This window comes from Acinetobacter sp. GD03645 (assembly GCF_029845285.1).
Lineage (GTDB): Bacteria > Pseudomonadota > Gammaproteobacteria > Pseudomonadales > Moraxellaceae > Acinetobacter > Acinetobacter corruptisaponis.
In genome coordinates this window covers 1-57,671 of record NZ_JAOCLL010000022.1, presented here as the reverse complement: position 1 = coordinate 57,671, position 57,671 = coordinate 1, and the positions used below count along the sequence as shown (strand labels likewise).

Below are 57,671 nucleotides of genomic sequence, written 5' to 3'. Positions count from 1 at the left end.
AACGGCAACAGCATCTACAGCAAAATGTTGAGCAACTACAGCAGGAAATTGGTCAATACAACCAAAAAATCAGTCAACTCAACCAGCAAATTGATGAACTGAATGCGCTTGACCAGCAATTAAATGCCTCTGTTAGGCAATATAAACAGCGTTTTCAGCCTCATTTATTTCATAAAGGCCTGTTTAATGGCAAACAGATCCTGATTTATGAATTTGAATCAGAGGATGACCTACGCCTTACACTGGCACATGAACTGGGTCACGCCCTAGGTCTACAACATACTGATGATCCCCATGCACTGATGCATCCAGTCATGAAAGATCAGGATATTGCCCACTTTCGTTTAACCCAGGCAGACCGCGACCTACTGCTGGCAAGATAATCACCGCATAGTCCGACTCTGTTAAAGGTGGAAATAGCTTAAGATTTCGGTGGACTTTAAATGTCACAAATAGGCAATATTTCACCAAAAAGTAAAAAATTATGCTGTTTTAAAGATAACTTACAAAAGTTAACAATTGAACGTTTTTTTGTTTTTTCAGCCAAAATTTTTCTTAATTTTTTCCACAACTCAGTTTAATCGCTTGATATTTTTCCAGTTATGATTAAAAAAACAACCCTATTGCTGCTTTTTTAATTCTGTAAACCATCCAATTCATTTTTTTTATTTATTAGAAAAAAATCACACTTTTTAGTTTTATTTATTAAATAGATAGCATTTTGACCTTTTTAAAATATTGCTCAAAAATAAGCCATATTTTGAGGAGTCTGGCTTATGCGTTATCTCAGTGTTGCGATGGTTACTGCATGTTTATGCATGGGCTCCAGCCAGTTCAGTTATGCCCAAAATGATCTACACAGCATAAGTTCTCATCGCCATGAGGTGGTAAAAAAACCACTGTATTATCGTATCGCTGAAGTTGATCCACGCTTTAATTTAACTACCCAGCAGTTATTGGAACTCACCCAGCAAGCCGCAAAGATTTGGGAACAGGAGACAGGGCAACAGCACTTTATCTATGACTCTCAAGCTGAGTTTAGCATTAACCTGGTATATGACGAGCGCCAGCAACATAGCTCAAATCGTATTCAAGGCCTGAATCAACTGAAGCAGCAACAAAAGCAATGGGAAAACCAGAACCAGCAATTGCAGCAGATCAAGGATGAGGTGCAAAGAACCACGGCTTTGATTGCCAGTAAACAATCCCAGCTTACTGCCCAGTTTCAACAATACAACATGGAAGTGCAGCGCTTTAACCAGCAGCGCTCATCCTCCAAAGATATGGCTGAGCAATTCAATCAGCGACAGCATGCGCTTGAACTCCAGTCTGCGGCACTACAGCGTGAAATCCAGCAACACAACCAAAAGACACAGCAACTCAATCAGGAAATTATACGTTTAAACCAGAACAATCAGCAGTTGGTTGCATCGGCAAATCAATTTAACCAGGTCTTCCAGCCTCGCCTATTCCATAAGGGCCTTTTTAATGGCAGACAGATTACGGTTTATGAATTCTCCTCTCTTGAGGACCTACGCATGACCCTCGCACATGAGTTTGGCCATGCCTTGGGCCTACCCCATACCGATGATCCAAGCTCCTTGATGTATCCCGTCATTCAAAAACAGAATATCCAGAAATTCTCGCTCACTGATTCAGATCGGGAGTTGGTGAAAGCAAGCTTGTAAAGCATAATTTTTACCAAATATCAGCCGTCAATTACTGACAAAAAATGACAGATTAGTGTATTTTTCGCGCAAATTTAAAAAATAATTATGTGAAAAATATTATATTTTTACAATTATTTACACCTCTTGTTTATGTGAATTTTTATATAAATTAACAAGAATTCACAAAACAGCTATAAAAAATAAACATTTGTTCTGTCTCATTTTTTGCTTATTTATTAGTCAACATCTGATTATTTATTCAACTTTTTTGCTCTATTTCCCTATGGGTATTTTTATTCATTTTCCAGAAATATTTTCTAAATTGATGATTTGTACAAAAATATATCAGTTTGACTCATGTATAAGTTTGGTTAAAATACGATCGTTTTCAAGCTTTTTTTGTTTTTTATTATGCGCCTATTCTCTCTCCTATTGGCTACATGCTTATCCATGTTGGCCCATACAGCGGCTTGTGCCCAGGTTTCGCCCCATGCCGAATTCTCACCAGTGCGTTATAGTTCTGAGAACCCATTACGCTACCGTATTGCCGACCTTGATCCACGCCTAAATATCAGCCAGCAGCAAATGGTTGAGCTGAGTAAACAGGCGGCTGCCATTTGGGAAAAAGACACAGGACAGAATTATTTTGTTTATGATCCTGAAGCGAAATTTTCCATCAACCTGGTGTTTGACCAGCGCCAGATTCGCAGCATGAAGCGTTCGGAAAACCTGAACCAACTGGAGCAGGAACAGCAAAAATGGCTGAATGAAAACCAGCAGTTAAAAACATTAAAAGATAATCTAACCCAATCGCAAACACAGCTTGAATTGCAAAAGAAAGGCTATGAAAGCCAGGTTCAGCAATATCAGCAGGCATTGGCACAATTCAAGGCACAAGGTTCTCGTTCTGAGTTCGTGGCTGGACTTCAACAGCAGCAATCCCGTCTGGAGCAGCAGGCAGCCCAGTTACAGGGCCATATTGTGCAACACAACCAGCAGATACAGCAATTTAACCAGCAAACAGAAAAACTTAAAAAGCTTCATCAACAAATGGCTGAGTCTGTTGCCCAGTTTAACCAGACCTTTAAGCCTGAAGTGCTTCACAAGGGACAGTTTGAGGGAAACCAGATTTCTATTTATGAGTTTTCCTCAATTGATGACCTGCGTTTAACCCTTGCACATGAATTTGGTCATGCACTGGGGCTTAAACACACCCACAATCCAAAGTCCCTCATGTATCCACGTATCAAGGAACAGGATGCCAAGGACTTTCAGCTAACAGATACCGATCTAGAATTACTGGGTTTGTCCCGATAAGCCTAGTCCAAAAGTATCATGGATTTCCCGAATGATGTTTTTGAACAAGATAACAAGAATGGGTCGATTCTTTTGATTTATTCATGTTATTGTGTCGATAAAGCATCATTTTAGTCTTAAGCGGAGATCAACATGAGTTATTATCATATCCTGATTGAGGTGAACGATCACATCAGTACGATTGAGCAGACTCGTGATATTGAAATCCTAGATATTCAGGATATTAGCCCTTATCTCCACTCTATTTTAATCCCTTATTTCAATGAGCAGGAAATCGAGCTTGAGGACGAAAACGTTGCTTATGACGAAATCCTGCATATGGAAGTGAAACAGACCCTTTTACCCATTGAACATCTGATTGAAGAAGAACAAAAACAGTTGCCAAGTGACACTGATGTGACCATCACGGCCTATGAAATTTTTAATGACCGTGATTTAAGTCAGGATGTGACTGCGGTGATTTTTGATATTCTGGAAGCGGTTAAACTGGACGATGCGCCATAAGTAAAAAAGGTCTGCATTGATTTGCAGACCTTTTTTGATGAACACATTATTATTGCATCATTTGTTTAGCTTGTTCCTGGCGAAAAGCACGGAGAATCTGCTGACCGGCCCGTCCTGTAGGGTTTAAGCCTAAACGGCTTTGTTCCTTTTGAATGGCCTGACGGCTTTTATCACCAATCAAACCATCTACGACCCCAATGTTATAGCCCCGCTGAATCAGGAACTGCTGGATTTCACGACGTTCTGCACGTGAGGTGCCAGCATCATCTGTTGGCCAGGCAGTTAAAAACGGTGTTCCACCCCTTAAACGGTCGGATAGATGCGCAATTGCCAATCCATAACTTTCCGCTGCGTTATAGCTATAAATCGCATCGAAGTTTTTAAATACCAAAAATGCTGGGCCATTGGCACCTGCTGGTGTAATCAGCCCCGCTGGTGTGCTGCCTGACAAATTGCCCTGAATCAATGCCGTACCATCCGCACGGGTTACGCCCTGCGCAATCCAGCTATTCAGTGACCTTTTATTACGACGGCTTTCGCCTGCAACCGACATGCCTTGTGGAATTTTCACTTCAAAGCCCCACGGCATGCCAGTTTGCCACCCTGCCCGTTTTAGGAAATTGGCAGTTGAAGCCAAGGCATCTGTGGTGCTTGAAACCAAATCACGGCGGCCATCCCCATCAAAGTCCACCGCCAGACGCTCATAGGTGGATGGCATGAATTGGGTATGGCCAAAAGCACCTGCCCAGGAACCATACAACTGATCCTGGGTTAAATCGCCGCGTTGTAAAATCCGCATGGTGGCAAAGAACTCGCCACGGAAATAACTTTGGCGGCGGCCCTCACAGCTCAGTGTCCCCAAAGCCTGCAATAAAGGATATTTACCTGAAATGTCTCCATAATTACTTTCCACACCCCACACGGCTACCACCGTTTCAGCAGGAACACCATAGGCCTGCTCCACACGGTTGAGTACCGCACGATGCTGGGCCAGTTTCTGCTGCCCAGCCTGCACACGCTCGTTATCCACAAGCCCAGACAGATAATCCCAGATCGGGGTCGAAAATTCAGGCTGATAATTTAATTTATCAATGACCGAATAGTCTGGTGCCAAATTTTGCGTATAACGATCATAGGTTAAGCCAGAAACACCTGAGGCAATTGCCTGGGAGCGTAAATTTGCCAGACAACCCTGAAAACTGGAATTTGACGTATAGCTGCCTGTTACAGGTGCCGCTGCCGTTGTGGTGCTCGCCACCTTTGCACCATTAATAATGAGTTCTGCGTGTGCTTGATTAAAGAAAGCAAATAAGGCAGTGCCTATAAATAAAGAAAAATGATGTTTCATGTCTTAACCAGAGTTTTTAAATTTAAATTTCTTGTTCACCTTAACATGCAACTGCACCATGTTCCGTTTGCAATCGTAACTTTGAATTCATTTATTGTCTTTTAAATTTAAAGTTCTCATTTTAAATTCAAAACCTGCAATCATTTTTGAATTCAAAATAGCCACAAACCAATTTATAAGTTTTAAATTCAAAAATACAGCCTACTTTTAAATTCATTTATAGAGTTCAATCTTTCTCAACCAAAGCCTGAACTCTTATGTTTTATAGAAACTTAGTTAATTTTTCTTGTTATAGGAGAAAACATAATCCACAAGCTGATCATTTAAATTCAAATAAAAGCACAAGCTAATTTTAAATTCAAAAGCCAACAGATTTTTTGAATTCAAAACTTATACAAAGGCATGTTGAATATCTTGAATTCAAATTTTATCCCGTACTTTAAATTCAAAAACACAAAATAAAGTTATCCACAATCCAGACAAAGCCCTAAATATGAATGTTCAACACCAAAAAGCAAAGCTTTTATCAAGCGTAATCCGAATAGTTTGAGCGAAGTTCACCTTGCAAAGCTTTAATTACTCACCATATAGATGGCAAATTTTTTCTTGGGTAATGTTGTCACTCATTTAGATAGTGACTCCTTTTTAGAATTAAAATATAAATTTAAAACATTGAAAATTATATTATTTTTATGAATTAACAACCTACTGCATACAAAAAAATAATTTTTATGATTTATATCAACTTATCCAATTTTTCTTGATACGGAAAGATATTCCCAGACTAATCACTTAACCTCAAATAAAAACACCATCCTGATTTTAAATTTAAAAACTGACAGATATTTTGAATTTAAACTGCAAATGATCCACTTTCATCGTTTTGAATTCAAATTACGCTCTCGGTTTTAAATTCAAATTTGTAAAAGAAACTTATCCACAAACCCAATATTTTTCATCCTTTTATGGTTTTGAATTTAAAACTTTAAATTTAAACATCAGCCAATAAAAAAGCGACCCGAAAGTCGCTCTGATTATAAAAATGAATTTAAATTTTCATTTCATCAGTCAGTGCCAATGGCACAGGTAGAATTTTGGCAAGTTGACGACACAGGTCCGTTAAATCATCACGGTTATTCGGCATCAACGTAATATGTCCCAACTTACGGCCAGCACGTTCAGACTTATTGTAAAGATGTAGATGTGCACCTTTGAGTGCCAGCACATCTTCCGATTTTGGATGCTGACCAATGATATTGATCATCACAGTTGGGCGAACCACATCAGTTGAACCCAATGGTAAGCCTGCAACTGCACGGATATGGTTTTCAAACTGTGAGCAAATTGCGCCCTCAATCGACCAGTGACCCGAGTTATGCACACGACACGCCATTTCATTGGCGTAGAGGCCTTGTTCCGTCACAAACAGTTCAAGTGTCAACACACCAACATAGTTAAGATGGTTGAGCAGACGGGTGATGTAATCCTGCGCGACAGGCTGTAAATCTGTGCTGTTTGGTGCAGGGACGATTGAGTGTGACAGAATACCATTATGGTGGTGGTTTTCAGCAAGTGCCCAAGTTTTGACATCGCCATCCTGCCCACGCACCGCAATGATTGACACTTCACGACTAAACTTCACAAAGCTTTCAGCAATCAAGCTTTTAGCGGGACCAAGCTCAGCCCAGGCCGTATCAACCTGATCTTCGGAACGCAATACAAACTGGCCCTTGCCATCATAGCCACCAGTCACGGTTTTCAGTACGATTGGCAAACCCAGATCAGCCACGGCCTGTTTTAAGCTGTCTAGGCTATCTACAGCACGGTACGGCGCAACAGGAATACCTAATTCATCAAACAGGCCTTTTTCAGCCAAACGATTCTGAGCAGTTGCCAGAGCAAGGCGAGGGGGGTGCAGTGTCTTGGTTTGGGTCAAAACATCTACATCAGCAACAGGCGTATTTTCAAATTCAAGGCTAAATACATCGGCACTGGCGATGAAATCCTGTAAACCCTGTGCATTTTTGCTTGAAAATACAGGTCCCAAAATCGCAGCAGGGCAATTGGTTTCCGCTTCAAAGAATGTGCATTGAATATTGAGTGGTAAAGCTGCTTGCGCCATCATACGCCCAAGTTGTCCGCCACCAAAAATGCCAATGGTTTTATTCATGATCAACTCCGTTAAACTTGACCAGGAATATTGTTACTAGACACTTTTTCTGTTTGTGCGGTACGGAAGTCTGCTACATTTTTAGCAATCTCTGGGCGCGTCAAACCTAGAATTTGTGCTGCCATAATCGCCGCATTGGTTGCACCTGCCTGACCAATTGCCAGTGTTCCCACTGCAATGCCTGCTGGCATCTGCACAATGGAAAGCAATGAATCAACACCATTTAAGATTGAGGATTTCACAGGCACACCCAGTACAGGTAAATCGGTCTTGGCTGCACACATGCCTGGTAAATGCGCCGCGCCACCCGCACCCGCAATAATCACCTGAATGCCACGATCACGCGCTGTTTCCGCATATTCAAACAAACGGTCTGGGGTACGGTGCGCAGAAACCACTTCAGCTTCAAAAGGAACACCCAGTTGTTTGAGCATGTTCGCGGTATGTTCGAGTGTTGCCCAATCGGATTGAGAACCCATGATAATCCCGACTAAAGGTTGGCTATCTGTTGCGACCGCATTCATTGGCTTTTCCAAAACATGATAAAAATAGGGGAATGTCTCGACTCGCGCCAAGCACAAAGGAATAAATTGGCAAATATTATAGCGGTTTTTTCAGGCATCCCCAAATAAACAACATCTAGGCAGTGTCCGAAAAATTAGCTTTGGTTACGGAACACAAAATAGACACAGCCCATCAAACAAAACATCGCCCAGACATAGTCCAGTTTAAAAGGCTGCTTAAACAGGAAAATCATAAAGGGCACAAACACCAATAAAGTGACGACTTCCTGTGTAATTTTCATTTCTCCCAGACTCCAGCCATGCTGACTTAACAGTTTGGTTGCAGGAATCATAAAACTGTATTCCAGCAGGGCAATACACCAACTAAACAGGATCGCTTGCCAAAGCGGGGCATCATGTAAAATTTTAAGATGCCCATACCATGCCAAAGTCATAAAACAGTTGGAAATTATCAATAGGCATAACGCCAGCAGAGGGAAGCTCAACATAATGTCCTTTTATAGGAATACTATTTTAAAAACACTGGAATTTTATCATTCCTCAACGTCATTATAAGTAAAGAACAACAACGAATTTTGACTATCTTTTCCATAGCAGCCTTGCTATCTTTTGAGGCAAATTTTTAACTGCATAACACACGTTTTACGTGAATGAATAAAGCGAGATACAACATGCATCTGCATATTTTGGGTATTTGTGGCACGTTTATGGGGTCTTTGGCTCTATTGGCACGAGATTTAGGACATAAAGTCACAGGTTCAGATGCCAATGTTTATCCACCAATGTCAACCCAACTGGAAAATGCAGGCATTGAGCTGATGCAGGGCTATGACCGCAGCCATTTGCAGCCGCATCCTGATCTTGTGATTGTGGGCAATGCCATGAAACGTGGTATTGATGCCATCGAGTATATGCTAAACGAGGGTTTGCCTTATGTTTCTGGCCCACAGTTTTTGGCAGATCATGTCTTGCAGGGCAAGCATGTACTTGGTGTGGCGGGGACACATGGTAAAACCACAACCACGACCATGCTGGCTTGGGTGCTGGATCAGGCAGGTTTAAATCCTGGCTTTTTGATCGGTGGCGTACCGCTTGGTTTTAGCGAAAGCGCACGTTTAGGTGGTGGAAAATATTTCTGTGTGGAAGCGGATGAATATGACTCTGCATTCTTTGATAAGCGTTCCAAATTCGTTCATTACCACCCTAAAACAGCGATTTTAAACAACCTTGAATTTGACCATGCTGATATCTTTGATGACCTTGCTGCCATTCAAAAACAGTTCCATCATTTAGTGCGTACCATTCCAAGTGAGGGTCGTATTATTGCCCCGATTACTGAAACCAATATTGATGAAGTGTTAGCACAGGGTTGCTGGACGCCTGTCATTCGTACCAGTCTTGAAGCCAATGACCAAGCCGCTTTATCTGCTGAATTGATCAGTGCCGATGGCAGCCACTTTAACGTGCTGGAACATGGCAATGTAATCGGTGAAGTGAAATGGAATATGACAGGGCAGCATAGCGTTGCCAATGCCTTAGCCACCATTGCCGCAGCTCAGCATGTGGGTGTAACCATTGAACAAGCCTGTGCAGCTTTATCCAACTTCGGTGGGGTAAAACGCCGTATGGAATTGCTGGGTACAGTGCGTGGCATCGAAGTCTATGATGACTTTGCCCATCATCCAACCGCAATTGAAACCACGCTGGACGGCGCACGTAAGCGTTTAGGCGAGCGTAAACTGTGGGCGATCATTGAACCACGTTCCAACACCATGCGTATGGGCAGCCACAAAGATGGCTTGGCGCATTCTGCACGTTTAGCCGATGAAGTGATCTGGTATCAACCAGAGGGACTGGACTGGGATTTACAGCCTGTGATTGCAGCTTCATCAAACAAGGCCGAAGTCAGCCGTTCTTTGGATGAGATCATTGCCCGTGTGGTCAATGAAGCAGGTGAGGGTGATGCTGTGGTGATCATGTCCAATGGCGGGTTTGGTGGATTGCACCAAAAGTTGATTACGGCTTTGTCGTAATCGAGCTTTTCATAATTTTAGAACGGTATTCACTATCGTGACAGGCGGCATGGATGCCGCCCGTTGAGCAGGGGTTACATGGACGTACACTCTGCTCAACAAAGAATTTTTGTTACTTTTCATCCCTGAAAAGTAAGGGAAATGCCTATACAAAAACAATTAAACCTATTCAGCCTATATAAGGCTGTGCAGCCTTTTCCAAATGAAATATATCCAATCCATTTATTGTAATTAACTCAATTTATTTACCAGTTTTAAAGGCAAAATCCTCATGGCAATCCCCATCGGCAACCACGGCCACTGCGGTACATACGCTTTTACAGGTGCTTTCTCAATGGCTTTGACCAAAGCCTTGCAACCCGTTTTCTCATCCACCTCAAATGGTAGTTTTTTCGCACCCTCATTCATCTCGGTACGAATATAGCCTGGAAAAATCGTGGATACCTTGATTGGTGTATTGAGCAGCTCCGCACGAATCCCTTCTGCCAAGTGTGCAACCGCCGCCTTACTGGCCGCATAGGTCGATAAATGCTTTGGTAGGCCACGTAGTGCGCTCATCGAGGAAATCACCACCAAATGCCCTTTATTCTGCGCCCTAAAGATTTCAACAGCCGCCTCACACTGCGCCAATGCCGAAATAAAGTTGGTTTCAGCAGTGGCTCGGTTCACTTCAAAATTGCCCTTACCAATACGACGGCCATCACCCACACCCGCATTGACAATAATGCGGTCAATCGTCCCGAATTCTTGCTGAAAGGCCTTAAAGACAGTGAAAACATCATCGTAATGGGTAACATCCAGCACCTTGATATCCACCTGCACCGAATGTTGGCTTTGTAGCTCCTGTTTGAGTGTTTCCAACCGTTCCAGCCGCCGTGCACACAGCGCAAGGTTGTAACCTTTGGCAGCAAACTCACGCGCCATACCTGCACCCAAGCCCGAACTTGCACCAGTAATTAAAATCGTCTTTGCCATGTCTGCCACCTATTGTTTTTTTAAATCCATGTAAGAAGTTCTGCATCATGTGTTTTTAAATAATGATGCTCATTAAAACTGAGTAACTGCAAACGCCCATCCACCCAACGCAACGTGGTGATACTGGCATTGGTGATAGACCAGTTCAGTGCAAAAATCTGTTTGGCATTTAAACCCAAGACCTTGCCCACAGCCACAGAGATCACGCCACCAGAACTAAACACCACTGCCTGACGCTGTGGTGTCGCATCAAGATGCTCACACAGGGTTTGCAAAGCCGTTTCTACACGGGTCTGGAAGCCCAACCAAGTCTCATGATATTCATGGTCATATTGCTCTCCAATCCAGCGATCAATCGCGCCATCAAAAATTTTGGCCAGATAGGCACGTGGATTGGCTACCAGCTCGACATCCTGTTTCAGCAATTCAGGCTGATTAAACCGTGGTTCGTATTGTGCAAACACCTGTTGATGGTCAAATTCATTCCATAAAGACTCTGTTTGAATCGGTGCATCATGGAAACTTTTCGACAAGGCCAACTGTGCGGTTTGTTGATGACGCTGCATTGAACCTGCAACCACCAGTGGGGGATGTTTCAGGGTTTGCTTAAAAAAATCACCCACCACCTGTGCCTGCTGTTCACCTTTGGCCGAAAGCTGGTCATAACTTGCCGCACCAAATGAGGCCTGTCCATGTCGCACCAGATAAATTGTGCTCATCGTTTTAAAATATCCTGTAGTTTTGCGCCATATTCAGGAATCAATTGCTGTGCTTCAGCATTGTTTGCTGCAATCAGTTTTAACGCCCGAATATGCAAAGCATGAATCAAAATCCAGAAATCCTTAAAGGCAGGATTATCGGTTTGCTGGTGGTAATAACGATAATAAATCTGCTGTGCAATCACCGCCAAACGGAACAAGCCAAACACTTCATAGAAAGCCCAATTTTCTGGTTGTAGGCCTGTTTTATCCAGATAGTAATCCACCACCTGCTGGCGTGTCAGCATGCCTTTTAAATTGGTTGGCTGACGACGGCTGGATTTCATCAGGGCATCGTCATCATCCTGAATCCAGTAGGCAAGGGCGCTGCCCAAATCCATCAATGGATCGCCCAATGTCGCCATTTCCCAATCCAGCACACCAATCACTTGGGTCGGCTGGTTTGGATCGAGAATGACATTATCAAAACGCCAGTCATTATGAATCACACAAGTTTTAGAATCGGCTGGAATATGTTGCTGTAACCACTGACGCACAAAGGCAAAATCAGGCACATTCGGCGTTAAGGCTTTGGCATAACGACCATCCCAACCCTCCACCTGACGGCGGCAATAGCCATCGCCCTTACCCAGTTTTTCCAGCTCAGTTCCCTGATAAGGCACTTGATGCAACTCAATCAGCTTATCCAGCACATTCAAACACAGTTGCTGAACCTGTTGCTCATCCAGTTGTAATTCTTTGGGTAAATTGGCACGTGGAATAATGCCTTCAATCCGTTTCATCACATAGAAATCACAGCCAATTACACTGTCATCCTGACACAGTGCCAGCATTTCAGGCAAAACTGGATAGAATGGTGCAAGATAGTTCTGAACGTTATATTCACGTGCCATATCATGTGCTGACTTGGCTTTGGTGCCTTTCGGTGGGCGGCGTAAAATCAGGTCGGCGTTGTCATATTGCAGGCGATAGGTCCAGTTGGAAGCACCACCCGAATATTGAGTCACCTGTGCCTGTCCTTGTAGTGCCACGCCCTGATTTTTTAACCATGTTTCAACCGCTGCAATATCCAGTTCCTCACCTTTACGAACCTGACCACCCACATCAATCACTGTCATTTTCTTATATCCTTATCCACGACCATAACCACGTTTTTTAAGTTCCAGTTTGGCAATCATGCCCTTATGTACTTCGTCAGGTCCATCGGCTAAACGTAAACTACGTGCCTGATTAAAGAATGCTGTCAGTGGGGTATCGCGTGACACACCCTCACCACCGTGAATCTGGATCGCCATATCCACCACATTTTGTAGGACTGTCGGCGCAACCACTTTAATCGCAGAAATTTCGGTGAGTGCTGCCATATTGCCCAACGTATCCATCTTATAGGCTGCATACAGCGTCAATAAACGGGCTTGGTCAATTTGCACACGGGCTTCTGCCACACGTTCTAAATTCCCACCCAACTTTAATAGTTCTTTGCCAAAGGCTTTACGGGACATACCACGATCAATCATCAACTCTAACGCTTTTTCTGCTGCGCCAATACAACGCATACAATGATGAATGCGTCCTGGCCCTAAACGCCCTTGTGCAATTTCAAAACCTTGTCCCGCACCACCAATAAAATTGCTCACTGACACACGCACATTGTCAAAACTAACCTGCCCATGTCCATGTGGCGCATCGTAATCACCAAACACAGGCAACATTCGTTCAATGGTCACGCCTTGCGTTTCAATCGGTACAAGCACCATCGAATGTTGATGGTGACGGTCTTTGCTTGGGTCAGGGGTATAGGCCATAAAAATGATCACTTTGGCATTGGGATCACCCAAACCAGACGACCACCATTTACGCCCATTCAGTACAATTTCGTCCCCATCCACCACCGCGGTGGCCTGCATATTGGTGGCATCACTGGACGCTACCGCAGGTTCAGTCATACAGAATACCGAACGAATCTCTCCAGCGAGTAAGGGTTGCAGCCATTGTTGTTTTTGCGCTTCACTGCCATAACGCCATAATACTTCCATGTTGCCACTATCAGGCGCATTACAGTTAAAAACCGTTGGCGCGAGCAAACTACGTCCTGTCAGCTCAGCGATATGCGCATATTCCTGCACCGACAAACCTGCACCCAACTCAGCATCTGGTAAAAACATATTCCATAAGCCTGCGGCTTTGGCCTTATTTTTCAATTGTTGTAATTGTTCAGGCCATTGCCATTTGGTCCAGTCACCATCCACATTTAAATGATGCACCTCATCCCAAAATGCTTTTTCAACGGGTTCTATTTCTTGTTGAATAAAGGCTTGCGTTCGTGCAATAAAATCCTGTGCGCGTTCGGATAATGCAAACATCATCAGTTCCCTCAATTTAGAATATGGCGAATATTGATTCGCTGCTTTACATCACCATAAGCGAAATTTTATTATGAATGAAATGATTTTATTTTATGCATAACTATGAATCATATTCATAATACCAGCCCACTGGAAGTGGGACATTTCCATCGGATTGACATTAATCTCTATCCACTTTTTATCGCCATTTTTGAACAAAAGAGCATTTCCAAAGCGGCGCAACTACTGTGTATCAGCCAGTCTGCGGTTAGTCATGCCTTACAGCGTCTACGCACACAGCTTGATGATGAACTGTTTGTCCGCAGCGGCCAGAAAATGCTGCCCACACCCTATGCCGAGCAGATTTATCAGCCGATTCAAACCGCCTTATTGACTATTCAGGGTATTGCAGTGCCGCAACAGGACTTTGACCCCAGCATGTTGCACAGCCTGAAAATTGCCATTCATGATGAAATTGAGCCAATTATTTTCCCCCAGTTGGTGCATCACTTTGCACAACTGAATCTGGATATTCAGTTTTTGAGTTCCAAGCTGGACCGTAAAAATATGCTGGCCGATCTTGCAGCCCAGCAAATTGATTTTGTTATTGATCTGGTACAGCCTTATCAAGCCAATTTGCAGTTTGAAAACCTGATTGAAGACCATTTTGTAGTGTGTACCCCACAGGCTGAAATGGATTTATCGCTTTATCTATCCTCACCGCATATCGGTGTGTCCTCACGGCGTACAGGGCTGTTACTGGAAGATATTTATCTCAACCGCCAACAATTATCCCGTCAAATTTTCCTGCGTTGCCAGCACTATGCAACCGCCTTGCAGGTACTGGCGCAATATCCAAATGCCATCCTCACTATTCCACAAAGTATCCTCAAACATCTGCATTATTCAACGGATTTGCATATCCATGCCTTGCCGATTGAACTGCCCAAAATCAGGATGGGCATGTACTGGCATGAACATGTCAAACACAATCCCCGACACCAGTTTTTACGGACTGAGATCTTAAAGATTTTTAATCCTGACTTATTTGATAGAGATTTGCACATTGTTTAAAAGTATGTAATTCTATACACATCTTTGGATGTCATTATCCATACAGAATTTGACAAGGGGAGTAGCCTCCTCCAAACCTCAGTGCTGAAATTGTGGTACTCAGGTGTCAGAGCTCCGTCATTACACTTTGCAAAAAGTCGGACTCTGAGCATCATCCTTTATGGTGATGTAGGCAAGACCTTGATCATGTTGAAACAGATGTTTTATTTAATTCATCTGGCAACTGGTCAAGGTTTTTTTATGTCCATTTGCCAGATAGGGAGTTGTGATGGAAACTATCGGCAATCTATGGCTGTATGTGTTGTTCTTCGGCATTGTGGCGGTCATGCTACTGGTCGACTTTTTAGGCTTTAAACAAAAACAGGATCAGGATGTCCCAATCAGGCAGGCTGCCTACTGGAGTGTGGCTTGGGTCACTGTGGCGGTGCTGTTTGGTGGAGGTTTGTGGCTCTATCTACAGCAAACCATCGGGACAACCATCGCCAACCAAAAAACCATGGAGTACTTTGCGGGTTATTTACTGGAAAAATCGCTGGCGATTGACAACGTCTTTGTCTGGCTGATGATTTTCGCCGCATTTGCCATTCCACCTGCGTTGCAGCGTAAAATCCTGCTGTATGGGGTACTCGGCGCAATTGTTTTAAGAACCATCTTTATCTTTATTGGGGCTTGGTTCGTGCAGGAATTTTCCTGGGTGCTGTATATTTTCGGTGCGTTCCTCGTTTATACAGGCTTCAAGTTCCTGAAAGGGCAGGATGAAGAAACCAATATCGAAGATATTAAATTACTTAAATGGCTGCGCGGGCACATGCGGATTACCCCACAACTTGAGGGCAACAAGTTCTTCGTGCGTCAAAATGGCTTACTTTGGGCAACGCCGTTGTTTCTGGTCTTAATTCTGGTTGAAGCATCTGACGTGATTTTCGCGGTGGATTCCATCCCTGCAATCTTTGCTGTCACCAGTGATCCGTTCATTGTCCTGACTGCAAACCTGATGGCAATTCTAGGCCTACGTGCCATGTTCTTCCTGCTGGCTGGTGCCGCAACCAAACTGCATTACCTACCGTATGGACTGGGCATCATCTTATTGTTTATTGGTGCGAAAATGTTATTGCTGGATGTATTCCACATGCCAATCTGGATTTCATTGGGCTTTATCGTACTGGTACTCAGTATCACCGCTTATCTATCATTACGTCATAATAAAAAGCAGTTGCAATCTTAATCAGTTGAATTCAGGCATTTGATAAGTTCAGGTGCCTGAACAGTTAAATCATAAAAATAGACTGTACATTAAAAAAACAGATCAATATCATATGGCGGCTTAAAGCTTTTATCTTTCCTAATCAGAAACATAATAAAACAAGGGCTGTTCACATCAATGTCGATCAGGCCAATTAAAATGAGTGGGGTCTCATGCGTTCTAAAAAAATTAATCTTGTGGTGGTGCCATTGTTACTTACTGCGTGTAGCCATAATGATGGCCCATTGGTGCAGGATGTCTACAACAACCAATATGACTGTGCAAGCGACTGGAACACTGAAACCTGTGAAGAGGAAAATAGTTCGGGTAGCGGTGGCTCAAGTGCTGGTGTGCGTTACTATGGCGGTTTTGGTTCTGGACGTTACCTCGGCCCACAGTATTATCAGGGCAATCGGGAAGTGTCCTTTCGCGGCAATACCCTACGTCCGCGCAGCAACCTCAGTGTTGGACAGCCCATGATTTCGACCACGGCAAAAAGTTACTCCGCCTCCTCACCTGTTCGTGGTGGTTTTGGCCGCGGCGGTTCTTCATTTGGTGGCTGATCAGGAAAACTGAAATTTTGTATGAAAAGAAAAATCCTCGCACCGCGTACCGACTGGCAGCTTGAGCACCAGAAGATTGGTTTTGACTACTTTAATTTACCCTCACTGGATGGCTCAATTTATTGGTCAGAGGGCATTGCCTACGAATTTACTCTCAGGCAGATTGAACAGCTTGAAGATGCGGCCAATGAACTGCATCAAATGTGTTTATCTGTTGCTGGCGACTTGATTCAGCGCGGTAACTATCCTGATTATTTCCAGATTCCACAGGACGCGATTGCTCACATTGAACAGTCATGGCAACGCAATGCACCGATGCTGTATGGGCGTTTTGACTTTGCCTATGATGGACGCAACATCAAAATGTTGGAATACAATGCGGATACCCCGACAGGCCTGCTGGAAGCCTCTGTGGCGCAATGGCTGTGGATTGAACAGGTTTCAGGTATTCCCAACCGTGATCAGTTCAACAGCATCCATGAGGAATTGATCAAGCGTTGGCGAACCATTCTGCCAAGAGGTAGCCATGTGCATTTCGCCGCCTGTCAGGAAGCAGGGCGGGAAGATTGGGGCAATCTGGAATACCTGATGGATACCGCTTATCAGGCCCAACTACAGGTCTCTGAACTGTCGATGGAAAATATCGGCTGGGATGGGCAGGGTTTTGTTGATCTAAACAATCGTCCCATTCACAACCTGTTTAAGCTTTACCCATGGGAATGGATCTGGGAAGAGTCATTTTCAAAATACCTGACAGCACAAAGCAACTGGATTGAACCCTGCTGGAAAATGCTGCTTTCCAACAAGGCCATTCTGGTCGAACTGTGGAAACGCTATCCGCATCATCCGCTTTTGCTTGAAACCTATGCCTTTGACCCTCAGCAACACCTTGCTGGCAAATGGGTGAAAAAGCCGATTTTGGCAAGGGAGGGAGCCAATATTCGCGTGTTGCAGGATGGTCAGGACCACGGTGCCGCATCTGGCAGTTTCTACTTTGATGACTATGACAAATACGGCTATGTAGTACAGAAATGGGTGGATACGCCATTATTTGCTGGTCAGTTGCCCACCCTCGGTTTATGGATGGTTGGACATCAGTGTGCAGGCATGTCGATTCGTGAGGACTGCTACGACATTATTGGCAATGATGCCCATTTTGCCGCGCATTATTTTGTGGAGTAATAAACGAAGTTTAAATTCTCGCCTTATATATTGGTTTGCAATACCAATATATAAGGTAGATGATCTCATCTTAGATCGTATGCGCCGCCACCCGTTTCATATACGACACCAAACGTGTAAAGAATAAAATTTGCAGGAAAATCGTAAAGGCAGAGACACACCATTCATACCACATCTCAAATGCGGTCTGTGCCAGGCCAAAATATTGGTAAATTCCCAGTAACACCAGTCCAAAGACAACCCCAAACACTGTGTTCTGCATCAAGATGGGAAATGATAGGGCAGTAATCCGATTCAGGAAGTTCATCCCCTCATCGCCACCATTAGCCTGATAGGTACGCTGAATGCCGATCACCATAATCACCAGTGTCAATGCAGCTTCAGCCCCAATCACACGCATATCATAATAAGGGGAATACATACCGTAGTAGTACACCACACTGACAACCAACGCCGCCGCAAGATAATAGTTTTTATAGTGTTGCCTGCTCAAGGTATCTTCAGCCAGCTCATGCGCCAAAGCCTTGGTATTCCAGTAATACATATGTATTTTTCTCAAAGGGTATAATTATTGCTGACAATTTACCCATTTCCACTCAAAAGTAAAGTGAATTGATTCAATCCATTACTCACATTTATATACGTTTTAATGGCCTAAATTAGGCGAATAATCCAGTAAGCTGAATAAAATCGGGTACAATCAGCGAAAAACATTGTAGGTTGTTATGACTTTGACTACTCCCATCACGGTCGTTCGTGGTCGCTTCTTGGATATCCAAAAAACCGTTTCCCAGGCACAAGATATTATTGATCAGGTTCGTTATATTGAAGACGGCGTGCTAATCGCTGAACAGGGTAAAATTCGCTGGTTTGGCAGCTGGGATGATGCCCAAGCGCATTTACCTGCAAACGTTGAAATTGAGCACTATCCAGAGCAATTGATCATTCCAGGCATGATCGACACCCATATCCACTTCCCACAAACTGAAATGGTCGGGGCCTATGGTGAACAGTTGTTAAGCTGGCTGAACACCTACACCTTTCCAACTGAAATCCAGTTCAAGGACAAAGCCTATGCGCAAGGGGTTGCAAAGTTCTTTGTACAGGAACTGCTTAAAAATGGTACAACAACTGCACTGGTGTTCTGTACCGTGCATCCTGAATCGGTGGATGCCTTGTTTGAAGCAGCAGCACAGCAGCAGATGCGTTTAATTGCGGGCAAGGTGATGATGGACCGTCATGCACCAGAAGCACTGTGTGACACTGCCGAGAGCGCCTATGACGATTCCAAGGCACTGATTGAAAAATGGCATGGTCAGGGTCGTGCCTTATACGCCATTACCCCACGTTTTGCGCCGACCTCAACGCCTGAACAATTAGAGCGGGCAGGGCAGTTAAAAGCCGAATTTCCTGATGTGTATGTGCATACCCATTTAAGTGAAAATAAAGATGAGATTGCATGGGTCAAGGATATATTTCCTGAGCAAAACGGCTATCTGGATGTTTATCACCATTATGGTTTAACAGGAAACCGTTCGGTGTTTGCACATTGCGTGCATCTGGAAGATCAAGAATGGCAATGTATGCACGATACCGACTCTGCAATTGCCTTTTGTCCAACCTCAAACCTGTTTTTGGGCAGTGGCTTGTTTCCATTGAAAAAAACATGGCAGCAGCAGGTTAAGGTCGGTCTCGGTACCGACATTGGGGCAGGGACCTCGTTTAGCTTGTTGCAGACCGTCAATGAGGCCTACAAGGTGCAACAGTTGCAGGGTGATAAATTGTCTGCGTTTGAATCGCTGTACCATGCGACACTGGGCGGTGCAAAAGCCCTCGACTTGGATGACAAACTCGGTAACTTTAATGTGGGCAAGGAAGCTGATTTTGTGGTGTTGAATCTCAAGCCAACCGCATTGCAGCAACTGCGCCAGTCACGCTCAAAGTCAATCGAGGATAGCCTATTCGCCTTGTTTACGATGGGTGATGACCGAAATATTGAGGCAACCTATATCTATGGACAAAAAGCCTACAGCCAAAGCTAAAGTTTTGAATAAACGAAAAATTGGGTGGATATTCGTGGCGGTTGCAACTGCGGTACTCTTAAAACAAGACAGTCATCAGCCGAAAAATGATACATTTTCTGCACCATCAAAAGGTGCATGAACGGTGATTTTGTTTTAAAATTCGCATATTCGCTCAAGATTTCGAGGTGTTGCAGGTCAACACCTTTTTTATTTCCCATTTTTTACGTTTTAGGAATCTGCCAATGAACCCTGCCATGAGCATCATGATTTCCAGTGAAGAGATTCAAGCCAAAGTGAAACAACTCGGTGAAAAAATCAATGCACACTATGCTCAAAGTGACAAGGAACTGGTATTGATTGGTTTACTGCGTGGTTCAGTCATTTTTATGGCAGATTTGTGCCGTGCCATTGAAAAGCCGCATGAACTCGATTTTATGACCGTTTCAAGCTATGTCAACGGAACAACGATCTCTTCAAGAGATGTTAAAATTTTAAAAGACCTTGATGGTGAAATTCGCGGTAAAGATGTGTTGGTCGTGGAAGATATTATTGATTCTGGACACACGCTAAGTAAAGTGATGGAAATTCTACAAACCCGTAATCCAAACTCAATTGAACTGTGTACGCTGGTAAGCAAGCCATCACGCCGTGAGATTGACCTGGAAGTGAAGTTTTTAGGCTTTGAGGTTGAGGACCGTTTTATTGTGGGTTATGGCCTCGACTTTGACCAGAAATACCGTCACTTGCCATTTATTGGTGAAATTGGTCTTTAAATCCATATTCCTTTGCGCGGCCAAAGGCCGTGCTCTACTCAGGGGCTGAAAAGCTCCTTTTTTTATATCACCCCATTAATCAAACCCTGCCAAAGACTGCACAAAAATACGACATAAGTGGGCAATCCACTACAGACAAAAGCTGCTCTAATCAAGCAGGATAATTATAAATACCGTTGTTAAAACAAGGAGAAAAGACAATGTGGTCTCTAATTGTGGCAATTGTAGTGGGTTTCTTTGCGGGTCTGATTGCCCGTGCGTTACACCCAGGAGATGATAAGGCGGGCTTTATCGTGACCACCCTACTGGGTATCGCAGGTTCGTTGTTGGCAACCTACGGTGGCCGCTTGCTGGGCTTATACGGCGAAAATTCAGTGGCGGGATTTATTGCCTCCGTTATTGGTGCGGTGATTATTTTATTTATCTACAATCTGGTCAGCAAAAAAAGCTAAGCCCATTGAATACTCCCAATTCATGTTGTAATGGATTGGGAGCTGTTTATTTATAGCCCCAGTTCTTTCCAGATCAGCTGAATTTCCTCTGCACTACGTCCCCCCGTCATTTTAAAACCCGTCTCAAAAATCAGGGTAGGGGTTCCCTCAACACCCAGTTTACGTCCCAACACCAGATTACGCTCAATCGGGTTGGCACAGGTTTTTTCTTTAGGCTGAACATTTTTTTGCAGCAGGTTTTTCCATGCATAGGCCTGATTCGGGTCACACCAAACTTGCTTAGACACTGCAATAGATTGGGATTTTAATGGATAGATAAAGGTGTAAATGGTTACATCATTCAACTTGTCCAGCTCCGCCTCCAGTTTTTTACAGTAAGGACAATTCGGGTCTGAAAACACGACAAGCTGACGTTTTCCTGTCCCCTTAACGGTTTTGATCGCGTCCTTGAATGGAAGCTGCTTCCAGTCAATTGAATTCTGCTGAAGTAGCAAATCCTTGGTCAGGTTCTTCTGGTCTTTTAAACGCACCATTGATCCAACCAGCATATATTGCGCATTTTCATCCAGATAAATAATCTGGTTATCCAGACTGGCGCTGTATAGACCTGGCATTTCCGTGGCCTGAATGTTGCTGACCTGAATATTGGGATAATGCCTGCTTAAATTGCTTTTTAATGTCTCCACATTGGCTAAGCTAATGGCTGAAACACAGCTCAATAATGAAAACATGGCAATTTTTTTTAACATGGATATTCACTCAGGCACTGTTACGCTGGTTATTGTAATCCAGCTCCATTGCACAAACAGCCAAACTTACCGAGCAGCAACCAAAAACCAAACAGGAACATCAAGGTTTCACGTGGAACGTTTCATCCGCTTAAATCCGTCCCACCTCAAAATAGGGAATCCGTTTATGGTCAAATAGCGCCCGCGGGTCCTGTTGATAGCTTAAAAAACCATGCATGCCAGTAAGCAGTTCACCCTTATAAAACTGATTCAGTTTCTGACGTGGGTCCTGATGCGACAGGGTAAATGAAATGCAGCCAACACCTTGTTGTCTGGATAGTTTTAACGCATCCCGCAACATATGGTCGTGCAGGAGGAGATCATTGGGATTGCATAATAGTGAATGCAGGGCATGATATTTAAATGATTCACCAATTTTAGGCAGGGTCATGAGTCCAGCCCATCTCGCCAACAGGTTATACAAGGGTCTAATCAGACCAATTGACCAGTGATAATGCAGAATCTTGCTTTGCTTGAATGCCGACTGGCTCCATAAACCAAACATACCAACGATTTCACCATCCAGTAGGTAAAGCTGAAAGTCATGTAAACTTAAGCCCTGAAAATATTCATTTTTTAGTAATAAACCATAAAAATCATAGGCAGGGATAAAGTTATAGAACTGCGCCATTTTTTGCACAAACTCATTCATTTGCTCAATATACTGTGGCTGTGCGGTGACTCGTTTCATCCTGGAAAAATCAAGCTGACCCTCTGTCTGTGTCTGCATAATCTCTGGATACTGGGCTGTTTTAAATCCTGTCAGGGTCAGCGTTTCCACCAGCCTTTCATCATAATAATTTGGTAATCCAGACTTGCCTGTCTGCAAGGCGGCCCGTGCGGCATAATTGTCATTAAAAATAATGATTTGATTAAAATTAGGATGATGCATGGTCTCCTGCATTTTTTTACCGAGTAATTTAAGTAAGGATTGACCACGAAATTGCAGATCGACCCTTAAATCACAGGCATAACGCATTGGAAAAACATGCCCATTGACATAGCAGTGGCGATAGCCATTGCCATAGCATGCCAATAGTTTTTTGGTGGTTTTATCCTCAATCACCGCATGGTCATTGACCTCATAAATGACCTTGGCCGCCTGAAAATAACTGGGCTCACGCTGAAAGCTCAGCATGACACCCCGTGTGGTCATCGGTACTGCCACCAATTGGCGTAATGCCTGATCATCTTCTGGCGTGGCTTCCCTGACCACCAGATAGGGTGCCTTTTTCTCGGTCGTTTGCATCCTGTTTACTCCTTTAAACATAGGCGGCTATCAGCAAATCATTTGCTGTTATTTACAGCGTTCAGCCCTCCCATCTGATCCAGCAATTGATAAACCAACACCACCTCATCCTGATCATTCAGGACTTGCTGGGTCTGCATATCGAATAGGGTTTGTTCTGCGGTGAGTTCATCAAAGGTGGTCTTGGTACCAACTTCCTGTTCTTTTTTGATGTATTGCAAGGCCACTGTGGCAGACTGAACTGCTTCCTGAATCGCCAGCCTATTTTGTCGGATGGCTTCAAGCTGGGCATAGCTGGTCTGAATGTCCTGCTGCAAATTTTGTTTAAGGGTTTGTGCCTTTTGCTTTGCCAGATCAACATCAGTTAACGCTTTTAAGCGATTGGCGCGATTTAACCCATCATCAAACAGTGGAATTTTCAGTTGCGCACTGACCGAGTAATTTTCACTTTTGCTGTTTAGGGTTTCGAGCTGATCCTGCACACCCGCCCGACTATTCAGCATCAACATCGGTTTAAGTTCTAATTTGCTGAGTCGATACTGTTGCTGTGCGGCCTGTTGTTCATACTGCGCCTGTCGTAATAGGGGATGTTGTTCTAATTGCCTCAAAGCGGTTTCAACATTGGCTGGAATGGTGGGTAAGTTGGCAATTTGTTTTAAGTCCTGTGCCACTTGACCCGTCACTAGATTAAACTGGGTCTGCGCTATTTTAAGGTTGGACTGTACGCTGACCACATCGGCAATGCCTTGTGCATATTGTGCCTGTACCTGCGCCAAATCAGCTCGGGTAATCATGCCGACCTTAAAACGTCGTTCCGCTTCATAAAGAGATTGTTTCAGGTTGGCGCGCATCTGAATTTTCAGGTCCAGCAAGGCCTGCTGTTTTAACACATTACAATAGACTTTTACCGTTTGCAGTATCGTGTCAGAACTTTGACCAGACACAGCCTGTTCACGAGCAGCCAGTTGCATTTTGGCAGCATTGACACCTGTAGGGTAACGCCCAAAGGTGTATAGCGGATAGTCAAATTGCAGCTCCGCACCATGAAAATTTCTGGAACCCTCGGTCGGTACATACACGCCTTGCGGTGTCACCACCTTTTCATGCCCATATTGTCCCACCAGATTGACGTTAAGGCCATATTGCTGTTTGGCCTGTTGCAACATCGCCTGACTCTGTGCAACATTCAACCGACTCAGCCTTAACTGGCTTTCATGCACCAATGCTGCATCAACCGCCTGATCCAGTGTCAGGGCAAAACTTGTAGGCGCAATGCTTAAACTGCCGATTAAAAAGAGGAGCTTGAACTTGAGCTTAGTCATTCAACGATCTCCCTATTTCTAGCAGCCTGAAAACGCTGTAGGCTGGCAAAACTGACTTTTTTTAATGGCTCTGGCTTGATATTGCCCTCAATCATGCCATCCCGCATCACCAGTTGCTTATAGGCTTCCCAGCCATTGTCAGCCTCACAGCATTGCGGTGGGGCGAGCTGTCCCAAATCCCGCGCCAGTTCATAGTGAAAGCTCTGTCTTAATAACAGCTCAAGCTGGGCAGCAAGTTGCGCCATTTGATTTAGATTAAATTGTCCCTCAATCAAGGCACAGTAAAACGGTTTTTCAGGTTGTTCGGTTTCAATTGCCAACAATGAAATAGTCTGGAGCTGTTTTTCAGCAAACATGGCAATCACTTGCTGCGCAATCTCAGGTGACAATTTTTCACCGACCAGATCGATCCCAAAACGTCGTCCCTGAAATTCAAAACAGGGCACTTGCCCAAAAAGGCTGGTCACTTTCAGGCAATCATCCAGACAGTAACGCAACAAGCCATTGCCACTGCTCAAAATCGGGCTGACCACATCCCCGATTTGCAACTGCCATGAGGGAATAATCTGCCCGACCTTTTCACCTGCCAGATATTCAAACTCATAAAAATGGCTGTGATAGGCAAGCGGATACATGCCCTCATAAGGAATGGTCACCACCCCCTCAGTCGCCCATAACCCCTTCCCCTCAAACTGGGCAAAGGGCAGGGTTGCCTGTAAATGTTGCGCCCATTTTTTGGAACCCGCGGTATCCCAACTGGACACGAAACTGAGCTTTTCCCATAATAGGGCAATATCAGATGCAGCAGCCTGCTGCCACTGTTGTAAGGCTTGAGCACGTTGTGGCGCATAGGGTGCCATCACTGCCTGTAATGACGCCTGACGCTCTCCCCATTGTCCATGTGCCAGCACCTGCGCAATTTCTTCCGCATACTGTTGAAGTTGATCGAGTAATTGCAGGGCAAAGGTTGGACTCCACACTGAAATCATGCTCAAGTCTCGCTCTGCCACCAGATAACATAGGGTGGCAAACATGGCATCCTCAGCATGCGCAGCAAAGGCAATTTCACTCGGTACTGCCTGCGTAAACTTGGCTAAAATCCGTTTACCAATGCCCAATAACGCACTGTCATCATTCAGGTTGTCATCCTTTAAGATTTCCCGCTGGCTTTCAGGCAGCCATGACACTGACCAGTAATGCTTACCCTGTGCCAGTTGTGGACAGCGCCGATACATACTTGACAGCCACGGCGCAATCGCATGATCCAGCTCATCCAGAAAAGCCTGCGTATAGGGAATAAACTTGATCTGTTCACTGGAACCACTAGTGGGCTGATAACGTATCAGTTTACTGCTAGATAAAGGCTGCTGCTGAGTTCGCCACTGTTGAATGGGAGCTTTCCAGTCAGCATAGCGTGTTGGCTGGAATTGCCGACAAAATCCCTCATAATCAGTAACGTTATGCTGTTTTGCCAGACTGGACTGTGCCAATACCTGTGCCAGCCGTTGACGCTGCACCGCTTCAAGCTGATTGTTCTGTTGCTTAAAACGCTGGTCTGCGCCACGACAAAACCATTGCAACATCAAGTGAGCGGTTGAACTCAACCATTCAATCCCCATCAGCATCCACCCTGTTTATTGCACAGCCTTGCCTCTAGTTTTCCCTTGCTGATCGGCTTACTGAAAAAGCGCAACGGATAACGCATGATGTCACCCCAGCCCAGATAGCCTATACAAGGCAACTCTGTCCCTTGCTCCCAAGTTGGATTCATTTTGGCAAAATAATCAATCTTCGGATTATCCAGACGCATTTTGGCAGTAATCGGTGCCACCTCACCTTTAAGCGGTTGGTAGTCCTCACCAAAATTCAGCAAATGACTCATTTCATTATAATATTTAGGGAAAAACTTCTTGCAGTAATATTCCAGTACAGGCGCAAGCTGCTGATGCTTACCCTCAACATTTGGATAATACACATAGTAATTATTTGCCATGAGCAAATAGGTTTTATAGCCTTTAGAAATCAGCAGCCAGTAAAACTCATCACGTGGATACTGAAAGCGGAGACGCATCACTAGCTTAACAAAGGTCGCCTGCAAGGCACGGTTGCCCCAGAATTCACGTTTCACTACGGTATCACCACTAAACAGAAAGGTATAACGCTGATGCCCAAATTCAAATTGGTGAATCGCCATGGTAGAAAAACCCACGATTTGCTCAGTCTTAGGATGAAAAATCAGGATCGCCCCATGCTTATTACTAAAGTCATCTAAAAATAGCGGAAAATTGGTATTGTCATAATATTGCGCATAAATTGCATACATTTCTTGGAGTTGCTGCATACTAATTTTGCGACGTTCCAGATATTTTCCAAAAGGTTCCTGCTTCACCTGTGGCTTTTTCATTTTCGCCTTAACTAACTTCATCACCATGACATTTCATCCCTAAAATAATTTACATTTCACCTTTTCAATCAGCCTAATCAACTATGGCTGATTTAAACTTTCTCAATTTCAATTCACTAAATTGACATTTTGCGTGAGCGATCCATCCATAGTGTTAACAAGGCTGCACCCAACATCAGCAGCGACAACAGCTTTAACAGGTCATTAAAACTGGCGGTCAACGCCTGATAGTGCACATCCCGATAAATGCTGCTGATCGCCAGTTGTTGCGCCTGTTCGCCCAGTTCGGCATATTGCGCAGTCAGTTGATCCAGACGCTCCATAAACACAGCATTGGCAGGCGTAAGCACACTATTTAGTTCAGTGACATGCCATGCGGTCAGCCAGTCCAGTGATGAGTTAATCAACGCCAGACCCACCGCACCACCAATGTTGCGCATCACGTTATAAATCCCGCTGGCATCGGCAATCTTATGCATAGGCAGGGTGCCCATCGCCAGATGTGACACCACAATCAGGCAAATCATCAGACCAATCCCACGATAAATCTGTGGCCAAAACATAAAGTCGTAGTCACTGTGAATGGTTAAATGCGCATTCAGCCATACTCCAAAAGCTGCCAACAACATGCCAACAAACACCGTTTTACGGGTATCAAAATTCGGAATCAGCCAAGCCAAAAGTGGAGCAAAACAGAACATGACAATGCCCGTCACCATCATGATATGACCAATCTGGCTGCTGTTCATTTCCCGAACCTGTCCCAGAAATACAGGGATCATATAGCCCAGACCATACAAAGCCATGCCAATCACAAAGGTGATGATGGCACTTAGGGTAAAGTTCTTATTTTTAAAGACACTCAAATCCAGCAGGGGATTCGGCGAGGTAAAACTACGGTAAAAGAAAATCATCGCACCTGTGATACAGGTAATAAATGCCGTCCGTACTGCTACATCGGCAAACCAGTCATGGCGAGCGCCCTCATCCAGAAAATATTCCAGTCCACCCAGAAACATCGCCATACCGATCAAACTCAACCAGTCCAGTTGCTTGATCATGCCATGTTGCGGCTGGTCAATCGCCTGATTGCTATACACAATGGTGGCGATCAAGATGCCTGGAATGATATTGATCAGAAACATCCAGTGCCATGAAAAATGCGTGGTCAAATAGCCACCAATGGTCGGGCCAATCGCAGGGCCCAGCGTACTGACCATGCCAAACAGCACTAATGGAATCGCCCGTTTATGATCTGGAAACAACAGGTATAAGGCGGTCATGGAGGTGGGAATCATGCCACCACCTGTAAAGCCCTGAATGGCCCGAAACACCAGTAAACTTTCCAGATTCCACGCCAGTGCGCACAATAGCGAACTGAGGGTAAAACCGACCGCACACAGGGTGTAATAAACCCGTGTTGATAAAATCCGTGCCACAATACTGGACATGGGAATGGCAATAATTTCCGCAATTAGGTAAGTCGTTTGTACCCAAGTCACTTCATAGCGACTGGCACTCATCCCTGCCTGAATTTCATTCAGCGAACTGGCTACAATCTGGATATCCAGAATCGCCATAAAATTGCCAAAAATCATGGCAGTGAAAATAACCCATGCGGTTTTGGGAGAAAATTTCCAGTCCTGTGCAGCCATATCCATTATCCCTGATCTAGCTAATTAACTACGTAGATCAACTTGGGCCACCACCGATAAACCTGGCTTGACTAACTCCAGTTGAGGATGCGGCTGAATCGCAATGCGCACAGGAATGCGCTGCACCACCTTGTTGAAATTTCCTGTGGCATTGTCAGGCGGCATCAGGGAAAAGGTGGCGCCCGAAGCAGGCGCAAAGCTTTCAATCTCACCCTGAAAAGTCAGGCTCGGATAAGCGTCCAGCGTCAATTCTACCCGCTGCCCAATCCGCATTTTCTCAATCTGGGTCTCCTTAAAGTTGGCTTCCACATAGACGCTGTGGTCTGGAATAATTGCCATTAAACGGGTCTGTGGTGAGACACGCGAACCGAGACGTACTGCAATGTTGCCGACTTTTCCAGAAACTGGGGCGACCACCTGTGAAGAACTCACATCAATCTGGTTAAATTTTGCTGAAGCTTTGGCACTGTTCAGGTCGGCCTGCATCTGCATACGGGCAGCCTTGACACTTTCAGTCTGTGCCTGTGATGCGTAAACCACAGCCACTGCATGCTGATATTGCGCCTTTGCCGACTGAACCGCAGCTAGGGTATTTTGATAATTGGCCTGTGCACTTAGATACTGGGCACGAATAGATTCAAATTTTTGTTGGGTAATTACTCTATCATTCAATAACTGCTGATAACGGACATGCTCAGCCTGTAACCGATCCAGTTCAGCCTTGCTGGTTTCCACAGATGACTGCGCCTGAGTAATGCTGGCCTGAGCAGCATCAACTGAAGACTGGGCCTGAAAAACACCTGCCTCTGCCGCTTTTTCATTCTGGTTCTGTACCGCAAAACTGGCTTGTTTAGCCGCAACCATCGCCTGTGACTGCTCATAACGGGCCTGCAAATCCCGATTGTCCAGCACCGCCAGCAACTGACCCTGTTTCACGGTTTGATTGTCCCTAACCTGTAATTCAGTCACGGCACCTGAGACACGGGGCACAATCCAGGTCAGGTCAGCCTTGACATAGGCGTTATCCGTACTCTGGTAGTAGCGATACACCAGCATGTAATAGCCCAGACTCACCAGCAAACCGATCAATAAAATCCCAAAAACCAGCCATGCGACTTTTTTTCGGTGATGAAAATCTGGCTCCTCCACCACAACTGGGGAAAGCTCATCCATGATAAAAATCCTTTATTCCTTCAACGCATTTCTCTGCCAGACATTGCTCAGTTCAAATTAAAGATATAGTGAATGGGGAGGGCAATCTTGCTTTGCCAGACCTTAAAGGTGATATATAGAAAGCGATTCATTCACCATAAATACGGAACAGATGTATAACAATCATCATTAAGACAATTTTAGGAAATCAAGACAATGATAATTGCTGGAGAAAAATTGATACTTTATAGAGTACCAAACCGCAAAATTTCTTATAATTTTTTGTGTTTCAGGGAAATAATCAAAAATACCTGATCAATTCATATGGCCGAAATTTTTTATGTTCCACGTGAAACGTTTTATTTGAATCTCAAATAACTTTCTTATTCCATCTCCATTTTGGTAATAAATTGACAATAAATATCACACCATTTTGACAGATAAATATAAAACCAGAATAAGGTGGATCATCGCATTAAATTTTGGAATAATTCCGCCACAACCGATCATTGCGTCATATCCAGACTCACAATGATGCTTAAAATTCGTTTTGATAAAGCCTATTTTCAAGGAAGCTCATTTTAGAGAAACAGGGAGATGTTTTTTGCACAATGAGATTCAAGCCCAGATCACCTGATTATTTTTAATTTTATCCAGTTTAGGTATAGCAATGTACAACGCGGAACTACTAGAAGAAGCCAAAACCTTTATGTTTCACATGCTCACCAAGGTGGTGGAGTATGGAGGCTCGGATTTATTCATTACGGCGGACTTTCCCCCAAGCATTAAATTGCAGGGACTCATGCGTCCTTTGGGACAACAGGCCCTAACAGCGGAAAAAACCAGGTTGTTTGCCTATAGCCTAATGAATGAAAAGCAGCGGCAGGAATTTGAAAATGAATGGGAATGTAATTTTGCCATCAATGTTCCCAACGTTTCACGCTTCCGTGTCAATGTGTTTAAGCAGCAACTCCAGACAGGAATGGTGATTCGAACCATCACTTCCGAAATTCCAACGTTTCAAAAGCTGAAACTTCCAGAATCACTGAAGAACGTCATGCTGGAAAAGCGTGGCCTGGTCTTGGTGGTGGGAAGTACAGGCTCAGGAAAATCAACCTCCTTGGCTGCAATGATTGACCATCGTAATGAAAACTCGGCAGGGCATATCATTACCGTTGAAGACCCAGTGGAATATGTGCACAAGCATAAAAAATCGATGGTGACCCACCGTGAAGTTGGGGTTGATTGCCATACATGGCATCACGCCTTAAAAAATACCTTACGACAAGCGCCTGACGTGATCCTGATTGGCGAAATCCGTGATACTGAAACCATGGAGCATGCGATTGCCTTTGCCGAAACAGGGCATCTCTGCCTAGGCACGCTACATGCCAACAATGCCAATCAGGCCCTTGACCGTATTATCAACTTCTTCCCTGAAGAACGCCGCAACCAACTGCTGATGGATTTATCATCCAACATGAAAGCTATTATTTCCCAGCGTTTGGTACGCACCCAGGATGGTAAAGGCCGCCGTGCAGCGGTAGAAATTCTACTCAACACCCCCTTGATTGCCGAAAATATACTCAAAGGCCACTTCCATAACCTGAAAGAGATTATGACCAAATCCCGCGAACTGGGTATGCAAACATTCGATCAGGCGCTGTTTGATTTATACAATGAGGGAGATATCAGCTACGATGAGGCATTGCGCAATGCCGATTCCGTGAATGAATTGCGTCTACAGATTAAGTTAAAAGGCAATCGCCCTGAAACCTCAGTTGTCATGACACCCCTGAATATGGTGAAAGAAGAAACTGAACAACAAGAGCCTTAAAAATAAAACAGCTTAGATAAGCATGATTTATCTAAGCTGTTCATTGTTAATTCTGGCTATATTATAAAAAATAATAATCGTTATTTAATACCCATCATGTGATTATAGGTCTTATTTATATAGATTCATATATTTTCAGGAATCAACCGTAAATCTATCTTTAAAATTTTCCCACGAACGAGAAATCTTATTTTTAAAGTGCTTCATCTTTTTAATGAGAGTCATGTCTTTATTTGGTTGCTGTTTTAACTGCTCCTGTAATCTATCTTCTTTTTCACGCAGTTCAGCAATTCTCTTCTCTTTTGCCTGCTGTTCCTGTTGTAATTTATCCGCCACTGTTTGCCCCGTACCCTGGCAAGGCTTTGACTGATATATGATTGAGCCCTTTTCCCTACATTTATATACTTCTGTGATCGCATATGAGGAATTCATCAACACTCCTCCAATCACAACAAAAGCAAAGCTATTTAGTAGATATGACATAATATTCTTTAATAATAAACTTCTAAACTTTTAATAGATTAACAAAATGTTACTCTACCGTGATGAAATCGAATAAATTATATATCAACTAAAATATGTTTAAATAAAAAATATATAAAACAATTAAGTCGATATAGCTTAATGCCTAGAACAGCTTTAATTGCTAAATGAATAAAAATATAGGTTCAAATTACTTTCCAATACAGAATGAACCAAAAATCTTACCCAAAAGATCATCGGCACTAAAGTCACCTGTGATTTCTCCCAAGGCATTTTGTGCCAGACGCAATGATTCTGCGACCAATTCACCTGCGTTAAACACCACAAGCTGCTCACGTGCCTCTGCAAGATAGTGCTGAGTACGCTTCATTGCGTCTAAATGACGTGTTCTGGCAATAAAGGTATCTTCCTCAGGCTGGAAGCCCGCATGCGCTGTAATCGCATCTATAAGCGCCTGAACGCCCATATCTTGCTTGGCTGAAACGCTGATGTGACGAAAACCCTGATAATCTGTCATTTCCGCCTGCTGACCTGTTAAATCACATTTATTGCCAATCAACAGCAAGCGTTTTGGTTCAAGATGATCAGCAAAATATTCATGTGCCAGCTGTAACGGTTCATCGCCTTGGTTCAAGTCATACACCAACAGCAATAAATCTGCCTGTTCAATCTCCTTAATCGCGCGACGAATGCCTTCCTGTTCCACAATATCGCCCGTTTCACGCAAGCCTGCAGTATCGGTTAAGGTAATTGGCAAACCGTTCAAACTGATCTTTTCATGCAATACATCGCGGGTCGTTCCCGCAATATCGGTCACAATGGCACGTTCGTGGCCCGCCAGCGCGTTTAACAGACTTGATTTTCCCGCATTAGGCTTACCCGCGATGACCACCTGCAAACCTTCACGTAATAGCTGTCCCTGGCGTGCGGATTGCTGCACTGCCTTGACCGAGTCCTGCACATCATCCAACAAAGCCAAAATCTTACCGTCAGCAAGGAAATCAATTTCTTCTTCTGGAAAATCAATTGCAGCTTCAACATGCAAACGCAAGTGAATCAGCTTTTCTAAAACCGTATTAATTTTGGTTGAAAAAGCACCTTGCAATGAACGAACTGCTGAACGGGCTGCGGCCTGTGAGGTGGCATCAATCAAGTCAGCAATCGCTTCCGCCTGCACCAGATCCATTTTGCCATTTTCAAAGGCACGCATGGAGAACTCGCCTGCCTTTGCTGCTGTCGCCCCCAAATCAAGTAAACGTGCCAACAGGGCATTCTGAATGACTGGGCCGCCATGTCCCTGCAACTCCACAACATCTTCACCCGTAAAGGAATGTGGGTTCGGAAAGCATAATACAATGCCTTCATCCATCACCGAGCCATCGGCATCACAAAACTGACGAAAACCTGCCATGCGTGCCACAGGAAGCTTTTTCTGGGTCAGTTGCTCTGCAATCGCATAGGCTTTCGGCCCAGAGAGCCGAATCACCCCCACACCACCACGACCTAATGGGGTAGCAATCGCAGCAATTGTGGTTTGATGTTGCATGTTGAATTCACCTAAAAAACGAAAGGTTTGCTTGATTCAAACCTGAAATACAGACAAATAAAAATCCGCCTAAGATTACCATCTTAAGCGGATTTATTCAGTAAAAGTTCGAATTTAAGCGCTCGGCTCAACCTTGTTGAGACGGTCCTTTTCTACACCTTTATTAATAAACCATTGTTGCAAAATGGTAATACTGTTGTTGACGATCCAGTAAAGTACCAAGCCCGCAGGGAAGAACAACATGAATACCGTAAACATGATTGGCATGATACGGAATACTTTTGCCTGCATCGGATCAGTTGGTTGTGGGTTCAACATTTGCTGAACGAACATGGTCACACCCATGATCAACGGCAAGATAAACCATGGATCCATTGCTGATAAGTCTTGAATCCAGCCTAACCAAGGTGCATGACGCAGTTCAACCGATTCCATCAATACCCAGTACAGGGCCAGGAAAATTGGCATTTGCAATAGCAATGGCAAGCAACCAGACAGAGGGTTAACCTGTTCACGCTTGTAGAGCGCCATCATTTCCTGAGAGAAACGCATGCGGTCTTCACCAAATTCTTCTTTCATGCGTTGCATTTCTGGTGCAATCACACGCATTTTCGCCATCGAACGATAACTTTTTGAAGAAAGTGGCCATAAAATCAATTTCACCAAGATCGTCAACAAAATAATTGACCAGCCCCAGTTACCGATGATGTTATGGAAGAACTGTAAGCCCAAGAACAATAATTTAGCAATTGGCCATAACCAGCCATAATCAACAGTCTGGTTTAAACCATCCGCCAAATCCTTAAGTTCAGACTGAATTTTTGGACCAGAATACAGTTTCGCATCCACTTCCATTGAGGTACCCGCAGGTACATTGATCACTGGAGAGGTGAAGCCCATGATATTCATGCCATCAGCTGACTGGCGTGACTCCAGCTTAGCGTTGTATGGCTGACCATCGGCCTGGGTCAGTTTTAGGTTTCCAGGAATCCAGGCACTGACAAAGTAGTGCTGAACCATGGCAACCCAGCCACCCTTGGCCTCAATATTCAGTTTTTCATCATTAAAATTACTGAATTTTAACTTGTTGTAATGCTCATTTGGTGTACCCCAGGCACCGCCAAGATAAGTTCCCAAAGTGAAGATACCCTGAGAGGATTTACCTGGATCATCAGAATTGTCACGCTTTAACTGACCAAACATTTGGCCTTGCCAGTTTTGCTGGCTACGGTTAATGACCTGATGTTTTACCGTAATTGGATAATCACCCTGTGTGAAAGTGAACGACTTGATCACTTCCACACCTTCTGGTGTTTTAAAGACCAATGGCACCGTCAACACCTGATGGGTCTTGCCATCTTTGGACACGACACTTTTTGCATCAGCCAAGGTATACGCTGTTTTTTCAACATCATACATTGGGCGTCCGCTACGGCTGCTATCTGGTCCATTTAAACCAATTAAACCCGATTGAGCGACATAAGTACGTTTCGCGTCACTTTCCAGCATAACGAACGGTTTTTCACTGTCCTTGCTTTCATCATGGCTTAACAGTTCAACACGAACGATATCACCACCTTTTGGGTTGATCCAAAGATGATAAAGATCTGTTTGAACTGAAATCAGTTGCTGACTCACAGAACTATGTTCTGTGGTTTGTGATGCAGTCACATTTGCTTGTGGCAGGTCTGAAGCCGCGGTTGCATTTTGAGCATTTGGCAAATCTGCTGACACATCATGCGCACTGACCACCGCCGCTGGTTGTTGCGGTGCTGGTGCAGCATGACCATAGTCTTTTTGCCAAGCCAAAATAAGCAAATATGCGGTAACAAACATGGCTCCAAGAATTGCAAATCTGGCCCATTGTTGCATATCTATTATCCCAAATGGTTAGAGAGATTTTGCTTGAATAAACGATCACGAAAGGGTACAGCAACGTGATGCTTTTGAGAATCTATTTGATGAAACGAAATAAAACGAAGTGATTTGCGCGGTACGGGATCATAGCCTGAACTACCCCAGGGATGACAACGGCAAATCCGCTGAGTCGACAGCCATACGCCCTTGACCGCACCATGTGTCTGCAATGCTTCAATCGCATACTGTGAGCATGTGGGAATATAGCGACAACGAGGACCTAATAATGGACTTATTGCAATTTGGTAACATCTGATCAACCAATGCAGTAAACGTACCATTGGCGGTCTCTAATTCTGGAGGGGTGTCACAACGACTTTGGAATGCTTCTTGGCTAAGCGTTGTAATTTTTGCCAGGCAAAATCCAATTGTTGATATAATTCTTGATTGGTAATTGCCTCTATGCCCACCTTTGGCATCACCACAATATCGATATCAGCATTAAATTGTGCCTGATGTACACGGAAGCTCTCCCGAGCAAGACGTTTTACCCGATTTCTTTCATGAGCACGACGCACCTTTTTTTTGGCAATAACAATACCCAAACGGCTTTTTGGCTGTTCGGTTAATTTTGCTAAAAAAAGGAAATGGGGCTGATGCACTTTAAAAAGCGCACCATCAAACACACTTTTATAATCTGCAGCACAGCGAATACGGGATTCAGTGCCGAAACTGTAAAGTGACATCACCCAAGTCTGGTCAGCTTAACAGTATTAAACGGTTAAGCTATGACGACCTTTTGCACGACGACGAGCTAAAACCTGACGACCTGCTTTAGTAGCCATACGAGCGCGGAAACCATGAACGCGTTTACGCTTTAATTCAGATGGTTGGAAAGTACGTTTCATTTCGAAACTCCAAAATGATCTTTCTATAAAGGTCCGCGATTTTATTGTGCAATGTTTACGCTGTCAATGAAAAATCGAAAACTTTACATTTTGTTTGTTCTGTTTTGAAGCAATAAACCTACATGCAATTACATGCTTTTATTGAAAACAAAAAATATACACAAGCTATCTATTTAAATTATATCGGTATTCGTTTATATTCACAGCTTACAAACAATCTTATCAACAACCTACTTCCCAATTTAAATTTAATTCTTGGATTTTGAATTTAAATTTCGATATGCTCAGTTATCCACAATTCAGGTAAACCTTATAAGTAAATTCAAATTTTAAAATTTAAATTTATTCTTATTAGTGTGGATTTATTCTGTGGAAAGTGATGTTTTTTTATGGATAAACATAACTTTATGCTGTGGATAAACATGTTTTTATCATTTTTATAGTTTGTGGATAACTTTGAGATTAAAACTATCCACAGTTTGTGCAGAAAGTTATACACATGCAGTTTTGAATTTAAATTTATAAACGAATGCTGTCTTTTTCAGCGAAAGTCCCATAAATTGTCCTGACAGATGTGGATAACTTGGTTAGAATGGCGACCCCTTTGAAAGATGAGGGTAGCGGGTTTTATTTTTGAATTTAAAATGGATAGATAGGGGATGCACATGCTCTGGACAGACTGCTTAACTCGCTTGCGACAAGAGCTCTCTGATAACGTCTTTGCGATGTGGATTCGTCCCTTGGTTGCTGAAGAAGTGGATGGGGTAATGCGTTTATATGCACCCAACCCTTATTGGACACGCTATATTCAAGACAATCATCTGGAACTCATTTCAATTTTGGCGGAACAGTTGTCTGAAGGGCGGGTTCGTCAGGTTGAGATATTGGTTGATTCCCGTCCTGGTACCATTTTGTCTTCCAGTGAGCAGCCAGCAACCACGACTGCCGCTTTAAATACCCAGATCACTCCAACACGTATCAAGAAAGAACCTGATTTGGTCCAGCCAAGTCAAAATACTGCGAAAATATCAAAGAAAAGACAGCTCAACCCGCAATTCACTTTTTCATTGTTTGTGGAAGGACGTTCCAACCAGATGGCTGCGGAAACCTGCCGCAAGGTTTTGACCCAGCTTGGTGCGTCTCAGCACAACCCTTTATTTTTATATGGTCCAACAGGCCTGGGGAAAACCCACTTGATGCAAGCAGTGGGTAATGCACTTTTGCAAGCCAAGCCAAATGCCCGTGTGATGTATATGACCTCGGAAAGTTTTGTACAGGACTTTGTCAGTTCACTACAAAAAGGTAAGGTTGAAGAATTTAAGAAAAATTGTCGTTCTTTAGATTTGTTGTTGGTGGATGATATTCATTTACTCGCAGGAAAAGAAGCCAGTCTTGTTGAATTCTTCTATACATTCAATGCTTTATTGGATGAATCTAAACAAATTATTTTAACGTCAGACCGTTACCCAAAAGAACTCACGGAACTGGATCCGCGTTTGGTGTCCCGTTTTTCATGGGGATTGTCGGTTGGGGTTGAACCACCTGATATTGAAACCCGTATCGAAATTTTGTTGAAAAAAGCTGAAAACAGTGCTGTCGATTTACCCCGCAACTGTGCCCTGTTTATTGCCCAACAAGTGGTTGCCAACGTACGTGAGCTTGAGGGGGCACTGAATAAGGTGGTGGCCATTTCCCGTTTCAAGGGGACAGCCATTGATCTGGATGTGGTGCGTGAGTCCTTGAAGGATGTGTTGGCAATTCGTGCCCGTACCATCAGTGTGGAAAACATTCAGCGTGTGGTCAGTGAATATTTCCGTATTCCACTCAAGGAACTGGTGGGGCCAAAACGTACCCGTATCTATGCACGCCCACGCCAGCTGGCAATGGGGCTGGCGCGTGAACTGACAGGGGATAGTTTTCCAGAGATTGGCATGGCATTTGGGGGACGTGACCACAGTACCGTAATGCATGCCTGTGAAAAAGTGGCTAGCCTGCGTGAGGAAGACCCAATTTTTAATGAAGACTATAAAAACCTGCTGCGTCTTTTACAAAGTTAATTCATTTTTCAGAGTTGCAAACTGCTTTTAAGTGCAGCATAGTACACTGCTAACATTCATATCGGCTTCTGTTGTAAGAGGAATAAATCGTGCGTTTGAAAATCGCTAAAGAAAGTTTACTCAATGTTTTATCGCATGTGGTGGGAGCGGTTGAACGTCGTCACACCTTGAATATTCTTTCCAATGTCAAAATTCAAACCACTCAACAGGCTTTAACCATTACAGGTTCTGATCTGGAAGTTGAACTGGTGGCAAGCACTACGCTGGCTGAGGGCGCCTGTTTACAGGCGGGCGAAACCACTGTTCCAGCACGTAAACTGGTCGAAATTTGTAAATCCCTCCCTGCGGCAGCCTTGATTGACCTGCAAATTACTGAAGACCAGCGCTGTATCTTAAAGTCGGGCAATAGCCGCTTTGTTCTGGGTACGCTTCCTGCCGAGGATTATCCATTACTGACGACTGAAAATAGTCAGGGTACACAGGTGCAGGTCACACAGCGTGAATTAAAAAGATTGTTTGAAAAAACCTCTTTCGCCATGGCGGTTCAGGATGTTCGTTTCTATCTGACGGGTACATTGTTGGAAATTGATCAAAATCAATTGCGTACAGTCACAACTGATGGACATCGTTTGGCATTGTGTGAAGTGTCGGCTTCATCGACAGCATCCGCATCGATTCAAGCCATTGTTCCACGCAAGGCGGTTGGTGAATTACAGCGTTTACTCAGCATTGAGGATGAGCAGCTAATCTTGTTGATTGGTCGTGAACTGTTGAACGTCACCATCAATACACCAAGCCGTGATAAGGAGCAGGGCGATATTACCGTTCGTTTTACCACCAAGCTGATTGATGGCAAGTTCCCAGATTATCGCCGTGTGATTCCACGGGGTGGTGATAAGCATGTGCTGATTGCCCATGATGTGTTTAAACAGTCACTACAACGCGTGGCGATTCTGAGTAATGAGAAGTTGCGTGGGGTTTTCCTGAATTTCAGTCAGGATACCTTACAGTTGCGTGCCAATAACCCTGAGCAGGATGAGGCCAGTGAAGATCTGGTCATTCAATATCAGGATGCGCCGCTGGAAATGTCATTTAATGCACAATATATCCTGGATGTCCTGAGTGTGCTGGATGGTGATGATGTAAAAATGAGTATGACCGAAGCCAATCAGTCGGTGCTGGTGCAAGACCCAGCCCATCCAGACCAAACCTATGTGGTAATGCCGATGCGGGTTTAATTGCCATTGATGGTTTGAGTTTTAAAACATGCAAATCACGCGTTTGAACATTGAGCGTGTACGTAATTTAAAGGCGGTTGTACTTAGCGAGTTGCAACCGTTTAATATTTTTTACGGGGCGAATGGTTCTGGAAAGACTTCAGTTCTGGAAGCCATTCATTTATTGGCGACAGGCCGATCATTCCGTACCCATATACCGAAACATTACATTCAGTACAATGCAGAAGATGCGCTTGTTTTTGCCCAATCCGCCAGTGAACGGATTGGCATGCAAAAGCTGGCTTCTGGTGAGCAGTTGATCAAGGTCAATGGTGATACCATTGCCACGCAGGGGCAGTTGGCAAAACTGCTGCCTTTGCAGCATATTGACCCACAAAGTACCGATATCATTGATCATGGGGCTAAACCAAGGCGGCAACTGCTGGACTGGTTGATGTTCCACGTGGAACCTGAGTTCTATTTTGCCTGGCAATATTATTCACGTGCATTAAAGCAGCGGAACAGCCTGCTCAAGTCACGACGTAACTTGACCTTGGCTGATTTGGAACCCTGGAACAAGATGCTGAGTGACTATGGTGAAATTCTGCATTCACAACGGGTCAGTATTGTGGAGCAATGGAACCATTTTTTTCAGGAAGATTTAAAACAGTTGTTGCCTGATCTGGAGATTGTGCTGGAATACAATCCAGGCTTTCATACCGAGCAGGGACTGCTACAGGATTTGGTGCAGCAACATCAAAAAGATCTGGAACGGCGCTATACCGAGTATGGTCCACACCGCGCCGACCTGCGTTTAAAAGCGGGTGGCGATGCCCTGCGTAGTGATGCTGCGGATGTGTTGTCCCGTGGGCAAAAAAAGTTGTTAATCATGGCATTAAAACTGTCACAAATTGCAATGCTGCATGCGAGCAACAAGGAAACTGTGGTATTATTGGATGATCTGACAGCAGAGTTGGATGTAGCCGCACAACAGCGTTTAATTGAGCGACTGAGTCAGCTGGGAAGTCAGGTTTTTATGACCACCTTGGACCATGCGTCGGTATTAAAACACTTACATGATTTGTCGATTCCTTTTCAATTATTCCATGTTGTTCACGGTCAAGTCAGTCTTGCTGCACCATAATTTTATTTTCTCATCTTCAAATAGATCAATATTACTAGGGAGTAACCATGAGTTCAGAGTCTCAATCAGTCTCTCAAACAGAACAAACAAATGAAAAGGCTTATGATTCCTCTAGTATTAAAGTATTACGTGGATTAGACGCGGTTCGTAAACGTCCTGGGATGTATATCGGTGACACCGATGATGGTACGGGTCTGCACCATATGGTGTTTGAGGTGGTGGACAACGCCATTGATGAAGCCTTGGCGGGTCATTGTGACGAGATTCTGGTGACCATCCATGAGGATGAATCGGTCAGCGTGTCGGATAACGGACGTGGTATTCCAACCGACATACATCCTGAAGAGGGTGTGTCCGCGGCAGAAGTGATCCTGACCATCCTGCATGCGGGCGGTAAGTTCGATGACAACAGCTATAAGGTGTCGGGTGGCTTGCATGGTGTGGGTGTATCGGTTGTAAACGCCTTATCCAAAAAACTACAGTTGACGATTTATCGTGCGGGTCAAATACATGAACAGGAATACCAGCATGGTGATTCACAATATCCGTTAAAGGTAGTGGGTGAAACAGAGCGTACAGGTACGGTTGTACGTTTCTGGCCAAGTGAGTTGACCTTTAGCCAGACCATTTTCAATGTTGATATTCTGGCACGCCGTTTAAGGGAACTTTCATTCCTGAATGCTGGCGTGCGCATTGTATTGCGTGATGAACGGATTAACCTCGAACACGTTTACGATTATGAGGGTGGCCTGTCTGAATTTGTTAAGTACATCAACGAAGGCAAGACCCATCTCAATGATATTTTCCATTTCACCGCTGATGCTGAAAACGGGATTACCGTCGAAGTTGCCTTGCAGTGGAATGACAGCTATCAGGAAAATGTACGCTGCTTTACCAACAACATTCCCCAGAAAGATGGTGGTACACACCTTGCTGGTTTCCGTGCGGCGCTTACCCGTGGCTTAAATAGCTACATGGAAAATGAAAACCTGCTGAAAAAAGAAAAGGTTGCGGTGACAGGTGATGATGCCCGTGAAGGCTTGACCGCGATTATTTCAGTGAAAGTGCCTGATCCAAAATTCTCTTCACAGACCAAGGAAAAACTGGTATCGAGTGAAGTAAAACCTGCGGTGGAGCAGGCCATGAACAAGGAGTTTTCAGCGTATTTGCTGGAAAATCCACAAGCGGCCAAATCAATTGCAGGCAAGATTATTGATGCGGCGCGTGCCCGTGATGCGGCGCGTAAGGCCCGTGAAATGACCCGTCGTAAGAGTGCGCTGGACATTGCGGGTTTGCCAGGTAAGTTGGCGGACTGTCAGGAAAAAGATCCAGCCTTGTCTGAACTGTATCTGGTCGAGGGTGACTCTGCGGGTGGAAGTGCCAAGCAGGGTCGTAACCGTAAGATGCAGGCGATTTTGCCGTTGAAAGGCAAGATTCTCAATGTTGAGCGTGCCCGCTTTGACAAGATGATTTCCAGTCAGGAAGTCGGCACCTTAATTACGGCTTTAGGCTGTGGTATCGGGCGTGAAGAATATAATCCAGACAAGTTACGTTATCATAAAATCATCATCATGACCGATGCGGACGTGGATGGTTCACATATCCGTACCTTGTTGCTGACGTTCTTCTTCCGTCAAATGCCAGAACTGGTTGAGCGTGGTTATATCTATATTGCCCAGCCACCGCTGTACAAATTGAAGAAAGGCAAGCACGAACAGTACATCAAGGACAATGACGCACTGGAAGAATTTTTGATCTCCAATGCAATTGATGAGTTGGCGTTGCATATCAGTGCGGAAGCACCTGCAATTACAGGTGCGGCATTGGCGAGTGTGATTGCGGATTATCAGGTGTCACAGAAGAGCTTACAGCGCCTCACCCAGCGTTATCCTGCGAGCCTGCTGGATGGCCTGCTTGAGCTGGAGGCATTTAAGGCTGACCACAACCACGAGCGTGACTATGTCGAATCATGGGCTGAGCAATTGCGTGTGGCAATTGAAAAACTACAGCCAAGTTTGCGCCCTGAAATTACCTTGGAATCATTTGAACGTGAAAACTCCTTGGGTGAAAAATCGGCACACTACTGGCCGCGTGTCACGGTATACGTGCATAACTTGCCACATGCCTATTTGCTGGATGCAGGTCTGCTCAATTCTGCTGAATATGCACGTTTGCTGAAAAATGCCAAGAGCTGGTTCAAGCTGCTTGAGGAGGGGGCTTATCTGCAAAAAGGTGAGCGCCGTATTCAGGTCAACAGTTTCCATCAGGTATGGCAGCATATTTTGCAGGACTCACGCCGTGGCATGATGATCCAGCGCTATAAAGGTCTGGGTGAGATGAATGCCGAACAGCTTTGGGAAACTACGATGGACCCTGAAAACCGCAATATGTTGCAGGTCACCATTGATGATGCGATTGAGGCAGACCGTATGTTCTCATGTCTTATGGGTGATGACGTGGAACCACGTCGTGCATTCATTGAGGAAAATGCGTTGAATGCCGATATTGATGCTTAAGTAAGTTAGGCATTTTTTCAAATTTATTTTAAAGGCGGGGCTAATCATTTTAGCCCTGCCTTTGATTCTTCTGCTTTATTGGAAATTATTGAAAGGTTTGCGGCTTATTTTTTATTTCTTTGCAGAACATAGGCTCGCCATATCGCAATCAAAATGGGAAAAAGCGTCACCACTAGAAAAATAAAATCGGCTACACCCTCCATCAACAGCATCCCGACAATCCCTGAAATACTGCATAGTGCAAGCAACCATAAGGTGCTGAGTTTATTCCACAGTTGCATTGCCTACTCCTTTTAAGCCCTTTTGTTGACGTTTGGCCCACCATAACCATACACCATTCAGCGTGATAAACAGTGTTAGCAGGGTACACAAAGTCCAGAGGATTTTAAGGGGCATACCACCATAATTACCAAAATGGAGAGGCTGTGACAGTAAAATGGTCTTGAGATAGGTTGGCAGTTCTTCCACCGTATCAACCTTGCCCGTTTCCGCATTGACCAAGGCAACTTTCAGCATTTTTTCATTCAGGCCCTCATTTCCCTGTAACAGCACCATGTAGTGGCCTTGGGTTGAATATTCTGTTTTAGGATAAAAGACACTGGTTGGATGCCAGCCAGACTCACCCTTTTGTGCCGAGGCATAGATGGTATCAAGATCAAGCCTTGGATTGATGACAGTGGCATGCTGATACTTTTCTTGCAGTGCTTTAAGTTCCGTGATTTGCCACACGCCAATCGCCACTGTTCCAAAACCTAACAGGAATCCCGTAAAGGTCACTACCAAGGCCCAGCCCAACACTGCCGAGCCAATCAGGTTATGTAAATCCAGTTGCAGTAGGCGCTGGCCTCTTCCGATACGGATAATGCCAAACAGGAATTTTTTCACATAGGGTGCGTAAACCACCAAACCTGAGATCAGGGATAGCAACACTAAAAATGCAATCAGCGCACCAATCAATTGTCCAATAAATCCCAAAAACCAGTTGGCATGTAGCTCAAGCAGGAAACCCGTCAGGGTATCGCGTTCATTCGGTTTCTGGATCAGGCTGGCAGAACCAATATCCGCAAACAGCCAGCGTGCCTGTTCAAAACCCTGATTCGGCTTTGCCATGCCAATCAGCAGTACCCCAGGGTGGTGTTCTGGATCATAGCCTGTACTGATGACCTGTTCATTGGGGTAGGTTTTTTGTGCAGTTGCGATTGAATCTGCCAATGGGCGTTGCTGGGATGAGCTTAGGGCAGTGGGTTCCACCCCAAGTGCGTGATCAATTTCTTCATGGAAAATAAGAATCACACCTGTAATTGACAGGATTGCGAACGGAATCACCACCACAAGACTGACCCAGCGGTGAATCCATAGATTGAGACGGAACCAGCGTGAATTGGTTTTTTTAACGGAAGATAAGCTTTGGCGCATAGCACGTTATCCAATGAAAATAATCATTGGTTTTCCTAAGAGGGATATTTGTTTAGATATTAATTTAAGTGATAATTATTTGCATTATTATTTTAATATTTTGTTTCACGTGGAACATCTGTTTATTTGTTTTGCAAACTAAAAATTCCAGCGTGACAGACATTTTTTGTCCAAGATTGGTTGATGAAATCAGTTCTATAAAAACTAGATTTAATTATCGACCAGATCACTGACCTGAATAATCGCATGGCCGAATATGTAGCCTGCACTGAGTAATAAACTAATCCAAAGCAACGCACCTAAAATATTATACAGACAGAAGCTTAAGTACTTCATGTTGCTGGAACCTGCCGCCAGAGGTGCAAAGGAGCGGGCAAAGGGAATAAAACGTGCAAGCAGAATGGTTTTGCCACCGTGACGCAGGAAAAACGTGTTGGTCTTTACCAGATATTCCTGTTTGATAAAACGTGATTCCATATTAAAGATACGGTCACCAAAATGACGGCCAATATGGTAATTGACCATATAACCCAGGGTTGCGGCAACAAAAAGCAAACTGATCATATAACCAAGATGCATGATCTCGATCATGGAGCACAAGGCACCTACGGTCAGCAACAGGCTGTCGCCTGGCAAAAAAAACATAAACACAAAAGCTGTTTCTAAAAAAATAATCAGGAACAGGATGGCATAAATCCATAAACCATATTCCTGAATCAGGATGGGAAGGAAATGTTCAAAATTAAAAATAAAGTCGAAAGAACTCATGCAGTTTGTTCGATCCAAAATAACGTACCAACCAAACATGGGGTACAAAAAATTAAAATAAATTTAACCCTCTGGTTTCATTAGAAAGTTTCAACTTTAAAATGATACTCGTCGAGTATAACGGGCCTGAACCCAAAGCTCAATTTTCTAGGAAAATTACAACTTTAGCTTAGCCTAATTTTTTTGTTGTTTCATGACACCTTTATTGGTATTTAAGTAGCCTCAACCTAACCAGACGGTGTTGCCCAGTTAGGTTGATATTTTTTTAGCTTTTAGGTTTCGAATGAACTTTCCAGTTCCTCCAGCTCCATCATCAACTCCAAAAGCTGTTCTTCGAATTGTTCTAGTTTTGCCTTTAAATCATTTTGCTCATTCATGAGTTTGATCAAGTCATCTTTTCGATTCGCTTCATACAGGGCACTTTCCGCCAAAGCCTGTTCAATCTCTGCTAAACGCGGTTGAACCTTGTCAATCTGTGCCTCAACCTTCTCAATGTTCTTGCGAATTGGGCGGGTCAGTTCACGGCGACGGGCAGCCTCTTTTCGCTGGGCTTCCTTATCCACTTTTGCACTTGGGGTGGGTGAATTGCCGCTTTGCTGCTGTAGGGCATTTTGAGCGTTGATCTGCTGTTGGCGGGCTTCACGCAACCATTTGGCATAATCCTGTAAATCACCCTCAAATTCTGTGCATTTGCCTGCATGAACCAACAGTAAATCATCACAGACGCTGGCAATCAGTTGGCGTTCATGCGAGACCAGCACCACAGCACCCTCAAAATCCTGCAATGCCATACTCAGGGCATGACGCATATTCAGGTCTAGGTGGTTGGTGGGTTCGTCCAGAATCAACACATTTGGGCGTTGCCATACAATCAGGGCCAATGCCAGACGTGCACGTTCACCTCCTGAAAAGCTCTCGCATGGGGTGTCCATACGCTCACCACTAAAGCCAAACCCACCCAGAAAGGCGCGCAAGGAAGCTTCACTGATTTGTTTATCTGCAATGCGGGCCAGTTGCAGCATGGGACTGGCATTTGCATCCAACGCATCCATTTGATGCTGGGCAAAATAACCGATGTTCAAGAGTTCAGAGGCTTTGCGCTCGCCTGCCAAGAGCGGTAAATCACCCACCAATGTTTTGATCAGGGTTGATTTACCTGCACCATTCATCCCCAACAGACCAATGCGTGAACTTGGCGTGATTTGCAGGCGGATTTTTTCCGCAATGATTTTATCGCCATAGCCAATTGTCGCCATATCCAGACTTAACAGCGGTGAACTCATTTTGCTGGGTTCACGGAAGCTAAAGGTAAATGGCGTGTCCACATGCGCAGGCGCAAGCTGTTGCATGCGCTCTAGCTGTTTAATACGACTTTGTGCCTGACGGGCTTTAGTGGCTTTGGCCTTAAAGCGGTCAATAAATTTTTGTAGATGTGCACGGGTTTCCTGTTGTTTCTCAAACGCCTGTTGCTGTTGTGCCAAGCGTTCGCTGCGCGTGGTTTCAAAGGTGGAGTAGTTGCCTGTATAGAGCATGAGTTCCTGATTTTCGATGTGCAGGATGTGGTCGGTAATGGCATCAAGGAAGTCACGGTCATGTGAAATCAATACCAATGTACCCTCATAGGCTTTAAGCCAGTCTTCCAGCCACAGAATTGCATCTAGATCCAAATGGTTGGTGGGTTCATCCAGCAGCAATAGGTCTGAGCGGCTCATCAGCGTGCGTGCCAGATTGAGGCGCATACGCCAGCCACCCGAGAAGCTTGCCACATTTAAACGGATTTGATGGTCCAGAAAACCCAGGCCCGCCATAAGCTGGGCAGCCTTGGCAGGTGCGGCATAGCCGTGAATCTCATCAAAACGGCCATGTAATTTTGCCAAATCATCATTGCTGAGCTGTTCAGGATGTGCCAGTTTTTCCTGAATCTGCCAATATTCCTCATCCCCTGACAGCACAAAGTCCAGTGCAGGCATTTCCAGCGCCCTAATTTCCTGTGCCATATGCGCCACTGTCCAGACAGCGGGACGGCTCAGGTTGCCTTCATCTGCAACAAGGTCACCCAAAAGTGCGGCAAACAAGGTCGATTTACCCGCACCATTCACGCCTGTAAGGCCAATTTTCCAGCCAGGATGGAGCTGCATCGATGCTTTCTGAAAGAGGACTCGCCCACCACGGCGTAATGAAACTTGGTCAAACTGGATCATGAGCATGCAAAATTACAAATAGTTGGCTGCATTTTAAGGTGAACGTGCATGAAAGCAAATTTTTATCTGGCAGCCATTCAATATTCATTCATAAATTGCATTCTGGCTTCGAAATTTGTCGAGTTTGGCATGAAATATAAATACAGCAATGCATCTGCCCTAAAGATCAATTCGATTGAATCCAGCAATTCAATCAGTAAAAATAGAGTTTTTACTCTATTTTTGTGATGGAAATCAGATTATTATTTAGTTTTAATGAAAAAATAAGCAACAAGATTAGAAGTATAGTGACAGGATTAGGGATGAGGAAAGGAATTCTTGCCGTGGGAGCAATGCTGATGCTGGGGGCAAGTATGCAGGCCAACGCAGATGCTAAAATTTGTGTTTTTGACTTGTTGGGAAAATCTGGCGAGGCCTATAAGGCAATGGAGGAATGGGCTCTGGCTGCCAAAACATGGCGTAGTGACATCACTTTACTGAGTTACCAGAATGAGGCCCAGGCCCAGAATGATTTTGAGCAGGGCAAATGCGATGGCGTGTACATGACCTCCATGCGGGCGCGGAGTTATAACAAGTTTGCGGGATCAGTGGATGCAATCGGTGCGGTTCCCAGCTATGCGATTGCCCAAAAGGCGATTAGTTTCGCGTTAGACAGGCGTAACCAGCGCCGTCTAAACAGCCGTATTGGCAAGCAATCCTATGAGGTTGCAGGTATTTCACAGATTGGTCTGGCCTATATCTTTGTAAAAGATAAAAACATGAACACCATTGAGCAGATCAAGGGTAAAAAATTTGCGGTACTGGCTTATGACGAGGCACAAAAGATCGTCGTAAAAAGCCTGGGTGGGCAGGCGGTCCTTTCCGATATTTCGGATATTGCCAAAAAGTTTAACAGTGGTGAGGCCGACATTATGGCGGCACCTGCTTATGCCTACAAGCCACTGGAATTATATAAGGGGCTAGGAAATGACGGGGCAATCATTCAGTTTCCAGCGGTGAATATGACCATGGACCTGATCATTCGACCAGAAAAATTCTCCAGTGGTTTTGGCCAACATTCGAGGGCCTGGTTCATTAACCGCCTCAATACCAACTTTGCCCTGATTCAGCGGATTGAAGCGGAATTACCCGCCAAATATAAAATGAATCTGAGCAATGAGGACAGGACACGTTATCAGCAAATCCTGCGAGAGGCACGTATCGGCTTGACCTCACGTGGCATTTATGACGCCACCATGATGAACGTACTTAAGCGTGCGCGCTGTACGGTGGATCGGACCAATTTTGAATGCACCCTTGGTGGTGAATAGATTTTTTAAGTTTTTTTGTGCGTTTGATAATTTTTATAGGGAAATGAAATGAATAAGGGGTTGTTTGCTTTGGCTGCCGTGGCGTTGTTGAGTGTTGCAGGGCAAACTCAGGCAAAGCAGAAAGTATGTGTTTTTGATTTGCTGGGCAAGGCTGGCGAGACATTCAAGGTGACTGAGGAATGGGCTGTCACAGCAAAGGATTGGCAGGCAGATATACGCCTGATTCCCTATCAGGATGAGGCCAAGGCCCAGAATGATTTTGAGGCAGGTCTCTGCGATGCGGTGTATATGACCTCCATGCGCGCCCGTAAATACAACCGTTTTGCGGGTTCGATTGACGCGATTGGCGGTGTCACCAGTAACCATGTGGCCCAGAAAGCCATCAGCTTCGCTTTGGACAAGCGTAACAAGCGCCGTTTGCTGGCAACGGTTGAGGGAGAAAACTACGAGGTTGCAGGGATTTTGCAGTTTGGTCTGGCCTATGTCTTTGTGCGCGACAAAAATGTGAATACGATTGAGAAAGCCAAGGGCAAGAAGTTTGCCTATTTACAATATGACATTGCCCAGAAAACCATTGTGGACAGTCTGGAAATGGTCTCGGTGCCTTCAGAGATTTCAGATTTTGTGAAGAAGTTTAACAGTGGTCAGGTCGATGTGATTGCCTCTCCTGCTTACGCCTACCGACCTCTGGAAATTGAGAAAGGCATTGCCAAGAGTGGCGCGATGTTTACGTTTCCTGTGGTCAACATTACGGGTGACCTGATTATTCGTCCTGAGAAGTTTCCAAAAAATTTTGGTGTGCAGTCACGGGAATGGTTCGTAAAACAGGTTCCAAAGAGCTTTACCATGGTGAAGCGACTTGAGGCTGGAATTCCCGCAAAATACATCGTGCAGTTGCCGAAAGAGGATGAGGTACGCTATCAGAAAATTCTGCGCGAGGGGCGAATTAACCTGACCAAACAGGGCGTTTACGACCCCGTCATGATGAGTGTACTCAAGCGTGCCCGCTGTACGGTGGAACGAACCAGCTTTGAATGCTCACTGGGTGGTGAATAGATTTTAAGTTGTTGAGTATTCAATAATTTTATAGGGGGATGAAATGAATAAAGGATTATTCGCTTTGGCTACCGCAACATTGCTCAGTGTTGCGGGGCAAACCCAGGCAAAACAGAATATTTGTGTTTTTGACCTGTTGGGTAAAGCTGGAGATGCTTTTAAAATCACCGAAGACTGGGCAATTACGGCAAAAAACTGGCAGGCTGATATTCGTTTGATTCCTTATCAGGATGAGGCCAAGGCCCAAAGTGACTTTGAGGCAGGGAAATGTGATGGCGTGTATATGACCTCCATGCGTGCCCGTAAATACAACCGTTTTGCAGGTTCGATTGACGCGATCGGTGGTGTGACCAGTAACCATGTGGCACAAAAGGCAATTCACTTTGCACTGGATAAACGCAATAAATCTCGTCTATCTACCGTAGTGGATGGACAAAACTATGAAGTTGCGGGAATCCTACAGTTCGGTCTGGCCTATGTTTTTGTGCATGACAAAAACATGAATACAATCGAAAAATTCAAGGGAAAAAAGTTTGCCTATCTGCAATATGACGAGGCACAAAAAGAAGTGATCAATAGTTTGGAAATGATCGCAATTCCCTCTGAAATTTCAAATTTTGTGAAGAAATTTAACAGTAATCAGGTTGATGCAATTGCAGCACCTGCCTATGCCTTTAAACCCCTTGAAATTGAGAAAGGTATTGAAAATGGTGGCGCAATGTATCTTTTCCCTGTGGTCAACATTACAGGTGACCTGATTATTCGTCCTGGAAAATTCCCTGCCAATTTTGGCGTCCAATCACGTCAATGGTTCATACAGCAGTTACCGAAAAGCTTTGCGATGGTGAAACGTCTTGAAGAAGACATTCCAGCAAAATACAAAGTCAGTTATCCCAAGGAAGAGCTGGTTCGTCATCAAAAACTGTTACGTGATGGACGAATTAGCCTGACCAAACAGGGGATTTATGACCCAATCATGATGAGTGTACTGAAACGTGCCCGCTGCACTGTGGAACGGACCAGCTTTGAATGTTCATTGGGAGGTGAATAAATTTCAATCTAGATTGAATTGCATGGTGATTTGGAAAAATGATCAGGCATTGGAAATAGATATTTCATCAATGAATAAAATGTGATGAGTGCTATTAAAAATCAGTAAAACCCGACGTATGTAAATAAAAGGACTAGGCTTTTAGTCAAAATCTGACTATATTTGTCTCTCGCTGGTGGAAAAATATGCAAAAACAGCAAATAAGGGAAAACAAGATGAAAAAAGGACTTTTGGCATTGAGTGCTGCGACTCTATTTGTCATGACCACTCCTGTACAGGCAAAACAAGAAATTTGCGTATTCGATTTGTTGGGAAAGGCGGGGGAGTCTTACAAACTGATCGAGGAATGGAAGCTGGCCGCCAAAAACTGGCAGGGCGATGTAGAGCTGATTCCCTATCAGGATGAGGAAAAGGCTGAACAAGATTTTGATGCAGGCAAGTGTGACGGTGTCTATATGACTTCCATGCGTGCCCGTAAATACAACAAGTTTGCTGGTTCAATTGATGCGGTTGGTGCGGTCACCAGTAATGCCATTGCCCAAAAAGCCATTACCTTTGTGTTGGATAACCGCAACAAACACCGTTTAACTGCATCAGTCGGTGGTGAGAAACACGAAGTTGCAGGAATCATTCAGGTTGGACTGGCCTACATTTTTGTTCGGGACAAAAATATCGACACCATTGAAAAGGCCAAAGGCAAGAAATTCGCCTACCTCCACTATGACCAGGCACAAAAGGCGATTGTTGAAAGCATCGACCTGGTTGCCGTACCCTCCGACATTTCAGACTTCGTGAAGAAGTTTAACAGTGGCCAGGTGGATGTGATCGCCGCTCCTGCCTATGCCTACAAACCTTTGGAAATTAGCAAGGGTTTGGCAAATGGGGCATTGTTCAACTTTCCAGTGGTCAACATTACAGGTGATTTAATTATCAAGCCTGGAAAATTCCCTGCAAATTTTGGTACACAGTCACGTCAATGGTTCATCAACAAATTACCAGGCAACTTTGCAACGGTACAGCGTCTAGAGGCTGGCATGGATGCGAGAAGAATCACCCTGTCCAATGAAGACAAGATTCGCTACCAGAAACTACTGCGTGATGGACGCATGAATTTGACCAGACAGGGGGTCTACGATGCCAGCATGATGAACGTGCTGAAGCGTGCGCGTTGTACGGTGGAACGGACCAATTTTGAGTGTTCACTCAGCGGTGAATAAGGCCATTGTGCTGCCTCAAATAAACCCGTTTATAAACAAATTGTGCTGTTTATAACAAATTTGCCTATGAAAATAAGCGAATGAGATAAAACAGGACAAAAAATCAACAATATTGATATAAAAATAGAGTACAAGCTCTATTTTTTTCCAAGAAACATGATTAATATTTGCTTCGAACAAGGAGACAAACATAAAGTTTGTGAAAGGATGAAAAATATGAAAAAAATTGCATTGGCTATTGCAACAACTTCAATCTTAGGTGTATCTGCCTCAACTCAGGCGGCAATTGATGTGTGTGTATTCGACTTATTAGGAAAGTCAGGTGAATCATACAAAATGATGCAGGACTGGGCACTGGCCGCAAAAAGCTGGGGTGCTGATGTTAACCTTCAGGCGATTACCGATGAACAGGTTGCAGACAACAACTTTAAAGCGGGTAAATGTGATGCTGTGGCAATGACAGCAATGCGCGCCCGTCCGTACAACAAATTTGCTGGTTCTGTTGACTCATTGGGCGGTGCGCCAAGCAATGAAACAGCTCAGCGTGCAATTACCTATGTACTGGATGCACGTAATGCAGCAAAAATGACCACTAATCTTGGTGGTAACAAATACGAAGTTGCGGGTATCTCTCCACTAGGTGCTGCTTACATTTTTGTACGTGACAAGAGCATTAACTCAATTGAAAAGGCAGCGGGTAAAAAATTCGCGGTATTGGGTTATGATGATGCACAAAAAATCATGGTTCAGCGTGTAGGCGCTCAGGCTGTACTGTCTGACATCTCTAACTTTGCTGCGAAATTCAACAACGGTCAGGTAGACATGGTGGGTGCGCCTGCTTATGCATACAAGCCATTGGAATTAAGCAAAGGTTTGGGTGCAAATGGTGCGATGTTTAACTTCCCAGTATTACAGGTGACTGCGGATCTTATTATTCGTCCAGAGAAGTTCCCAGCAGGTTTTGGTCAAAAATCTCGTGATTACTTTGTAAAATCCTTGCCTAAGAGTTTTGCAATGATCAAGCGTTACGAATCTGAGATTCCAGCAAAATACAAAATGAACCTAAGTGCTGAAGACACTTTAAAATACCAAAAATTGTTGCGTGATGGTCGTATGGACTTAACTAAACGTGGTATTTACGATGCAGGCATGATGTCTGTATTGAAGAAAGCTCGTTGTTCAGTAGACAAGGCGAACTTTGAATGTGCTTTACCTGGTGAATAATCAGTAATTGCTAAAGCAAACACTTAAAGCCTAGATTTATCTAGGCTTTTTGTTTTTTAAGCATTGTCATTTAAGTCATTGTCTTTAGCTGCTAAGATTATGATTATACAGAGACATAAGAAATCAAATGGAATCTTGAGAATTTAAGAATATATTGAAGCCATCAGGAGGAATGATGGTTGATTTCAAATATATTGTTCATTTGAAGATATTGGAAAGATATAACGCAACTTTTTAGTTTTGGATGTTATGTAACAACAATCACCATAGATGCAAAGGAAAAAATAAGATGCAATGGTTTAAAACACTACTACTGGCGACAGGTATTGCTGCGGTATCTGCGGGCGCTCAGGCACAACAGACCATTTGTGTATTCGACATTGTCGGTAAAAGTGGCGATGTTTATGCACTGATGAAAGATTATCAGCTTGCCGCAAAAACCTGGGGTGCGGATATTGAGTTGAAAGTGGGGACCAATGAAGCGGTGATAGCGGAAGATTTCAAGGCAGGTAAATGTGATGGGGTCAGTATCACAGGCATGCGTGGTCGCCAGTTTAACCAGTTTACAGGCTCATTGGATGCGATTGGTGCGATCACAGACCTGAAGCTTGCGGTAAAAGTGATGCAGGGATTGGCAAGCCCAACATTTGCCAAGGCCATGGTGAATGGTAAGTATGAAGTTGTAGGCGTGATCCCGATTGGTGATGCCTACCTGCTGGTCAATGACCGTAATATCAACACTGTCGCCAAAGCGGCAGGTAAGAAAATCGCTGTTCTGGACTATGATGAAGCACAAAAAATTATGGCTTCTCAGGTGGGTGCCCAGGCGGTCAGTTCTGACATCACCAACTTTGGTGCGAAATTCAACAATGGTCAGGTCGATATCATTGGTGCACCAGCAGCAGCATTTAAACCTTTAGAGCTTTACAAGGGCTTGGGCACCAAGGGTGCAATTGTAAATTATCCAATCTTGCAGGTGACGGGTAACCTGATTATCCATCCTGAGAAATTCCCAGAGGGTTTTGGACAGAAATCAAGGGAATGGGTAAAGGCGCAGTTACCACGTGCTTTTGGTATTCTTGGCAAGATGAAAGCGGATATTCCACAAAAATACTGGATGGAAGTTCCTGCGGCTGACAAGCCTGGCTATCAAAAGCTGATGCGTGAAGCACGTATCAACCTGACTGCAAAAGGCATTTATGACAAGCGTATGATGAAATTGTTATGGCAATTCCGTTGTCGTGAAGATGCCAAGAATTTTGAGTGTGCGCTACAAGATGAAAACTATAAATAATCTTGTAAAAAGTCTTTAAACGCACTTTAAACTTCAAATACAGACCCGATATTGAGTATGCTATACTAAATATCGGGTCTTTTATTTTTTTTAAAGACATACTGAAGTCTGAGGAACATCATCATGAACGCCCAAGCTCTTGAATTGTCAGATAATGCTGCCAAAAAAGTTCGCCAGTTACGCGAGAGTGAGGGGAATAACGATCTCATGTTGCGTGTTTATGTCACGGGTGGTGGGTGTTCTGGATTCTCTTATGGCTTTAATTTTGCTGAAAGTGTCAATGAAGATGATGCTGAATTCAGCAATGGTGATGTAAAAATGTTGGTTGACTCCTTGAGCTATCAGTATCTGGTGGGTTCAGTGGTTGACTATCTTGAAGGATTGGAAGGTTCTCGTTTTGTGGTCCAAAACCCGAATGCAACCACGACCTGTGGCTGTGGTTCATCTTTCTCGATTTAATAGAATATAAATATAAAAAGGCTTCTCAATTCGAGAAGCCTTTTTTATTGCTTTAGCCTTGAACAGCGGTGATGGTTCCCAGGATACGATCACCTAATGCGCCTGTAACAGCGGGTAAATTGCCACTGAGTTGCTGAACAAAGCGCATGGCCAACCATGCAAAAGCGGTTGCCTCCACCCAGGTTGGTGCCAGTCCTAAAGCATCAGTGGTTTGTACAGACCAATTATGCTTGCGTAAACGCCAGCGTAACTGTTCCAGTAAATGTGAGTTGTAGGCTCCGCCACCGCAGACATAGATTTCACCTGTAGGCATTAGCTCCTTGCTGCGGTAGATGGCTTTCTTAATCGCCCGCGTTGTCAGTTTCATCAATGTGGCCTGCACATTCTCAGGTGTATCTTCAAGCTCATCATAATCAAGGCCATTACGCCAGTCGCTCAGCTGTTCATCCAGCCATTCCAGGTTAAAATCTTCCCGTCCCGTACTTTTCGGGGGTTCTTTGGCAAAGAACTCGTGGGTTTGTAGGCGATCCAGCAATGAACGGATCGGATTGCCATAGGCTGCCCAGTCGCCATTTTCATCATACGGATGCCCCGTATGACGATGACACCATGCATCCATCAAGATATTGGCTGGGCCTGTATCAAAGCCATAGACACCGTTTAGGTTATTGGCAGGCAACATACTGACATTGGCTATCCCACCCAGATTCAAAATTACCCGATGGATACTGTCATGCTGAAACAGTGCCTGATGGAATGCAGGAACCAGAGGTGCACCCTGTCCACCTGCCGCCATATCACGACGACGGAAATCAGAAACGACAGGAAGTTGCGTGATCTCAGTGATGATGTTGGGATCACCAATTTGCAGGGTAAAGCCATGTTCAGGGCGGTGGCGAATGGTTTGCCCATGTGAACCGATGGCCTTAATTTGAGTGCGGTCTAAATTATTCTTTTCAATCAGTTCATTGATACCCTGACCAATCATTTGCGCCAGAGCCACATCCGCCTTGCCCATGCGGTCAATTTCATTGTCATCAGGCAAGGTCAGTGCCATCAGCTCATCATGTAGCTCAGGTTCAAAAGGCACAGTTAGCGTAGCGTGTAGCGTGAGCGGCCCAAATGAAGCTGCGACAATATCCACACCATCCATGCTTGTGCCTGTCATTACACCAATATAGATTGCGTTCACCGCAACTTCTCCCTGCAACACGCTGAAAAAATGTTAGTATATCGCACAAATTGAATAACTGATGTGTTTAGGTTTTGTGATGTCAAATTTCTTGCCCGCCGAAGAACAGCTTGCTCTCATTCAACGAGGCACGCACGAAATTATTTCTGAAGAAGATTTACTGAAAAAACTCAAGGAAAATCGTCCCCTCCGTGTGAAAGCAGGTTTTGACCCAACGGCTCCTGATTTACACTTAGGGCATACGGTGCTGATTAATAAACTTAAAACGTTCCAGGATCTGGGACATGAGGTTTATTTCCTGATTGGTGACTACACCGCAATGATCGGCGACCCAACAGGTAAGAGTGCAACGCGCCCGCCGTTGTCCCGTGAACAGGTTGAAGCCAATGCCAAAACCTATCAGGAACAGGTATTTAAAATTCTTGATCCAAATAAAACCAAGGTTGTCTTTAACTCAGAATGGTTCAACCAGAAGTCTGCCGCTGACCTGATTCAATTGGCAAGCCAGCAAACTGTTTCACGTATGCTGGAGCGTGATGACTTTACCAAGCGCTATAGCAACCACCAACCGATTGCGATCCATGAGTTCCTCTACCCATTGGTTCAGGGTTATGATTCGATTGCGCTTGAGGCAGATGTCGAGCTGGGTGGTACAGACCAGACCTTTAACCTGTTGATGGGACGTACCTTACAGGGCCGCTACGGTCAGGAAGCACAGGTGTGCATTACCGTACCAATTCTTGAGGGTTTGGATGGCGTCAATAAAATGTCTAAATCTTTAGGCAACTATATTGGTGTGTTTGATACCCCAGGCGCGATGTACCAAAAAATCCTGTCAATGCCAGATAGCCTGATTGAACGTTATTTTGACTTGCTCAGTTTTAAATCACTGGACGAAATTCAAGGCTTGCTGGATGAAATGGCCGCAGGACGCAATCCACAGGAGATTAAACGTATTTTGGCACTTGAGCTGGTTGAACGTTTCCATGACGCAGAAGCTGCCGAAAATGCACATAAGAGTGCAGGCAACCGTGTTACTGAAGGTGAAGTACCAGAAGACACGCCTGAAGTGACTATTTCCCGTGCTGAGTTTGGCGGTGAATTGTTCATTGCAACCATTCTTCGTGTGGCAGGCCTAAACCCAAATGCTGCAGCTGCGAAAGATGCAGTTGGCCGTGGTGCTGTTAAAGTCGATTGGAATGTGGTGGATATGAGCTACTCTGTAAAAGAGAATATCACTTTGATTATCCAGTCAGGCAAAAAAGCGATTGCACGTGTGACTTTCACTGATTAAATCCAAATAAAAATAATAAAAAGCAGGCCTAGAGCCTGCTTTTTATGCATAAATAGGTGATAAAAACAACGAAAACATCAGTTTTGTAGAAAAAAGAAACATGCAAAAGAAAATAATAAAAAACAGGGTTGCATCGTA

At 44.3% G+C, this 57,671-nt stretch carries 52 protein-coding genes (1 of these 52 running past the window's edge); 25 read left to right on the top strand and 27 right to left on the bottom strand.

Annotation, left to right across the window (positions count from 1 at the left end):
- From N5J47_RS15690 to N5J47_RS15675, 4 genes are all read left to right on the top strand, one after another.
- Window positions 1–383, top strand: the 3' end of a protein-coding gene (locus N5J47_RS15690; protein WP_279960813.1) for a matrixin family metalloprotease. 529 nt of this gene lie to the left of the window's left edge; the window shows 383 of its 912 coding nt (coding positions 530–912); its start codon lies beyond the left edge, outside the window; its stop codon occupies window positions 381–383.
- Window positions 384–776: 393 nt separating this feature from the next.
- Window positions 777–1,688, top strand: coding sequence for a matrixin family metalloprotease (locus N5J47_RS15685; protein WP_279960812.1), 912 nt, complete (start codon window positions 777–779; stop codon window positions 1,686–1,688).
- 393 nt (window positions 1,689–2,081) lie between these two features.
- Entirely contained in the window at window positions 2,082–2,987 is a 906-nt protein-coding gene (locus N5J47_RS15680; protein ID WP_279960811.1) for a matrixin family metalloprotease, read from the top strand.
- 132 nt (window positions 2,988–3,119) lie between these two features.
- Window positions 3,120–3,491 (top strand): hypothetical protein, encoded by a 372-nt coding sequence (locus N5J47_RS15675; RefSeq protein WP_279960809.1) that lies wholly within the window; start codon window positions 3,120–3,122, stop codon window positions 3,489–3,491.
- Window positions 3,492–3,540: 49 nt separating this feature from the next.
- Here N5J47_RS15675 and N5J47_RS15670 read toward each other — a convergent pair whose 3' ends face one another.
- From N5J47_RS15670 to N5J47_RS15655, 4 genes are all read right to left on the bottom strand, one after another.
- Window positions 3,541–4,839 (bottom strand): lytic murein transglycosylase, encoded by a 1,299-nt coding sequence (locus tag N5J47_RS15670; RefSeq protein ID WP_279960808.1) that lies wholly within the window; start codon window positions 4,837–4,839, stop codon window positions 3,541–3,543.
- A gap of 1,048 nt (window positions 4,840–5,887) precedes the next feature.
- Window positions 5,888–7,009: a 5-(carboxyamino)imidazole ribonucleotide synthase gene (locus tag N5J47_RS15665; RefSeq protein WP_279960807.1), complete on the bottom strand. Its 1,122-nt coding sequence runs from the start codon at window positions 7,007–7,009 to the stop codon at window positions 5,888–5,890.
- Between the two features lie 11 nt (window positions 7,010–7,020).
- A complete protein-coding gene (purE, locus tag N5J47_RS15660; protein ID WP_136459096.1) occupies window positions 7,021–7,533 on the bottom strand; it encodes a 5-(carboxyamino)imidazole ribonucleotide mutase in 513 nt (170 codons plus the stop codon).
- 134 nt (window positions 7,534–7,667) lie between these two features.
- A complete protein-coding gene (locus N5J47_RS15655) occupies window positions 7,668–8,021 on the bottom strand; it encodes a DMT family protein (protein ID WP_061517215.1) in 354 nt (117 codons plus the stop codon).
- Between the two features lie 183 nt (window positions 8,022–8,204).
- On the opposite strand from N5J47_RS15655, the gene mpl reads away from it, so the two are divergent.
- Entirely contained in the window at window positions 8,205–9,566 is a 1,362-nt protein-coding gene (gene mpl / locus N5J47_RS15650) for a UDP-N-acetylmuramate:L-alanyl-gamma-D-glutamyl-meso-diaminopimelate ligase (protein ID WP_279960806.1), read from the top strand.
- Window positions 9,567–9,797: 231 nt separating this feature from the next.
- Here the strand turns inward: mpl and N5J47_RS15645 are convergent, their stop codons facing one another.
- Genes N5J47_RS15645 through N5J47_RS15630 form a run of 4 tightly spaced genes read right to left on the bottom strand, consistent with a single transcriptional unit; the run spans window position 9,798 to window position 13,623 of the window.
- A complete protein-coding gene (locus N5J47_RS15645; RefSeq protein ID WP_279960805.1) occupies window positions 9,798–10,541 on the bottom strand; it encodes an SDR family oxidoreductase in 744 nt (247 codons plus the stop codon).
- Between the two features lie 20 nt (window positions 10,542–10,561).
- Window positions 10,562–11,260, bottom strand: coding sequence for a phosphoglycerate mutase family protein (locus tag N5J47_RS15640; protein WP_279960804.1), 699 nt, complete (start codon window positions 11,258–11,260; stop codon window positions 10,562–10,564).
- Window positions 11,257–12,378: a phosphotransferase family protein gene (locus tag N5J47_RS15635; protein ID WP_279960803.1), complete on the bottom strand. Its 1,122-nt coding sequence runs from the start codon at window positions 12,376–12,378 to the stop codon at window positions 11,257–11,259. The genes N5J47_RS15640 and N5J47_RS15635 overlap by 4 nt, the downstream gene beginning before the upstream one ends.
- Window positions 12,379–12,390: 12 nt before the next feature.
- A complete protein-coding gene (locus N5J47_RS15630; RefSeq protein WP_279960802.1) occupies window positions 12,391–13,623 on the bottom strand; it encodes an acyl-CoA dehydrogenase family protein in 1,233 nt (410 codons plus the stop codon).
- 105 nt (window positions 13,624–13,728) lie between these two features.
- Between N5J47_RS15630 and N5J47_RS15625 the strand changes: the two genes are divergently transcribed.
- The 4 genes from N5J47_RS15625 (at window position 13,729) to N5J47_RS15610 (ending at window position 17,667) form a co-directional block, all read left to right on the top strand.
- Window positions 13,729–14,679 (top strand): LysR family transcriptional regulator, encoded by a 951-nt coding sequence (locus N5J47_RS15625; RefSeq protein WP_279960801.1) that lies wholly within the window; start codon window positions 13,729–13,731, stop codon window positions 14,677–14,679.
- Window positions 14,680–14,947: 268 nt separating this feature from the next.
- The gene (locus N5J47_RS15620; protein WP_279960800.1) at window positions 14,948–15,904 is read left to right on the top strand and encodes a TerC family protein; all 957 of its coding nucleotides are present in this window, start codon (window positions 14,948–14,950) and stop codon (window positions 15,902–15,904) included.
- A gap of 191 nt (window positions 15,905–16,095) precedes the next feature.
- Window positions 16,096–16,485 (top strand): hypothetical protein, encoded by a 390-nt coding sequence (locus N5J47_RS15615; protein WP_279960799.1) that lies wholly within the window; start codon window positions 16,096–16,098, stop codon window positions 16,483–16,485.
- Between the two features lie 21 nt (window positions 16,486–16,506).
- Complete coding sequence (locus N5J47_RS15610; RefSeq protein WP_279960798.1) at window positions 16,507–17,667, top strand: glutathionylspermidine synthase family protein; 1,161 nt, start codon at window positions 16,507–16,509, stop codon at window positions 17,665–17,667.
- A 70-nt stretch (window positions 17,668–17,737) separates the two neighbouring features.
- Here N5J47_RS15610 and N5J47_RS15605 read toward each other — a convergent pair whose 3' ends face one another.
- The gene (locus tag N5J47_RS15605; protein ID WP_279960797.1) at window positions 17,738–18,211 is read right to left on the bottom strand and encodes a hypothetical protein; all 474 of its coding nucleotides are present in this window, start codon (window positions 18,209–18,211) and stop codon (window positions 17,738–17,740) included.
- Window positions 18,212–18,392: 181 nt separating this feature from the next.
- Between N5J47_RS15605 and guaD the strand changes: the two genes are divergently transcribed.
- The 3 genes from guaD (at window position 18,393) to N5J47_RS15590 (ending at window position 20,916) form a co-directional block, all read left to right on the top strand.
- Window positions 18,393–19,709, top strand: a complete 1,317-nt coding sequence (gene guaD / locus N5J47_RS15600; protein WP_279960796.1) for a guanine deaminase — start codon at window positions 18,393–18,395, stop codon at window positions 19,707–19,709.
- A 224-nt stretch (window positions 19,710–19,933) separates the two neighbouring features.
- Entirely contained in the window at window positions 19,934–20,464 is a 531-nt protein-coding gene (hpt, locus tag N5J47_RS15595; RefSeq protein WP_279960795.1) for a hypoxanthine phosphoribosyltransferase, read from the top strand.
- Window positions 20,465–20,664: 200 nt separating this feature from the next.
- On the top strand, window positions 20,665–20,916 hold the full coding sequence (locus N5J47_RS15590; RefSeq protein ID WP_004675429.1) for a GlsB/YeaQ/YmgE family stress response membrane protein: 252 nt from the start codon (window positions 20,665–20,667) through the stop codon (window positions 20,914–20,916).
- Between the two features lie 50 nt (window positions 20,917–20,966).
- Here N5J47_RS15590 and N5J47_RS15585 read toward each other — a convergent pair whose 3' ends face one another.
- The 7 genes from N5J47_RS15585 to N5J47_RS15555 form a co-directional block, all read right to left on the bottom strand.
- Window positions 20,967–21,665 (bottom strand): DsbC family protein, encoded by a 699-nt coding sequence (locus N5J47_RS15585; RefSeq protein ID WP_279960794.1) that lies wholly within the window; start codon window positions 21,663–21,665, stop codon window positions 20,967–20,969.
- A 130-nt stretch (window positions 21,666–21,795) separates the two neighbouring features.
- Entirely contained in the window at window positions 21,796–22,953 is a 1,158-nt protein-coding gene (locus tag N5J47_RS15580; RefSeq protein WP_279960793.1) for a hypothetical protein, read from the bottom strand.
- Between the two features lie 38 nt (window positions 22,954–22,991).
- The gene (locus tag N5J47_RS15575; protein WP_279960792.1) at window positions 22,992–24,275 is read right to left on the bottom strand and encodes a TolC family protein; all 1,284 of its coding nucleotides are present in this window, start codon (window positions 24,273–24,275) and stop codon (window positions 22,992–22,994) included.
- Window positions 24,272–25,897 carry a GH3 auxin-responsive promoter family protein gene (locus N5J47_RS15570; protein WP_279960821.1) on the bottom strand — a complete coding sequence of 542 codons (1,626 nt, stop codon included), beginning with the start codon at window positions 25,895–25,897 and terminating at the stop codon, window positions 24,272–24,274. The genes N5J47_RS15575 and N5J47_RS15570 overlap by 4 nt, the downstream gene beginning before the upstream one ends.
- Window positions 25,894–26,700, bottom strand: a complete 807-nt coding sequence (locus N5J47_RS15565) for a hypothetical protein (protein ID WP_279960820.1) — start codon at window positions 26,698–26,700, stop codon at window positions 25,894–25,896. Before N5J47_RS15565 ends, N5J47_RS15570 begins: the two co-directional genes overlap by 4 nt.
- Before the next feature lie 95 nt (window positions 26,701–26,795).
- On the bottom strand, window positions 26,796–28,340 hold the full coding sequence (locus N5J47_RS15560; protein ID WP_279960791.1) for a DHA2 family efflux MFS transporter permease subunit: 1,545 nt from the start codon (window positions 28,338–28,340) through the stop codon (window positions 26,796–26,798).
- Between the two features lie 18 nt (window positions 28,341–28,358).
- Window positions 28,359–29,507: an HlyD family secretion protein gene (locus N5J47_RS15555; RefSeq protein ID WP_279960790.1), complete on the bottom strand. Its 1,149-nt coding sequence runs from the start codon at window positions 29,505–29,507 to the stop codon at window positions 28,359–28,361.
- Window positions 29,508–30,156: 649 nt separating this feature from the next.
- On the opposite strand from N5J47_RS15555, the gene N5J47_RS15550 reads away from it, so the two are divergent.
- Window positions 30,157–31,323 carry a PilT/PilU family type 4a pilus ATPase gene (locus N5J47_RS15550; RefSeq protein WP_267982127.1) on the top strand — a complete coding sequence of 389 codons (1,167 nt, stop codon included), beginning with the start codon at window positions 30,157–30,159 and terminating at the stop codon, window positions 31,321–31,323.
- Window positions 31,324–31,458: 135 nt separating this feature from the next.
- On the opposite strand, the gene N5J47_RS15545 is transcribed toward N5J47_RS15550, so the two are convergent.
- The 6 genes from N5J47_RS15545 to rpmH form a co-directional block, all read right to left on the bottom strand.
- Window positions 31,459–31,755, bottom strand: a complete 297-nt coding sequence (locus N5J47_RS15545) for a hypothetical protein (protein WP_279962415.1) — start codon at window positions 31,753–31,755, stop codon at window positions 31,459–31,461.
- 241 nt (window positions 31,756–31,996) lie between these two features.
- Window positions 31,997–33,352 (bottom strand): tRNA uridine-5-carboxymethylaminomethyl(34) synthesis GTPase MnmE, encoded by a 1,356-nt coding sequence (mnmE, locus tag N5J47_RS15540; protein ID WP_279960788.1) that lies wholly within the window; start codon window positions 33,350–33,352, stop codon window positions 31,997–31,999.
- A 114-nt stretch (window positions 33,353–33,466) separates the two neighbouring features.
- Complete coding sequence (gene yidC, locus N5J47_RS15535; RefSeq protein WP_279960787.1) at window positions 33,467–35,224, bottom strand: membrane protein insertase YidC; 1,758 nt, start codon at window positions 35,222–35,224, stop codon at window positions 33,467–33,469.
- Window positions 35,225–35,229: 5 nt separating this feature from the next.
- Window positions 35,230–35,550: a membrane protein insertion efficiency factor YidD gene (gene yidD, locus N5J47_RS15530; protein ID WP_279960786.1), complete on the bottom strand. Its 321-nt coding sequence runs from the start codon at window positions 35,548–35,550 to the stop codon at window positions 35,230–35,232.
- A gap of 9 nt (window positions 35,551–35,559) precedes the next feature.
- Window positions 35,560–35,955, bottom strand: a complete 396-nt coding sequence (gene rnpA / locus N5J47_RS15525) for a ribonuclease P protein component (RefSeq protein ID WP_279960785.1) — start codon at window positions 35,953–35,955, stop codon at window positions 35,560–35,562.
- Between the two features lie 27 nt (window positions 35,956–35,982).
- On the bottom strand, window positions 35,983–36,117 hold the full coding sequence (rpmH, locus tag N5J47_RS15520; RefSeq protein ID WP_000831329.1) for a 50S ribosomal protein L34: 135 nt from the start codon (window positions 36,115–36,117) through the stop codon (window positions 35,983–35,985).
- Window positions 36,118–36,782: 665 nt separating this feature from the next.
- On the opposite strand from rpmH, the gene dnaA reads away from it, so the two are divergent.
- The 4 genes from dnaA (at window position 36,783) to gyrB (ending at window position 43,051) form a co-directional block, all read left to right on the top strand.
- On the top strand, window positions 36,783–38,174 hold the full coding sequence (gene dnaA / locus N5J47_RS15515; RefSeq protein ID WP_279960784.1) for a chromosomal replication initiator protein DnaA: 1,392 nt from the start codon (window positions 36,783–36,785) through the stop codon (window positions 38,172–38,174).
- A gap of 89 nt (window positions 38,175–38,263) precedes the next feature.
- On the top strand, window positions 38,264–39,412 hold the full coding sequence (gene dnaN / locus N5J47_RS15510) for a DNA polymerase III subunit beta (RefSeq protein WP_279960783.1): 1,149 nt from the start codon (window positions 38,264–38,266) through the stop codon (window positions 39,410–39,412).
- Between the two features lie 28 nt (window positions 39,413–39,440).
- Window positions 39,441–40,535, top strand: a complete 1,095-nt coding sequence (gene recF, locus N5J47_RS15505; RefSeq protein WP_279960782.1) for a DNA replication/repair protein RecF — start codon at window positions 39,441–39,443, stop codon at window positions 40,533–40,535.
- 47 nt (window positions 40,536–40,582) lie between these two features.
- Window positions 40,583–43,051, top strand: coding sequence for a DNA topoisomerase (ATP-hydrolyzing) subunit B (gene gyrB, locus N5J47_RS15500; protein ID WP_279960781.1), 2,469 nt, complete (start codon window positions 40,583–40,585; stop codon window positions 43,049–43,051).
- Between the two features lie 104 nt (window positions 43,052–43,155).
- Here gyrB and N5J47_RS15495 read toward each other — a convergent pair whose 3' ends face one another.
- The 4 genes from N5J47_RS15495 to N5J47_RS15480 form a co-directional block, all read right to left on the bottom strand.
- Window positions 43,156–43,332, bottom strand: a complete 177-nt coding sequence (locus N5J47_RS15495; protein ID WP_267982118.1) for a hypothetical protein — start codon at window positions 43,330–43,332, stop codon at window positions 43,156–43,158.
- The gene (locus tag N5J47_RS15490; protein WP_279960780.1) at window positions 43,316–44,467 is read right to left on the bottom strand and encodes a PepSY-associated TM helix domain-containing protein; all 1,152 of its coding nucleotides are present in this window, start codon (window positions 44,465–44,467) and stop codon (window positions 43,316–43,318) included. Before N5J47_RS15490 ends, N5J47_RS15495 begins: the two co-directional genes overlap by 17 nt.
- 210 nt (window positions 44,468–44,677) lie before the next feature.
- Window positions 44,678–45,235: a VTT domain-containing protein gene (locus N5J47_RS15485; RefSeq protein ID WP_267982116.1), complete on the bottom strand. Its 558-nt coding sequence runs from the start codon at window positions 45,233–45,235 to the stop codon at window positions 44,678–44,680.
- 272 nt (window positions 45,236–45,507) lie between these two features.
- On the bottom strand, window positions 45,508–47,436 hold the full coding sequence (locus N5J47_RS15480) for an ATP-binding cassette domain-containing protein (RefSeq protein ID WP_279960779.1): 1,929 nt from the start codon (window positions 47,434–47,436) through the stop codon (window positions 45,508–45,510).
- A 302-nt stretch (window positions 47,437–47,738) separates the two neighbouring features.
- On the opposite strand from N5J47_RS15480, the gene N5J47_RS15475 reads away from it, so the two are divergent.
- The 7 genes from N5J47_RS15475 to erpA all read left to right on the top strand — a co-directional run bounded on the left by N5J47_RS15475 (window position 47,739) and on the right by erpA (window position 55,047).
- Window positions 47,739–48,746: a putative solute-binding protein gene (locus tag N5J47_RS15475; RefSeq protein ID WP_279960778.1), complete on the top strand. Its 1,008-nt coding sequence runs from the start codon at window positions 47,739–47,741 to the stop codon at window positions 48,744–48,746.
- A gap of 48 nt (window positions 48,747–48,794) precedes the next feature.
- Window positions 48,795–49,802: a putative solute-binding protein gene (locus tag N5J47_RS15470; protein WP_279960777.1), complete on the top strand. Its 1,008-nt coding sequence runs from the start codon at window positions 48,795–48,797 to the stop codon at window positions 49,800–49,802.
- Window positions 49,803–49,845: 43 nt separating this feature from the next.
- Window positions 49,846–50,853, top strand: coding sequence for a putative solute-binding protein (locus N5J47_RS15465; protein ID WP_279960776.1), 1,008 nt, complete (start codon window positions 49,846–49,848; stop codon window positions 50,851–50,853).
- A 215-nt stretch (window positions 50,854–51,068) separates the two neighbouring features.
- On the top strand, window positions 51,069–52,070 hold the full coding sequence (locus N5J47_RS15460; RefSeq protein ID WP_267982112.1) for a putative solute-binding protein: 1,002 nt from the start codon (window positions 51,069–51,071) through the stop codon (window positions 52,068–52,070).
- A gap of 216 nt (window positions 52,071–52,286) precedes the next feature.
- Window positions 52,287–53,294: a putative solute-binding protein gene (locus N5J47_RS15455; RefSeq protein ID WP_279960775.1), complete on the top strand. Its 1,008-nt coding sequence runs from the start codon at window positions 52,287–52,289 to the stop codon at window positions 53,292–53,294.
- A gap of 289 nt (window positions 53,295–53,583) precedes the next feature.
- The gene (locus N5J47_RS15450) at window positions 53,584–54,588 is read left to right on the top strand and encodes a putative solute-binding protein (protein ID WP_279960774.1); all 1,005 of its coding nucleotides are present in this window, start codon (window positions 53,584–53,586) and stop codon (window positions 54,586–54,588) included.
- Window positions 54,589–54,711: 123 nt separating this feature from the next.
- Window positions 54,712–55,047 (top strand): iron-sulfur cluster insertion protein ErpA, encoded by a 336-nt coding sequence (erpA, locus tag N5J47_RS15445; RefSeq protein ID WP_004675453.1) that lies wholly within the window; start codon window positions 54,712–54,714, stop codon window positions 55,045–55,047.
- Between the two features lie 52 nt (window positions 55,048–55,099).
- Here the strand turns inward: erpA and N5J47_RS15440 are convergent, their stop codons facing one another.
- Window positions 55,100–56,239 carry an anhydro-N-acetylmuramic acid kinase gene (locus N5J47_RS15440; RefSeq protein ID WP_279960773.1) on the bottom strand — a complete coding sequence of 380 codons (1,140 nt, stop codon included), beginning with the start codon at window positions 56,237–56,239 and terminating at the stop codon, window positions 55,100–55,102.
- A 61-nt stretch (window positions 56,240–56,300) separates the two neighbouring features.
- Between N5J47_RS15440 and tyrS the strand changes: the two genes are divergently transcribed.
- Window positions 56,301–57,533 carry a tyrosine--tRNA ligase gene (gene tyrS / locus N5J47_RS15435; protein WP_279960772.1) on the top strand — a complete coding sequence of 411 codons (1,233 nt, stop codon included), beginning with the start codon at window positions 56,301–56,303 and terminating at the stop codon, window positions 57,531–57,533.
- Window positions 57,534–57,671: the final 138 nt, after the last annotated feature.

Coding starts and splice junctions, on each gene's coding strand:
- N5J47_RS15685 (WP_279960812.1), top strand. CDS start 777: ATGCGTTATCTCAGTGTTGCGATGGTTACTGCATGTTTATGCATGGGC.
- N5J47_RS15680 (WP_279960811.1), top strand. CDS start 2,082: ATGCGCCTATTCTCTCTCCTATTGGCTACATGCTTATCCATGTTGGCC.
- N5J47_RS15675 (WP_279960809.1), top strand. CDS start 3,120: ATGAGTTATTATCATATCCTGATTGAGGTGAACGATCACATCAGTACG.
- N5J47_RS15670 (WP_279960808.1), bottom strand. CDS start 4,839: ATGAAACATCATTTTTCTTTATTTATAGGCACTGCCTTATTTGCTTTC.
- N5J47_RS15665 (WP_279960807.1), bottom strand. CDS start 7,009: ATGAATAAAACCATTGGCATTTTTGGTGGCGGACAACTTGGGCGTATG.
- purE (WP_136459096.1), bottom strand. CDS start 7,533: ATGAATGCGGTCGCAACAGATAGCCAACCTTTAGTCGGGATTATCATG.
- N5J47_RS15655 (WP_061517215.1), bottom strand. CDS start 8,021: ATGTTGAGCTTCCCTCTGCTGGCGTTATGCCTATTGATAATTTCCAAC.
- mpl (WP_279960806.1), top strand. CDS start 8,205: ATGCATCTGCATATTTTGGGTATTTGTGGCACGTTTATGGGGTCTTTG.
- N5J47_RS15645 (WP_279960805.1), bottom strand. CDS start 10,541: ATGGCAAAGACGATTTTAATTACTGGTGCAAGTTCGGGCTTGGGTGCA.
- N5J47_RS15640 (WP_279960804.1), bottom strand. CDS start 11,260: ATGAGCACAATTTATCTGGTGCGACATGGACAGGCCTCATTTGGTGCG.
- N5J47_RS15635 (WP_279960803.1), bottom strand. CDS start 12,378: ATGACAGTGATTGATGTGGGTGGTCAGGTTCGTAAAGGTGAGGAACTG.
- N5J47_RS15630 (WP_279960802.1), bottom strand. CDS start 13,623: ATGTTTGCATTATCCGAACGCGCACAGGATTTTATTGCACGAACGCAA.
- N5J47_RS15625 (WP_279960801.1), top strand. CDS start 13,729: ATGAATCATATTCATAATACCAGCCCACTGGAAGTGGGACATTTCCAT.
- N5J47_RS15620 (WP_279960800.1), top strand. CDS start 14,948: ATGGAAACTATCGGCAATCTATGGCTGTATGTGTTGTTCTTCGGCATT.
- N5J47_RS15615 (WP_279960799.1), top strand. CDS start 16,096: ATGCGTTCTAAAAAAATTAATCTTGTGGTGGTGCCATTGTTACTTACT.
- N5J47_RS15610 (WP_279960798.1), top strand. CDS start 16,507: ATGAAAAGAAAAATCCTCGCACCGCGTACCGACTGGCAGCTTGAGCAC.
- N5J47_RS15605 (WP_279960797.1), bottom strand. CDS start 18,211: ATGTATTACTGGAATACCAAGGCTTTGGCGCATGAGCTGGCTGAAGAT.
- guaD (WP_279960796.1), top strand. CDS start 18,393: ATGACTTTGACTACTCCCATCACGGTCGTTCGTGGTCGCTTCTTGGAT.
- hpt (WP_279960795.1), top strand. CDS start 19,934: ATGAACCCTGCCATGAGCATCATGATTTCCAGTGAAGAGATTCAAGCC.
- N5J47_RS15590 (WP_004675429.1), top strand. CDS start 20,665: ATGTGGTCTCTAATTGTGGCAATTGTAGTGGGTTTCTTTGCGGGTCTG.
- N5J47_RS15585 (WP_279960794.1), bottom strand. CDS start 21,665: ATGTTAAAAAAAATTGCCATGTTTTCATTATTGAGCTGTGTTTCAGCC.
- N5J47_RS15580 (WP_279960793.1), bottom strand. CDS start 22,953: ATGCAAACGACCGAGAAAAAGGCACCCTATCTGGTGGTCAGGGAAGCC.
- N5J47_RS15575 (WP_279960792.1), bottom strand. CDS start 24,275: ATGACTAAGCTCAAGTTCAAGCTCCTCTTTTTAATCGGCAGTTTAAGC.
- N5J47_RS15565 (WP_279960820.1), bottom strand. CDS start 26,700: ATGAAGTTAGTTAAGGCGAAAATGAAAAAGCCACAGGTGAAGCAGGAA.
- N5J47_RS15560 (WP_279960791.1), bottom strand. CDS start 28,340: ATGGATATGGCTGCACAGGACTGGAAATTTTCTCCCAAAACCGCATGG.
- N5J47_RS15555 (WP_279960790.1), bottom strand. CDS start 29,507: ATGGATGAGCTTTCCCCAGTTGTGGTGGAGGAGCCAGATTTTCATCAC.
- N5J47_RS15550 (WP_267982127.1), top strand. CDS start 30,157: ATGTACAACGCGGAACTACTAGAAGAAGCCAAAACCTTTATGTTTCAC.
- N5J47_RS15545 (WP_279962415.1), bottom strand. CDS start 31,755: ATGAATTCCTCATATGCGATCACAGAAGTATATAAATGTAGGGAAAAG.
- mnmE (WP_279960788.1), bottom strand. CDS start 33,352: ATGCAACATCAAACCACAATTGCTGCGATTGCTACCCCATTAGGTCGT.
- yidC (WP_279960787.1), bottom strand. CDS start 35,224: ATGCAACAATGGGCCAGATTTGCAATTCTTGGAGCCATGTTTGTTACC.
- yidD (WP_279960786.1), bottom strand. CDS start 35,550: ATGGTACGTTTACTGCATTGGTTGATCAGATGTTACCAAATTGCAATA.
- rnpA (WP_279960785.1), bottom strand. CDS start 35,955: ATGTCACTTTACAGTTTCGGCACTGAATCCCGTATTCGCTGTGCTGCA.
- rpmH (WP_000831329.1), bottom strand. CDS start 36,117: ATGAAACGTACTTTCCAACCATCTGAATTAAAGCGTAAACGCGTTCAT.
- dnaA (WP_279960784.1), top strand. CDS start 36,783: ATGCTCTGGACAGACTGCTTAACTCGCTTGCGACAAGAGCTCTCTGAT.
- recF (WP_279960782.1), top strand. CDS start 39,441: ATGCAAATCACGCGTTTGAACATTGAGCGTGTACGTAATTTAAAGGCG.
- gyrB (WP_279960781.1), top strand. CDS start 40,583: ATGAGTTCAGAGTCTCAATCAGTCTCTCAAACAGAACAAACAAATGAA.
- N5J47_RS15495 (WP_267982118.1), bottom strand. CDS start 43,332: ATGCAACTGTGGAATAAACTCAGCACCTTATGGTTGCTTGCACTATGC.
- N5J47_RS15490 (WP_279960780.1), bottom strand. CDS start 44,467: ATGCGCCAAAGCTTATCTTCCGTTAAAAAAACCAATTCACGCTGGTTC.
- N5J47_RS15485 (WP_267982116.1), bottom strand. CDS start 45,235: ATGAGTTCTTTCGACTTTATTTTTAATTTTGAACATTTCCTTCCCATC.
- N5J47_RS15480 (WP_279960779.1), bottom strand. CDS start 47,436: ATGATCCAGTTTGACCAAGTTTCATTACGCCGTGGTGGGCGAGTCCTC.
- N5J47_RS15475 (WP_279960778.1), top strand. CDS start 47,739: ATGAGGAAAGGAATTCTTGCCGTGGGAGCAATGCTGATGCTGGGGGCA.
- N5J47_RS15470 (WP_279960777.1), top strand. CDS start 48,795: ATGAATAAGGGGTTGTTTGCTTTGGCTGCCGTGGCGTTGTTGAGTGTT.
- N5J47_RS15465 (WP_279960776.1), top strand. CDS start 49,846: ATGAATAAAGGATTATTCGCTTTGGCTACCGCAACATTGCTCAGTGTT.
- N5J47_RS15460 (WP_267982112.1), top strand. CDS start 51,069: ATGAAAAAAGGACTTTTGGCATTGAGTGCTGCGACTCTATTTGTCATG.
- N5J47_RS15455 (WP_279960775.1), top strand. CDS start 52,287: ATGAAAAAAATTGCATTGGCTATTGCAACAACTTCAATCTTAGGTGTA.
- N5J47_RS15450 (WP_279960774.1), top strand. CDS start 53,584: ATGCAATGGTTTAAAACACTACTACTGGCGACAGGTATTGCTGCGGTA.
- erpA (WP_004675453.1), top strand. CDS start 54,712: ATGAACGCCCAAGCTCTTGAATTGTCAGATAATGCTGCCAAAAAAGTT.
- tyrS (WP_279960772.1), top strand. CDS start 56,301: ATGTGTTTAGGTTTTGTGATGTCAAATTTCTTGCCCGCCGAAGAACAG.